Annotated in this window: 62 protein-coding genes and 1 tRNA gene (1 of these 63 only partly in view); 28 read left to right on the forward strand and 35 right to left on the reverse strand. The window is 63.1% G+C overall.

The annotated features are described in order from the left end of the window. Positions 1 to 120: 120 nt before the first annotated feature. The 4 genes from BRAS3843_RS11070 to BRAS3843_RS11085 form a co-directional block, all read right to left on the reverse strand. Complete coding sequence (locus BRAS3843_RS11070; RefSeq protein WP_008968954.1) at positions 121 to 1,161, reverse strand: DNA polymerase III subunit delta'; 1,041 nt, start codon at positions 1,159 to 1,161, stop codon at positions 121 to 123. Beyond that, complete coding sequence (gene tmk, locus BRAS3843_RS11075; protein ID WP_008968955.1) at positions 1,158 to 1,841, reverse strand: dTMP kinase; 684 nt, start codon at positions 1,839 to 1,841, stop codon at positions 1,158 to 1,160. Before tmk ends, BRAS3843_RS11070 begins: the two co-directional genes overlap by 4 nt. A 2-nt stretch (positions 1,842 to 1,843) precedes the next feature. Then, positions 1,844 to 3,103: a D-alanyl-D-alanine carboxypeptidase family protein gene (locus tag BRAS3843_RS11080; protein ID WP_035981410.1), complete on the reverse strand. Its 1,260-nt coding sequence runs from the start codon at positions 3,101 to 3,103 to the stop codon at positions 1,844 to 1,846. 398 nt (positions 3,104 to 3,501) lie between these two features. Continuing rightward, positions 3,502 to 4,401 (reverse strand): septal ring lytic transglycosylase RlpA family protein, encoded by a 900-nt coding sequence (locus tag BRAS3843_RS11085; RefSeq protein WP_050886414.1) that lies wholly within the window; start codon positions 4,399 to 4,401, stop codon positions 3,502 to 3,504. A 1,719-nt stretch (positions 4,402 to 6,120) separates the two neighbouring features. On the opposite strand from BRAS3843_RS11085, the gene BRAS3843_RS11090 reads away from it, so the two are divergent. Further along, positions 6,121 to 7,887, forward strand: coding sequence for a radical SAM protein (locus BRAS3843_RS11090; RefSeq protein ID WP_008968961.1), 1,767 nt, complete (start codon positions 6,121 to 6,123; stop codon positions 7,885 to 7,887). Between the two features lie 532 nt (positions 7,888 to 8,419). On the opposite strand, the gene BRAS3843_RS11100 is transcribed toward BRAS3843_RS11090, so the two are convergent. From BRAS3843_RS11100 to BRAS3843_RS11110, 3 genes are all read right to left on the reverse strand, one after another. Next, positions 8,420 to 8,509 (reverse strand) — tRNA-Ser (locus BRAS3843_RS11100). 68 nt (positions 8,510 to 8,577) lie between these two features. Further along, complete coding sequence (locus BRAS3843_RS11105; RefSeq protein ID WP_035981413.1) at positions 8,578 to 9,747, reverse strand: site-specific integrase; 1,170 nt, start codon at positions 9,745 to 9,747, stop codon at positions 8,578 to 8,580. Continuing rightward, positions 9,744 to 10,394 (reverse strand): hypothetical protein, encoded by a 651-nt coding sequence (locus tag BRAS3843_RS11110; RefSeq protein WP_008968964.1) that lies wholly within the window; start codon positions 10,392 to 10,394, stop codon positions 9,744 to 9,746. The genes BRAS3843_RS11105 and BRAS3843_RS11110 overlap by 4 nt, the downstream gene beginning before the upstream one ends. 118 nt (positions 10,395 to 10,512) lie before the next feature. Between BRAS3843_RS11110 and BRAS3843_RS11115 the strand changes: the two genes are divergently transcribed. The 10 genes from BRAS3843_RS11115 to BRAS3843_RS11160 all read left to right on the forward strand — a co-directional run bounded on the left by BRAS3843_RS11115 (position 10,513) and on the right by BRAS3843_RS11160 (position 17,760). Further along, entirely contained in the window at positions 10,513 to 10,770 is a 258-nt protein-coding gene (locus tag BRAS3843_RS11115; protein ID WP_008968965.1) for a hypothetical protein, read from the forward strand. 14 nt (positions 10,771 to 10,784) lie between these two features. Next, a complete protein-coding gene (locus BRAS3843_RS39565; RefSeq protein WP_175361105.1) occupies positions 10,785 to 11,171 on the forward strand; it encodes a transcriptional coactivator p15/PC4 family protein in 387 nt (128 codons plus the stop codon). Continuing rightward, a complete protein-coding gene (locus BRAS3843_RS11125; protein ID WP_008968967.1) occupies positions 11,168 to 12,052 on the forward strand; it encodes a toprim domain-containing protein in 885 nt (294 codons plus the stop codon). The genes BRAS3843_RS39565 and BRAS3843_RS11125 overlap by 4 nt, the downstream gene beginning before the upstream one ends. After that, positions 12,049 to 13,314, forward strand: coding sequence for an AAA family ATPase (locus BRAS3843_RS38845; protein WP_008968968.1), 1,266 nt, complete (start codon positions 12,049 to 12,051; stop codon positions 13,312 to 13,314). The genes BRAS3843_RS11125 and BRAS3843_RS38845 overlap by 4 nt, the downstream gene beginning before the upstream one ends. Before the next feature lie 214 nt (positions 13,315 to 13,528). Then, positions 13,529 to 14,059, forward strand: a complete 531-nt coding sequence (locus BRAS3843_RS38850; RefSeq protein ID WP_008968969.1) for a hypothetical protein — start codon at positions 13,529 to 13,531, stop codon at positions 14,057 to 14,059. Between the two features lie 416 nt (positions 14,060 to 14,475). Further along, a complete protein-coding gene (locus BRAS3843_RS41450) occupies positions 14,476 to 14,643 on the forward strand; it encodes a hypothetical protein (RefSeq protein ID WP_008968970.1) in 168 nt (55 codons plus the stop codon). Positions 14,644 to 14,648: 5 nt separating this feature from the next. Continuing rightward, on the forward strand, positions 14,649 to 14,852 hold the full coding sequence (locus tag BRAS3843_RS11140; protein WP_008968971.1) for a hypothetical protein: 204 nt from the start codon (positions 14,649 to 14,651) through the stop codon (positions 14,850 to 14,852). 10 nt (positions 14,853 to 14,862) lie between these two features. Continuing rightward, positions 14,863 to 15,441 carry a hypothetical protein gene (locus tag BRAS3843_RS11145; protein ID WP_008968972.1) on the forward strand — a complete coding sequence of 193 codons (579 nt, stop codon included), beginning with the start codon at positions 14,863 to 14,865 and terminating at the stop codon, positions 15,439 to 15,441. Positions 15,442 to 15,661: 220 nt separating this feature from the next. Continuing rightward, complete coding sequence (locus BRAS3843_RS11155) at positions 15,662 to 16,060, forward strand: hypothetical protein (RefSeq protein WP_008968974.1); 399 nt, start codon at positions 15,662 to 15,664, stop codon at positions 16,058 to 16,060. Then, complete coding sequence (locus tag BRAS3843_RS11160) at positions 16,057 to 17,760, forward strand: hypothetical protein (RefSeq protein WP_008968975.1); 1,704 nt, start codon at positions 16,057 to 16,059, stop codon at positions 17,758 to 17,760. Before BRAS3843_RS11155 ends, BRAS3843_RS11160 begins: the two co-directional genes overlap by 4 nt. 16 nt (positions 17,761 to 17,776) lie before the next feature. Here the strand turns inward: BRAS3843_RS11160 and BRAS3843_RS11165 are convergent, their stop codons facing one another. From BRAS3843_RS11165 to BRAS3843_RS41455, 6 genes are all read right to left on the reverse strand, one after another. Beyond that, positions 17,777 to 17,983, reverse strand: a complete 207-nt coding sequence (locus tag BRAS3843_RS11165) for a hypothetical protein (protein ID WP_008968976.1) — start codon at positions 17,981 to 17,983, stop codon at positions 17,777 to 17,779. Positions 17,984 to 18,287: 304 nt separating this feature from the next. After that, positions 18,288 to 18,596, reverse strand: a complete 309-nt coding sequence (locus BRAS3843_RS11170) for a hypothetical protein (RefSeq protein WP_008968977.1) — start codon at positions 18,594 to 18,596, stop codon at positions 18,288 to 18,290. Between the two features lie 42 nt (positions 18,597 to 18,638). Next, positions 18,639 to 18,842 (reverse strand): hypothetical protein, encoded by a 204-nt coding sequence (locus BRAS3843_RS11175; protein ID WP_139024836.1) that lies wholly within the window; start codon positions 18,840 to 18,842, stop codon positions 18,639 to 18,641. A 108-nt stretch (positions 18,843 to 18,950) separates the two neighbouring features. After that, a complete protein-coding gene (locus BRAS3843_RS11180; RefSeq protein WP_035981417.1) occupies positions 18,951 to 19,934 on the reverse strand; it encodes a hypothetical protein in 984 nt (327 codons plus the stop codon). 227 nt (positions 19,935 to 20,161) lie between these two features. Beyond that, entirely contained in the window at positions 20,162 to 20,536 is a 375-nt protein-coding gene (locus BRAS3843_RS11185; protein ID WP_139024837.1) for a Rap1a/Tai family immunity protein, read from the reverse strand. A 12-nt stretch (positions 20,537 to 20,548) separates the two neighbouring features. Continuing rightward, positions 20,549 to 21,058 (reverse strand): hypothetical protein, encoded by a 510-nt coding sequence (locus tag BRAS3843_RS41455; RefSeq protein ID WP_175361106.1) that lies wholly within the window; start codon positions 21,056 to 21,058, stop codon positions 20,549 to 20,551. A 156-nt stretch (positions 21,059 to 21,214) separates the two neighbouring features. Here BRAS3843_RS41455 and BRAS3843_RS40665 point away from each other — a divergent pair, with 156 nt between their 5' ends. The 6 genes from BRAS3843_RS40665 to BRAS3843_RS41460 all read left to right on the forward strand — a co-directional run bounded on the left by BRAS3843_RS40665 (position 21,215) and on the right by BRAS3843_RS41460 (position 24,213). Continuing rightward, positions 21,215 to 22,057: a hypothetical protein gene (locus tag BRAS3843_RS40665; protein WP_008968982.1), complete on the forward strand. Its 843-nt coding sequence runs from the start codon at positions 21,215 to 21,217 to the stop codon at positions 22,055 to 22,057. Positions 22,058 to 22,531: 474 nt separating this feature from the next. After that, complete coding sequence (locus BRAS3843_RS11200) at positions 22,532 to 23,044, forward strand: hypothetical protein (protein WP_008968983.1); 513 nt, start codon at positions 22,532 to 22,534, stop codon at positions 23,042 to 23,044. Beyond that, positions 23,041 to 23,454, forward strand: coding sequence for a hypothetical protein (locus BRAS3843_RS11205; protein ID WP_008968984.1), 414 nt, complete (start codon positions 23,041 to 23,043; stop codon positions 23,452 to 23,454). The genes BRAS3843_RS11200 and BRAS3843_RS11205 overlap by 4 nt, the downstream gene beginning before the upstream one ends. Before the next feature lie 3 nt (positions 23,455 to 23,457). Further along, positions 23,458 to 23,688, forward strand: a complete 231-nt coding sequence (locus tag BRAS3843_RS11210) for a hypothetical protein (RefSeq protein ID WP_008968985.1) — start codon at positions 23,458 to 23,460, stop codon at positions 23,686 to 23,688. Further along, positions 23,685 to 23,864 carry a hypothetical protein gene (locus BRAS3843_RS11215; protein ID WP_008968986.1) on the forward strand — a complete coding sequence of 60 codons (180 nt, stop codon included), beginning with the start codon at positions 23,685 to 23,687 and terminating at the stop codon, positions 23,862 to 23,864. The genes BRAS3843_RS11210 and BRAS3843_RS11215 overlap by 4 nt, the downstream gene beginning before the upstream one ends. 187 nt (positions 23,865 to 24,051) lie before the next feature. Beyond that, complete coding sequence (locus BRAS3843_RS41460) at positions 24,052 to 24,213, forward strand: hypothetical protein (protein ID WP_175361107.1); 162 nt, start codon at positions 24,052 to 24,054, stop codon at positions 24,211 to 24,213. Positions 24,214 to 24,905: 692 nt separating this feature from the next. Here the strand turns inward: BRAS3843_RS41460 and BRAS3843_RS11220 are convergent. The 5 genes from BRAS3843_RS11220 to csgH all read right to left on the reverse strand — a co-directional run bounded on the left by BRAS3843_RS11220 (position 24,906) and on the right by csgH (position 27,420). Then, positions 24,906 to 25,193: a hypothetical protein gene (locus BRAS3843_RS11220; protein ID WP_008968989.1), complete on the reverse strand. Its 288-nt coding sequence runs from the start codon at positions 25,191 to 25,193 to the stop codon at positions 24,906 to 24,908. A gap of 171 nt (positions 25,194 to 25,364) precedes the next feature. Further along, entirely contained in the window at positions 25,365 to 26,243 is an 879-nt protein-coding gene (locus BRAS3843_RS11225; RefSeq protein ID WP_035981422.1) for a CsgG/HfaB family protein, read from the reverse strand. Positions 26,244 to 26,281: 38 nt separating this feature from the next. After that, a complete protein-coding gene (locus BRAS3843_RS11230) occupies positions 26,282 to 26,593 on the reverse strand; it encodes a curli assembly protein CsgF (RefSeq protein ID WP_008968991.1) in 312 nt (103 codons plus the stop codon). 30 nt (positions 26,594 to 26,623) lie between these two features. Then, positions 26,624 to 27,106: a hypothetical protein gene (locus BRAS3843_RS11235; protein WP_008968992.1), complete on the reverse strand. Its 483-nt coding sequence runs from the start codon at positions 27,104 to 27,106 to the stop codon at positions 26,624 to 26,626. Next, positions 27,103 to 27,420, reverse strand: coding sequence for a curli-like amyloid fiber formation chaperone CsgH (csgH, locus tag BRAS3843_RS11240; RefSeq protein WP_139024838.1), 318 nt, complete (start codon positions 27,418 to 27,420; stop codon positions 27,103 to 27,105). The genes BRAS3843_RS11235 and csgH overlap by 4 nt, the downstream gene beginning before the upstream one ends. A 212-nt stretch (positions 27,421 to 27,632) precedes the next feature. On the opposite strand from csgH, the gene BRAS3843_RS11245 reads away from it, so the two are divergent. Continuing rightward, the gene (locus tag BRAS3843_RS11245; RefSeq protein ID WP_008968995.1) at positions 27,633 to 28,121 is read left to right on the forward strand and encodes a hypothetical protein; all 489 of its coding nucleotides are present in this window, start codon (positions 27,633 to 27,635) and stop codon (positions 28,119 to 28,121) included. Then, on the forward strand, positions 28,102 to 28,455 hold the full coding sequence (locus BRAS3843_RS11250) for a helix-turn-helix transcriptional regulator (protein ID WP_050886417.1): 354 nt from the start codon (positions 28,102 to 28,104) through the stop codon (positions 28,453 to 28,455). The genes BRAS3843_RS11245 and BRAS3843_RS11250 overlap by 20 nt, the downstream gene beginning before the upstream one ends. Positions 28,456 to 28,513: 58 nt before the next feature. On the opposite strand, the gene BRAS3843_RS11255 is transcribed toward BRAS3843_RS11250, so the two are convergent. The 5 genes from BRAS3843_RS11255 to BRAS3843_RS11270 form a co-directional block, all read right to left on the reverse strand. Then, complete coding sequence (locus BRAS3843_RS11255) at positions 28,514 to 29,755, reverse strand: hypothetical protein (protein ID WP_008968997.1); 1,242 nt, start codon at positions 29,753 to 29,755, stop codon at positions 28,514 to 28,516. A gap of 203 nt (positions 29,756 to 29,958) precedes the next feature. Beyond that, positions 29,959 to 30,402, reverse strand: coding sequence for a hypothetical protein (locus BRAS3843_RS11260; RefSeq protein WP_008968998.1), 444 nt, complete (start codon positions 30,400 to 30,402; stop codon positions 29,959 to 29,961). Between the two features lie 132 nt (positions 30,403 to 30,534). Then, the gene (locus BRAS3843_RS41465; RefSeq protein ID WP_008968999.1) at positions 30,535 to 30,675 is read right to left on the reverse strand and encodes a hypothetical protein; all 141 of its coding nucleotides are present in this window, start codon (positions 30,673 to 30,675) and stop codon (positions 30,535 to 30,537) included. Next, complete coding sequence (locus BRAS3843_RS11265; protein WP_139024839.1) at positions 30,672 to 31,163, reverse strand: hypothetical protein; 492 nt, start codon at positions 31,161 to 31,163, stop codon at positions 30,672 to 30,674. Before BRAS3843_RS11265 ends, BRAS3843_RS41465 begins: the two co-directional genes overlap by 4 nt. A 174-nt stretch (positions 31,164 to 31,337) precedes the next feature. After that, on the reverse strand, positions 31,338 to 33,386 hold the full coding sequence (locus BRAS3843_RS11270; RefSeq protein WP_008969001.1) for an alkaline phosphatase family protein: 2,049 nt from the start codon (positions 33,384 to 33,386) through the stop codon (positions 31,338 to 31,340). 276 nt (positions 33,387 to 33,662) lie between these two features. Here BRAS3843_RS11270 and BRAS3843_RS11275 point away from each other — a divergent pair, with 276 nt between their 5' ends. Further along, a complete protein-coding gene (locus BRAS3843_RS11275; protein ID WP_008969003.1) occupies positions 33,663 to 34,142 on the forward strand; it encodes a prepilin peptidase in 480 nt (159 codons plus the stop codon). A gap of 2 nt (positions 34,143 to 34,144) precedes the next feature. Here BRAS3843_RS11275 and BRAS3843_RS39165 read toward each other — a convergent pair whose 3' ends face one another. Genes BRAS3843_RS39165 through BRAS3843_RS11325 form a run of 10 tightly spaced genes read right to left on the reverse strand, consistent with a single transcriptional unit; the run spans position 34,145 to position 42,409 of the window. After that, positions 34,145 to 34,843 carry a hypothetical protein gene (locus BRAS3843_RS39165; RefSeq protein ID WP_139024840.1) on the reverse strand — a complete coding sequence of 233 codons (699 nt, stop codon included), beginning with the start codon at positions 34,841 to 34,843 and terminating at the stop codon, positions 34,145 to 34,147. 11 nt (positions 34,844 to 34,854) lie between these two features. Then, entirely contained in the window at positions 34,855 to 35,361 is a 507-nt protein-coding gene (gene gspM, locus BRAS3843_RS11285; RefSeq protein ID WP_244425254.1) for a type II secretion system protein GspM, read from the reverse strand. A gap of 50 nt (positions 35,362 to 35,411) precedes the next feature. Next, positions 35,412 to 36,485 carry a PilN domain-containing protein gene (locus BRAS3843_RS11290; RefSeq protein ID WP_008969006.1) on the reverse strand — a complete coding sequence of 358 codons (1,074 nt, stop codon included), beginning with the start codon at positions 36,483 to 36,485 and terminating at the stop codon, positions 35,412 to 35,414. 5 nt (positions 36,486 to 36,490) lie between these two features. Then, on the reverse strand, positions 36,491 to 37,411 hold the full coding sequence (locus tag BRAS3843_RS11295) for a type II secretion system protein GspK (RefSeq protein WP_008969007.1): 921 nt from the start codon (positions 37,409 to 37,411) through the stop codon (positions 36,491 to 36,493). Continuing rightward, positions 37,411 to 38,154: a prepilin-type N-terminal cleavage/methylation domain-containing protein gene (locus tag BRAS3843_RS11300; RefSeq protein WP_008969008.1), complete on the reverse strand. Its 744-nt coding sequence runs from the start codon at positions 38,152 to 38,154 to the stop codon at positions 37,411 to 37,413. Before BRAS3843_RS11300 ends, BRAS3843_RS11295 begins: the two co-directional genes overlap by 1 nt. Beyond that, complete coding sequence (locus BRAS3843_RS11305; protein WP_008969009.1) at positions 38,151 to 38,555, reverse strand: prepilin-type N-terminal cleavage/methylation domain-containing protein; 405 nt, start codon at positions 38,553 to 38,555, stop codon at positions 38,151 to 38,153. Before BRAS3843_RS11305 ends, BRAS3843_RS11300 begins: the two co-directional genes overlap by 4 nt. After that, complete coding sequence (locus BRAS3843_RS11310) at positions 38,536 to 39,000, reverse strand: prepilin-type N-terminal cleavage/methylation domain-containing protein (RefSeq protein WP_008969010.1); 465 nt, start codon at positions 38,998 to 39,000, stop codon at positions 38,536 to 38,538. Before BRAS3843_RS11310 ends, BRAS3843_RS11305 begins: the two co-directional genes overlap by 20 nt. Positions 39,001 to 39,006: 6 nt before the next feature. After that, entirely contained in the window at positions 39,007 to 39,501 is a 495-nt protein-coding gene (gene gspG / locus BRAS3843_RS11315) for a type II secretion system major pseudopilin GspG (protein WP_035981456.1), read from the reverse strand. Between the two features lie 11 nt (positions 39,502 to 39,512). Next, on the reverse strand, positions 39,513 to 40,721 hold the full coding sequence (locus BRAS3843_RS11320) for a type II secretion system F family protein (protein ID WP_008969012.1): 1,209 nt from the start codon (positions 40,719 to 40,721) through the stop codon (positions 39,513 to 39,515). An 8-nt stretch (positions 40,722 to 40,729) separates the two neighbouring features. After that, a complete protein-coding gene (locus BRAS3843_RS11325; protein ID WP_008969013.1) occupies positions 40,730 to 42,409 on the reverse strand; it encodes a GspE/PulE family protein in 1,680 nt (559 codons plus the stop codon). Between the two features lie 298 nt (positions 42,410 to 42,707). On the opposite strand from BRAS3843_RS11325, the gene gspD reads away from it, so the two are divergent. The 4 genes from gspD (at position 42,708) to BRAS3843_RS11345 (ending at position 48,320) form a co-directional block, all read left to right on the forward strand. Further along, on the forward strand, positions 42,708 to 45,053 hold the full coding sequence (gene gspD / locus BRAS3843_RS11330; RefSeq protein WP_008969014.1) for a type II secretion system secretin GspD: 2,346 nt from the start codon (positions 42,708 to 42,710) through the stop codon (positions 45,051 to 45,053). A gap of 1 nt (position 45,054) precedes the next feature. Further along, a complete protein-coding gene (locus tag BRAS3843_RS11335) occupies positions 45,055 to 45,567 on the forward strand; it encodes a tetratricopeptide repeat protein (protein WP_008969015.1) in 513 nt (170 codons plus the stop codon). A 266-nt stretch (positions 45,568 to 45,833) separates the two neighbouring features. Further along, positions 45,834 to 47,960, forward strand: a complete 2,127-nt coding sequence (locus tag BRAS3843_RS11340; RefSeq protein WP_139024841.1) for a hypothetical protein — start codon at positions 45,834 to 45,836, stop codon at positions 47,958 to 47,960. Positions 47,961 to 48,125: 165 nt separating this feature from the next. Further along, on the forward strand, positions 48,126 to 48,320 hold the full coding sequence (locus BRAS3843_RS11345) for a hypothetical protein (RefSeq protein ID WP_008969017.1): 195 nt from the start codon (positions 48,126 to 48,128) through the stop codon (positions 48,318 to 48,320). 53 nt (positions 48,321 to 48,373) lie between these two features. Here the strand turns inward: BRAS3843_RS11345 and BRAS3843_RS11350 are convergent, their stop codons facing one another. Both BRAS3843_RS11350 and BRAS3843_RS41470 read right to left on the reverse strand, forming a co-directional pair. Further along, positions 48,374 to 49,144 (reverse strand): Spy/CpxP family protein refolding chaperone, encoded by a 771-nt coding sequence (locus BRAS3843_RS11350; RefSeq protein ID WP_083841354.1) that lies wholly within the window; start codon positions 49,142 to 49,144, stop codon positions 48,374 to 48,376. A gap of 82 nt (positions 49,145 to 49,226) precedes the next feature. After that, positions 49,227 to 49,373 carry a hypothetical protein gene (locus tag BRAS3843_RS41470; RefSeq protein WP_175361108.1) on the reverse strand — a complete coding sequence of 49 codons (147 nt, stop codon included), beginning with the start codon at positions 49,371 to 49,373 and terminating at the stop codon, positions 49,227 to 49,229. A gap of 190 nt (positions 49,374 to 49,563) precedes the next feature. Between BRAS3843_RS41470 and BRAS3843_RS11355 the strand changes: the two genes are divergently transcribed. The 4 genes from BRAS3843_RS11355 to ugpC form a co-directional block, all read left to right on the forward strand. Then, entirely contained in the window at positions 49,564 to 50,904 is a 1,341-nt protein-coding gene (locus tag BRAS3843_RS11355) for an extracellular solute-binding protein (RefSeq protein ID WP_035981426.1), read from the forward strand. Positions 50,905 to 51,010: 106 nt separating this feature from the next. Next, a complete protein-coding gene (locus BRAS3843_RS11360) occupies positions 51,011 to 51,949 on the forward strand; it encodes a sugar ABC transporter permease (protein WP_008969021.1) in 939 nt (312 codons plus the stop codon). Next, positions 51,949 to 52,860: a carbohydrate ABC transporter permease gene (locus tag BRAS3843_RS11365; protein WP_008969022.1), complete on the forward strand. Its 912-nt coding sequence runs from the start codon at positions 51,949 to 51,951 to the stop codon at positions 52,858 to 52,860. Before BRAS3843_RS11360 ends, BRAS3843_RS11365 begins: the two co-directional genes overlap by 1 nt. Positions 52,861 to 52,865: 5 nt before the next feature. Further along, a protein-coding gene (gene ugpC / locus BRAS3843_RS11370) for a sn-glycerol-3-phosphate ABC transporter ATP-binding protein UgpC (protein ID WP_008969023.1) crosses the window boundary here: on the forward strand, positions 52,866 to 53,061 show its beginning. Its footprint extends 905 nt past the window's final position; the window shows 196 of its 1,101 coding nt (coding positions 1–196); the start codon lies at positions 52,866 to 52,868; its stop codon lies off the right edge, out of view.

The raw sequence follows: 53,061 nt of genomic DNA on the forward strand, positions 1-53,061 counted from the left end.
CGGCCTTGGCCTTCTTCGAGCCCTTCTTGACAGTTTTCTTGCTGGCCTTCGCCACGGCAAATTCCCTTCAAACGACGTCGGACGGATGATCTCGGGATGGGCGCCCGGACACTAGCGCGGCTACCGCGTGGCTTCAGCGAGCATCCCGAACACCGAGAAAACCAGCGGTTTTCGCTCCAGATTATAGGATTCGGTGTCGCGCGCGGCGCGAACGATCTTTTCCCATACCTCGGCGAGCCGTGCAAGGCGGGGCAGATTGGCGTTAGGATCGGGTCCACGCAGCCGCGCGGCCACCCAACGCTCGATCGTATCGATGAAGCTCGCAAGCGCGACGCGGTCGCTGGTGCCGAGCGCGTCACCCAAGGCATGCAGCTCGTTCGGATCGAGGTGCGGCAGGGTCGCAAGCAGCGCCGCGGTGCGGGTCTGCAGCTGTAGCGCATCACCACCCAGCAAAGCGAGCGCGCGGGACACGCTGCCTTCGGATGCAGCCGCGGCCTCGATCAGCGCGGGATCGGCCGGGTCGGTCGCTGTGGCCTCAGCGACAGCTCGGATCACATCTTGAGTCGCGAGCGGACGCAGGCTCAGCCTCCGGCAGCGCGACTTGATGGTGGCGAGCACCCGCGCCGGGGCGTGGCTGACCAGGAGAAACAGCGAGCGCTGCGGCGGCTCCTCGAGGATCTTCAAGAGCGCATTGGCGGCATTGGGATTGAGCTCGTCGACGGTGTCGACGATGCAGACCCGCCAGCCCTCGGCGGCAGCGGTCGAGCCGAAGAAGCTGATCGTCTCGCGTGTCTCGTCGACGGTAATGACGGTGCGCAGCACGCCCTTGTCGTTGGCGGAGCGCTCGAGTGTCAGCAACCCACCATGGGCGCCGGCGGCGATGCGGCGCGCGGTCTGGTCAGTCGGATCAACGAACAGCGTATCGGCTCCGCGCACTGCGGGCGCGCCCGAATCGCCATGCGCGAGCACGAAGCGGGCCATCCGATAGGCCAGCGTCGCCTTGCCGATGCCAGGAGGACCTCCGATCAGCCATGCGTGAGCGATGCGGCCGCTGCGGTAGGCCGCAAGCAAGGCCGCCTCCGCCTCGCGATGCCCGATCAGGACCGACGTCTCGCGCGGATGGCGGACCGCGATCTCGGTTTCGGTCTTGCGCGCGCTCATGGTTGTCCCACGGTGGCGGGCGTGAACAGATGCATGCGAACCGTATCCCAGACAGCATCAGCGACCCGGTCCGGCTCGACAGTGGCGTCGATCAACACGCAGCGCTTGGGATCATCGGCTGCGATCTTGCGATAGGCCTCGCGCAGGCCCTGGTGGAATTTGATGTCTTCGCTCTCGAACCGGTCGGGTGCGTCACTGCCGCGCCGGACGGCGGCCCGTTGCATCCCGACCTCGACGGGCACATCGAGGATGATGGTCAGGTCCGGCTTGAGATCGCCGATCGTCACCCGTTGCATGGCATTCAGGACATCGGGGGCGACCTTGCCGAGACTGCCCTGATAGGCGCGGGTCGAATCGAAGAATCGATCGCAGAGCACCCAGCTGCCCTGGTTCAGCGCCGGCAGGATCACGTTGCGGACATGATCGTCGCGGGCGGCGGCGAACAGCAGAGTTTCGGCCTCGGCGCCGAGCAGCTTGCCAATCCCCGACAGGACCAGATGCCGCATGATCTCTGCACCCGCGGAGCCGCCGGGCTCACGGGTCGAGAGATTGCGCACGCCAGCCGCCTCAAGACGTTTGGCCAACATCTTGATCTGGGTGGATTTTCCGGCGCCTTCGCCGCCTTCGAAAGTGACGAATTTGCCGCGGCCGGGGCCGCGTTGCACTTGAACATCGCCCATTGCTAGAGCTTCTCGACGCCAGCGCGGAACAAACCGATCACGAGCTCGCCGACGCCATCGATTGCGCGCCGCATGGTCGATCCCTTCGCAATCGGCTCAGCGGCATAGATCGGGCTTTCCACCGCGATATTGGGTCCCCGCCATACCCTGACAACCCCGACGCGCTGCCCCTGCTCGATCGGCGCCCGAACCGGACCGCTATAGACGATCCGGGCGATCAGCTTGTCGCTGCCGTTCTTCTGCACCATGACCTTGATCGGCTCCGGGCTCGACAGTTTGACGGAGCGGCTTTCGCCGCCGAACACCCGGGCGTAGCCGATCGGCTGGTCGGCTGCAAAGAGGGTGCGGGTTTCGAAATTGCGAAACCCCCATTCCAGCATCTTCTTGGCTTCGGTGGCGCGGTCCTCGGGATCCTCGAGCCCATTGACGACCACGATCAGCCTCGTGCCGTTCTGCATCGCAGAGCCGACCATGCCGTAGCCGCCCTCCTTGGTGTAGCCGGTCTTCAGTCCGTCCGCGCCCTCCATCGCGTTCAAGAGCGGATTGCGGTTCTGCTGGCGAATCTTGTTCCAGGTGAACTCCTTCTCGCCGAACAGCTTGTAGAACTCCGGATAGTCCAGGATGATGTGGCGCGCGAGCATCCCAAGCTCGCGCACGGTCATCTTGTTGCCGGGGTCGGGCAGCCCGTTGGCATTGGCGAAGGTGGATTTGGCGAGGCCAAGCTCGCGGGCGCGCTTGGTCATGAAATCGGCGGCGAAGATCTTCTCGTTGCCGGCCATGCCCTCGGCCAGCGCGATGCAGGCATCATTGCCGCTCTGGATGATGGCGCCGTGCAGGAGATCGTCGACCGAGACCTTGCTGTTCAAGGCCGCGAACATCGTCGAGGTGCCCGAGGGGGCCCCACCCCTGCGCCAGGCGTTCTCGCTGATCCGGTACTCATCCGTCAGCTTGACCGTGCCGTCCTTCACGGCGTGGAACACCACTTCCGCCGTCATCAGCTTCATCATGCTCGAGGGGGCGCGGAGCTCGTCGGCATTCTTCTCAAACAGGACGCTGCCGCTGGTGGCTTCGATCAGAATCGCGGTCGGGGCATCGCCTTCGAAGCCGCCCTCCTCCTTGCGCGCGCCTTGCACGCTCTGGTTGGCGGCCTGGAGCACACCGCTCCAACCGATGATGAGGGCAGCCGCGACCGCAGCCAGTGCACGCCAGGGGCGCCCGGAAAATGGAACGGACGGACGGAATGGTAACATTTTCAGTGCCATCGGCGGGGCCCCGGAGCAAATGGCGTTCTAACAGCTGGCCACAGCGCGAACAACATCGCCAGCCCTTCCGTCCTCGGCGCTCCCCAACCATCCGGGCGCTCAGAGCAGAAGGTGCCGAAGCGGGACATGGCTGCATCGATCCCGCACTGCGTGAACCTTTTGCGGAATGCTGCGACACACTATCGCTGGGGATATTTCAGGGCCCAGTATTCGTCGCAGCGTTGCCTTGAGAACATATTCCTCACGGCAACGCTGTTGCTTTTTGGGAATTCAACCTTAAATATGCGTGATCAGTCGGCGCCTTTGGCCCTGAATCCCCGGTACGCCGACTGAGGAAACCCCGCGTCCAGCCCCGCGGGGTTTTCTTTTGCCGGCTTGGAGCCCGGCCTGACGGTCGCTTAATAGAGCCCGCGACCGCTGAGAATGTCGCGCGCCTCCTGCGCACCGTTGTCCGGTGCGTAGGCCGAGGCCCGGCTCGTGCCGCTCACATAGCCGCCGTCCTGATCATAGCTTACGGCACGTGGATTCTCGAGCACGCGTCCGCGTGAGCGGCTCGATGCCGACAGCTCCGAACTGCCCCCCGCCGAGGCCGCATCCGCCGCCGAGTTACCGAGCGTGTACGGCCGCTCCTCTGGCATCGGAATTTCGCCGCGGACCGAACGTCCGGCGCCGCCGATCTCCGGCACGAACGGCCGCGCCGAGGCGACCCGTACCAGGGAGGGCGCAGGCGCCGGGATTCCGGTGCGCAAGGTCGCCATCAGCTGCACGTCGTCGGAGCCTTCGAGCGGCGCGCGGCCGACATATTCGACCCGCACCTTGGCCACGCCGTGGTTCTTGAACTCAAGAAGCTCGGCGGCCTTGTTGGAGACGTCGATCAGGCGGTTGTCGTGATACGGGCCGCGATCATTGACCCGAACGATCAGCGACTTGCCGTTGGCCAGATTGGTGACGCGGGCATAGCACGGCATCGGCAAGGTCGGGTGAGCCGCGGTCAGCGAAGCCATGTCGAACACTTCGCCGTTGGCGGTGAGCCGGCCGTGGAAATCGTCTCCATACCAGGAGGCCAGCCCTTCGGCTCGGTAGTTCACGTCCTCTTCCGGCACGTAGACACGACCGCCCACGGTATATGGCTTGCCGACCCGGTAGACCCCGCCCCCCTTGGGCACGGGTTCTCCGAACGCGACCACGCGCGGGCTAGATGACACGCCGTATTTCGGGTCGACGCGGCTGGCGAATTTGTTCGACGAGGCGCAATTTGCAACCGTCAGGCACGCGAGAACCGCGACAGCGCCGCGCACTGCTCTCTCGCCCGGATATGTCCGACGAAACTCCATTGACCCCGAATACCGTCCCGCCGGCGACCGCTGCGGGCAGCGATACCGGACTACTTCCCCGAGTCGCGTCCCACCGCGACCCAATGCATAAGGATAACGCAACCCGAACACGGCGGAAATGGGGTGGGCTCGGGCTTGGTTAACCAAGCCTTGCGCCCTATGCGTCCGCCTGGATGGACCGCTCGCGCCTCCCGCGAGGCCATCCTGTGTTTCCACTGCTTCCTTTATGTCACATCTGTTGCGGTGAATCCTCAGTCGGTCCTCATCTCATTTTGCGGGACTAAATCCTTTTGACTGTGCGGGGCCCCCCGTCGTTTGGTTCTCGCGGGGGCGCAGAAGGACCTCTTGCGATGATCGAAGCAATCACAGCAGTCATGGGTTTGGTCGGCGCCGGGATTTTCCTGGCTCATGCGTTCGAAGGCGTGCGCTCCCGGGCCTGACGTCCGGCGCCTATGCGCCGCGACGTCCATCCCTTGGGCATGCCGCCGGGCGACAGGCCCGGGATGAGTTGAAGCTTAATTTCACGACCCGGCTTTTCCGAAAGTTTTAACCGGTTCGGACAAGCATCAAGCGCAGGAGGTGATCCATGCGCCATCAAGACAAGGTTTCGGGCGGCTTCCTCGCCCTGACGGCCGTCAGCCTCGCGGTTCTGTGCTCCAGCCTGATCGCGTTTGCGTTGACTTGAAGCGTTGATTCGAAACGGGTCGCGGCCGCACCGATGCGGACGCCGACATGATGATCGAACAGGCGTGCCGAACACACAGATCGGCCCCCGCTGCACAGATAGATGAGGTCGACAGTCGGATGATCTCGGCAGCCCTTTGTCCTGGGGTGGCTGCGAAGGTCGTTTCAGGAATCGGTTTGTTGCTGATCTGGTACGGCCTCGGAGGACTTGCTCCGGCCTACGCTCAGGACTTGGCCATCGCACCCTGCACGCGGAATACTCCTCCAGGAGCCGCTTGCGCCTGCAATCCCGGAGTGATGCGAGGACGACAGCATATGGGTGCGCCAGGCTGGCATCTCGACGAGCGACAGCACGTGATCAAAGATGGCTGGCACGCGACTTATTACAAGGGCACACACAACGCCGTCTGTTCTCGAGATCAGTGACATCGGCCTCGCCGAACGAAGCCACCTCGCGATCTCACCAGCTCAACCAGCTGCCCAAACAGCCATGTGACGACTGTGCGGTCTGTAATCTCCAGCCGCTCCGCTTGCCATTCATATTAGTGCAACAGCGGCAATCCCCCCCTTTTAGGCCGCCCTCGCCCGTATCGGCGCGATGGCTTCGACGCTCTCCCTGAACTCCCCACCCCACAGCCATCGCCGGATCAGAACTCATCGCGACGGCGCGAGCCGGAGTGCCACGGCATCGCATCGGAATTCCGATCAGCTCATTCGTCGTAATGAACTGAAACGAACGGATACCATTCTCTCACGCTGTGGCCTCATTCAACGCATTCTATCGCACACAGCGACGAGCAGCAGAACGCACGGTCCTATTAGTTGAAATCAAATAAACTCAATGGTCCTGACGTTTTACCGTGGTTCCATTCGGAACAACCTCGCCGGCCGCCGCGAACGTCGCAGGCGTGCCGCAAAGTTGATCGGCCGGCAATCAAGCGCGCTTGGCGTCAATCGGGACAAGCCGTACGCTGATCTCTTACTCATGGGATCACGCTCATGAGCTTACGCAAGACTTTTCGGCTGGTTCTGATCAAGCCGTCGCATTACGACGATGACGGCTACGTTATCCGGTGGTGGCGCGGCGGCCTGCCTTCGAATTCGTTGGCATGTCTCTATGGCATTGCGATGGATTGCCGCGAGCGCCAGGTTCTCGGCGCGGACGTCGACATCAGCATCGAAGCCATCGACGAGACCAATTGGCGGGTGCGAGTCGAGGATCTCGCGTGCACGATCAAAGCGGCGGAGGCCGGCATGGTGATGCTGGTCGGCGTGCAGTCCAACCAGTTTCCGAGGTCACTCGATCTCGCCAGGCAGTTTCGCCGCCGTGGCGTCGCGGTCGCCGTCGGCGGCTTCCATGTGTCCGGCACGCTCGCGATGCTGCCGGAGCGCGATCGAAGCCTTCAGGAGATGCTCGACCTCGGCGTTTCCGTGTTCGCTGGCGAAGCCGAAGGCCGGCTGGACGAGGTCTTGCGCGACGCGGCGGCCGGTCGGCTGCAACCCATCTACAATTTCCTTGACGACCTCCCGCATCTGGAAGACCGGCCGCTGCCGATCATTCCCCATCAGCAGATCGCGCGGGTGATCGGTCACACCACGAGCTTCGATGCCGGCCGCGGCTGTCCCTTCCAGTGCTCGTTCTGCACCATCATCAATGTGCAGGGTCGCAAATCGCGCCGCCGCTCCGCCGACGACATCGAGGCGTTGATCCGTGCCAATGTCGCGCAGGGCATCTCGGCCTTCTTCATCACCGACGACAATTTTGCCCGCAACCGCGACTGGGAAGCCCTGCTCGACCGAATCATCGACCTTCGCGAAAGGGAAGGTTGGGATTTGCGCTTCACGATCCAGGTCGACACGCTGTGTCACAAGCTGCCTGGTTTCATCGAGAAATGCGCGCGCGCCGGCGTCAGGCGCTGCTTCATCGGCCTTGAGAATATCAACCCGGACAGTCTTGCCGGCGCCAAGAAGCGGCAGAACAAGATCACCGATTATCGCGAGATGATGCTGGCGTGGAAGCAGGCCAGGATCATCACCGTCGGCGGCTATATCCTCGGCTTTCCGAACGATACGCCGGCGTCGATCGTCCGTGATATCAGGATCATCCAGCACGAGCTGCCGATCGACATGCTGGAATTTTTCCTTCTGACTCCGCTGCCCGGTTCGGAAGATCACAAGATGCTGCATGCGAAGGGCGTTCCGATGGATCCGGACCTCAACAAATACGATCTGGATCACGTCACGGTTGCGCACCCCGCAATGTCCAAAGCGGAATGGGAGCGCGCTTATGAGCTCGCCTGGCAGACCTATTACAGCTGGGAGCACATCGAGACGCTGATGCGGCGCGCCGCGGCGACCGGCAACAACATCAGCCGGATCGTCAACTACGCTCTCTATTTCAAGGGCTATCATCCGATCGAGCATGTGCATCCGCTCGAGGGCGGTGTCTTGCGGCTGAAGAGCCGGCACGAGCGCCGCCCGTCTCTGCCGGTCGAACCGGCCTGGTTGTTCTATCCGCGCTATGTTGCCGAGACGGCGGTCAAGGCGGTCCGCTGGGCCACGCTCGCCATCCGGCTTCAGCGGCTGGCGCGCAAGGTCAAGGCGGATCCGCAGCGGCTCGCTTACGTCGACCAGGCGCTGGCGCCGCTTGGGAACGAGACCGAGAAGCTGGAACTGTTCAAGACCAGATCGAGCGAGGCCTTTCTCGCGCAGCGGCGGCATGTCGAGGCGGCGCAGAAGCCGAAAGAGCGCGCGCCGTCGCCTTGACCGCATCCGCGCGTGATCAGCGAAGCTTGCGACAAGGCTGGCGGGAGAGGAGTCCTGTCAACTCCCTTGAAATCTCAGGATTATTGCCAATCTAAGGTAGCGCAGCCATGGTTTCGGCTACGGCTCTCCGATCGAGGCCGTCGCTTCGACAAGTTCCGAATTGTGATTCTTGAGTGCCCTTTGTTCAGCGAAGCGGGGCACAGATGAGATTGCTCCGAGAATGGCGACATCCGCTCGCTTGGTTCAACAGAGCGCCGTGCCAGGGCGCCAGCGCTGAGGAATGGCAGCCCGTCGTCAGGCTTGGCACGTTCGCCCGGCTTCAAATGCGCAAGCGCGGGCCGGATGGCCGATGGACTTATCGAGAGCCGACCGAGGCTGAGGTCCAGGAGTATCTTAAGAATGAGGCTTGGTGAGCGCGGTGCTTCTCGCTCCAATTGTTTCAGTGCTTTTCAATGTAGGCCTGTGCGCACTGCTCGAAGATCTAGGCCTTCTCTACGATCTCGGGCCGCCTTCTTCTCCTCAAACGAAACAGTGGCGGAAGGGGTGGGATTCGAACCCACGGTACCCTTGCGGGCACGCCGGTTTTCAAGACCGGTGCCTTAAACCACTCGGCCACCCTTCCAAACGTTGATTTCGCTTAGCTTTTTCGTCTACCACGGAGAACAGACCGCGGACTCAGCTACCGGATTGCTACCCAACGTCGTCGGGTTTCTTTATGGCCGCTCGCAGCGCTCCGTCAACTGCCGCCGCTGCCTCGCCCTGCATATTCGGCATTAGATGGCTGTAGATGTCCATCGTAATCGCGATCGAGGAGTGCCCCAGCCGCTCTTGGACAACCTTCGGATGGACCTTGGCCGCGAGCATGTGGCTCGCGTGGCTATGCCGCAGACCGTGCAGCGTAACGCCCCATTGGTCGAGGAAAGCCGACATGACGTGCGTCAGGCTCCGCGGCTGCAGCGGGGAGCCGTCCGCCTGTGTCACGACATGCCAGCCGTCGTCGGCCCGGACGCCAAGCCTAAGCAGCTCCTGAGCCTGTGCGAGGCGCCAGCGGCGCAACTCCTCAACAGCCAGCGCCGGCAACGCCACCGTGCGCGCTTTGCCGCTCTTGGCTTCCTTCTCGCGAATCGCGCCCGCGTCGGTCTGCTCAGTCGAGGCGACGACCGCCAGCTGCGCGTTTTCCAGGTCGACCGCCCTCCAGCGCAACGCCGTGATCTCGCCGCGCCTAAGACCGCAGAGTGTTGCCAGCACCAGCGGAATGAACAGCCGGCGATCGCGTGCGGCATCGAACACTGCGGCCGCGGTCGCCGCGTCGATTGTGGCAACCGCCTTGCGCTCGATCTTGGGCCGGTCCCGCTTCTCGAGCAATGCGGCGGGATTGCGGGCTATCAGGCGCCAGCGTTCCGCCTGGCCTAAAGCCGAAAACAAGACCCGGTGTATGTGGTGAACAGTGCGCGGCGACAACCCGCCTTTCCCGTCGCGCCGACCACTCTGCAGTGCTTGGCTGTACGCCTCGCTGATTTCGATCGGCTGAAGCTTGGTGAGGATCTTGGCGCCGAGCAGAGGAACGATGTTTTTGCGTGCAATCTGCTCGTAGCGCTCATGCGTCCGCGGCGAGACGTTCGGTTTGATATGCTTTAGCCACCTATCCAGGAATTGCGCCACCGTCGTCTTGGCCGGCTCGACATATTCCCCCTTCGCCATGTCAGCGATCAGCAGAGCGCATCGCTGCTGCGCCTCCCGCCTACCCTTGCATTCGTCCAGCTTGTGCCACTTCCGCCGACGCTCGCCCGTGGCTGGATCGCGGACGTCTATGACGGCATACCAGTGGCCCTTACCACGCTCGCGAACGTGCCCCTTCATGACGCAGTCCTTTTTTCGCGATAATTGAATTTGCTCCTGCACGTGTCTGAGCAGAATTCCGAGCCGACACGTCTCACATGATCACCTCGACCGCCGATTTCGAACCATTCGCCGCAGTTCTTGCACTCTCCGATATCGCGGCCGCTGGTGATCGATTGCGCAAGCTGCAAACGCATCGCGTCCCAAAGCACACGCGGCCGGATTGCGAGCCGGCCGTCCGGCATCAACTGCACGCTTGCCTCTGTGATCGTGGCGCCAGTATCAGGCAGCGCGCCATGCTGCTTGGCTCGTCGAAGACCATCGATCGAATCGCGCATGGTTTGCGCGCGATCTCGCCAGAGACTAAGCGGCTCACTCGCACCATCTTCCGCATAGGTTTGAAGAAGGCCAAACCCTAGAGCGAACGTTCTACAGGCTTCAGCAAATTGCGCCGCCGGCTTGTCGGCAAGTCGAGCAAAACGCAGATGCAAACTGCCGTTTTCGAGTGGCCATCGTTCGAATTGCGCAGACCCGACCTGCACAATCGAGGGCTCCTTCATTTGCGCAAATGGATCGAGACGAGACACCAGCGGGTCGGGATTTTCGATCTTGTAAGCGGACCCCACGGGCCACTTGAAATCAATCTGGATCCTGGAGGTCTTCGCCACTATCGCCTCTTTTCGGAAATTTGACGGATATAACGGTTATATCCGAATGCAGATAGAATTCAAGATTCCTGGGCGTAGGTTGTCCACCGCAGGTTGATCCAACCGAAGCGAGGACAATATGGACGGCGAAGTCGTTCTACCGCCTACAGTTTCTCTGCTGGTCTATGCCAAGGCTGCGCTCGATCTGGGTGAAGTCGCGGCCTATGCGGCGGCCGCCGAGAAGCGCATCCCCACCATCCGCGTCGGTAAATTCATCCGGGTGGCGCCTCGCGTGGCGCTTGCCCAGCTCGCCGGCGGTGATCCTGAGACGCTGCGACTGCTCACTCGCGACTTCGCGGCAAAGCTGAAGGCGCTCGACGCCAACAAGGCGGCTTGATCATGGGCCGCCGGATGAACTGGCAAGCGGCACACGACCGCGACCGCGTCGCGCAGCGTGGCAGCGAGGCCATGGCCGGGACGCCTCGGCCCGGCCGAAAGACGACGCGCCGCGCTCCGCCGCGCGAGTGCCCAGTCAGCGAAAGCGAGCCGATCGAGATCGCCAAGATGTGGCGTGACCGACGCGGCAACGCCCTCGTGTTTAGCCTGAAGAGCTATGAGGGCCGCCCATTTTTCGATGCGCGGCTGTTCTTCACCGACTCGGACGGTCGGTTGAAGCCAACCGCGAAGGGCATCACGGCGGCGCCGCGCCAGCTGCCCGAAATCGCGAAAGCCATTGCGAAGGCGATGGAGAAAGCAGCTGAGCTCGGCTTGATCGACGAGGCGGAGGGCGGCGAATGAGTTCATCGCCCCCATCGAGGTCCGCAGCCGAGATCCTGCACGGCTACAACATTGCCACGGAGTCGAGCGCGATAGGTCGCTACTACGCGACGTGTCCGCGATGCTCCCACAAGCGGAAGAAAGCGCACCAAAAACTCAAATGCCTCGGCATCACCATTGACCACGAGGGTGTGCAGTTTGGCTGCAATCACTGTGATTGGACAGGCGGGCACTTCTATCGTGAGAGCGGCGCCTATCGGTCGACGCTCGTCGACTCGGCCAAGATCGAGGAAGTCAAACGCCGTAAGCAGGAGGAAGCGGACGACCGCCTGAAAGTGGCGCTCAGCCTTTGGCGCCGGCGGCTGCCGAGCGATCCCATCGTTGAGCGCTATTTGGCTGTGCGCGGCTACACCGGCCCCATCCCGGCAACGATCGGCTTCCTGCCGGCAGCCGGTAGGCACCCTCCCGCGATGATTGCCGCATTCGGCATGGCCCGAGAATCCGCGCCAGGTGTGATCGTGATCGACGACAGCGAGGTGCGCGGCGTACATCTGACGAAACTCAAACCAGATGGCTCCGGCAAGGCAGGCACCGAGAACGACAAGATCATGATCGGATCCTCGTCCGGCTATCCGATCGTGCTTGCCCCCGTTAATGACTTGCTAGGCCTTTCAATCGCCGAAGGCATTGAGGACGCGCTGAGCCTGCATCAGGCCACGGGGCTTGGCGCATGGGCCGCCGGCAGCGCAAATCGACTACCAGCGCTGGCCGAGCGCATCCCCTCTTATGTCGAGATTGTGTCTATCGCGGCGGACAACGATGATGTCGGCCTCAGATACGCTAACGAACTTGGGAGAATTGTCCTCCGTTCTCGCGAGTGCCGCATCCTGGTGCCGGCATGAAGCACGACGCCAACAGCATCCTCCGGGAGCGGGGACCGGCCGCGTTGCGTGCGGTTTTCGATGCGGCTCCTGCTTTACGGGGGCCTGCGGACGAGCCGCCGCCGCATGATCATGTCCCGGATTATGCAGACGATCGCAACAGGATCGAGGACCCAGAACTATTGGCCGGCTGCGACCCGAGCCACGCCGCAACCGCGCGGCCAGGATCACACGCTCGTATCAAGACCGTCGATTTCCTCACGCTGCTCACAGAGCACGTGGTCGAGGAACCAGATTTCATCGAGCCCAACTTTGCTGGGCCAGGCCAATTTGTGCTGATCGCTGGTCCGCCCAAGGCGCAGAAGAGCTTTCTGCTACAGGAGGTGTTGGTTTCAAGCGCGATCGGCGCGTCTTTCCTACTGAACACGTTCAGCATTGCGAGACCGCTGCGTGTGTTTTGGCTCCAAGCCGAGATGAACCGCAAGCTGCTGCGCAAGCGGGCCCGCGAGTTTAGCGACTTGACTGCCGAAGAACGCGCGCTGGTCGGGCGCAACCTCGTCATCTCCGAACGCTTTCGGATGCTGCTGACCGACGACGGCGTGCGCCATACGGTCGAGACCATCAAACACTCGTTCCCAGCTGACCCGCCCGACATCATCGCCATCGACCCTCTCGCAAACGTCTTCGATGGCGAGAGCGAAAACAACAACACCGAGCTTCTCAAGTTTTTGACAACGCGCGTAGAGGCCATTCGGCAGCAGGTCAATCCAAACGCCGTAATCGTCATGGTCCACCACTCCGCCAAGCGTCCGGCCGATGAGCTCGCTCGAGATCCGTTCTCCACTATCCGCGGCGCTGGCGCGCTCAGAGGCTACTACGACTCTGCCATTGTCATTTTCCGGCCGAGCGAAGACGCCAAGACGCGAAAGATCCATTTCGAACTCCGCGGCGGCGAGGCACCTGACCCGATGTCCGTGGTGTTTTCCCGCGGCCGCTTCCGTGACGCATCGGGTGGAAGCGCCACGATCGACAAGGCCATGGCGCGCAAGATGCTGACGGACCTGAAAGCCGCCTGGGACGCATTGAAGCCATGGTCAGGAAGCCCGCAGGCCAAGCCGGAAGGTCGCTATGCAGTCTACAACCTGTCCAAGGAATACGGCGTCAAGGCCACTGAGGTGCAGTCACTGATCAACGAGTGGGTCAGGCTCAAGATCATCACTCACCGCGAACGTGTCACCCGCAAGCATCCGGCCGGATACGAGGTAACGGGTATCCTAGATTGACGTGCACAGCAAGCACAGCAGCACCCTCTAACCTATTGAAATGGTTGATGCACAACAGAGCCACAGAAGCTGCACAGCAGCACAGAAGCATGGTGCAAGTAATTGATATCACTACGTGCACAGCAGCACAGCACAGCAGCATATATAAATATATCGCTGCGCCCCTGACGGGCGCGCTCAAGCCGAGCGGCTCGCTACTATCGAGGCCTCGATCATGATCGACGACAACGCCAGCAACGCAGTGCCATCTCGCCAAGCAGTCGCCGCCCAGGACCGGTCAGCACCAGGCCAAGTCACAGGCCGGTTGCGCACCGCTATTCTCGCAATGGTGTGGGAAGGCGCACGTCGGGCCCAGGCCGCCGAAAAGGCCAAAATGACGGACCATTCGCTTAGAGCCGCATTGAAGAAACCGCACGTGCTCGCCTTCATGAACGCGGAGTTACGTGTCTTAAGGGAAAGCGAGAGGCCCAAAACAATCCACCGGCTGACTGAACTGCGCGACCAGGACCGCAATGCGAACGCCGCTGTTGCGGCTTGCAAGGCCTTGGAGCAGATCAGCGACGCAGAGGCCGCGAAGCCCGGTAGCAATACACTGCCGCAAGCGCCAGGCTTAGTCGTGATCCTGAATGCAGGCCTGCCGTTTGCGCCGCAGCCGCCCACGATCGAACACGACGCGGAGGTGCCGCGGCCGCTCTCCCCTGCCCCGCTTGGGGTCACACCGCGCCCGCCGAGGCGCGATCGGTAGCAAATGCGGCAGCAGGAGCGTGCGTCGGCGCAAGAACGCAAGCATTTACAGGCACCCGCCGATGCCGTGGCACCGGTTCGTCAATCCGGTTAGGCCGGCGCGCATGTGCCCGTGCGCAAAGGCCCGGCTGCTAGCCGAGCGATCGGGAGGACCCACGCTCGACCCCCTCGGCTGATTTGGGCGCGGCCGGGCCGGGCGGGCGGGGGAAAAATCGGCGACCGATCGAGACGCTGGTAATCCAAGCGCACAACTTCTCCCCGTAATTCCTGGGGTGTCGCCATAAATTTTGCCGCCGAAAACTCTCGCCTGAAGTTTTACTACTTGGATATTCAACGGATCGTTCGATTTGCATTCACTCCGATTGCCTTCGTGCGGCCAAATCGCAGATTGTTCGGCGAGTGATTTGGAGCACGGTGATGAACTACACGAGGCAGATCATAACGCGGGTTAGCCCTCCGGAGGATGAGTTTCTCCGCGAGCGCGCGGAACGGCAGGAACAGTCTATCGCGAAGGTGATGCGCGGGCTGATCCAGGACGCGATGCAGGCCGCCCGGCAGCAGCGCAATCAGCAAGAGGTGGCGTAGCGCACATGGCCACGGCGACGCTCACGGTATCAATCAGCACCAGCTCGAACATGGGTGAGAAGCAGCACCAGGAGCGCGCAGAGCTGCGGCACTTGCTTGACCTGGTGTCACAGGCCGTCGGTGACGGCAAGTCGACCAGCGGCACCATTCGCAATCGCTCCGGCCAATCGGCCGGCACATGGACCTATACGCCGGGCGCGGCGAACTGAGGAGCAATCGATGTTCAATCCGGAAGCTGCTGGCCTCTCCTCCGAACTTGGCGAGCTCGAGCGACTGCAGAACTTCATCCGGCTTATTCTCGACGCCAAGGCGTGCGGGAAGCGCTGTGAGGAACTGACCGCGCTTACGGTGCAGGCGATCGAAGCGAAGGCCGCGGCCGCGCAGGCGGAAACCTCGCTGGCAGCGGCGAAAGCCGAACAGGATGCCGCGATAGACAAGCGGTGGCTTGAGGTCAGGCAGTATCACGAGACCGTGCTGGCGAAGGACCGTGACGCTGACCAGAAACTTTCGCGCGCCAAGGAGGTGTCTGCCCAGGTGTGGCAGTTGGATGAGAACATGAGGCGGGCCGTGATGAGGTATTCAGGCTGGCTGCATAACGATGCGTTGCAGTCGCTGCCGACCTGGGATGACCTCGATCGCAGCGTTCTCGGTGTACGCGACGCGCACTACGACGACGACTCCGCGATGGCCGTTGCGGACGAGACCGAAAACGTGCCGTCGCCGAACCGCATCCCCGGCTCGACGCTTACCCACGAGAGGCCGCTCCGCACGATGCGCGCACCTCTACAATCTGCATGAGGGAGAGTTGATAGATGAGCGCATCGCCTCCGCCGGACGTCGCTGTGGCCGCGCAGAAGGTTCAGTCGTGGCTCGACTCTCAGCAGCGAGCCTTGACGCCCGACGAGATCGCAAATCTGTCGCCGGCTGACCGTCTCGAATACACCCGGGCCCGCTCGCAGCAAACGTCGATGCCCGCGTGGAAAGACCCGCGCGCAACGAAATGATCGCGATTTAGCCAATGACGCCGCTTGCCGAAGTCAAATCGTACGAAGATCTGATTGTCGCGTTGCGCCAGCGGCAGGGCGAGCTCGATATCAGCTACGAGACCATTGACGCGGTCGCGGGCTGGGCCGAGAGGTACGCTGCCAAGGTGATGACGCAGACCGAGCCGCGCTCCAACAGCTGCGGCGATGGTACGCGCGACGCACGAGGTGCGGTCAGGCGGCTGGGTATGCAGAGCCTCGGGCTGCTCTTGCGGGCACTGTCCTGCAAATTGATTCTAGTCGAGGATCCGGAAGCACTGGCGCGAAATCGATCGCGTTACGTGCCGCGCGATGAGGCGCATGTCATATCAGCGCGGGGCCGCTGGCAATCTGCGCGTCGCACCGATCAGCTCGCAGAGCAGGCCAGCCCATGAGCGTGCGCCGCTTTCTCCTCGCCGCACTTCTCGCGCTGTCTGCCGTCCCGGCGTTCGGACAAGCTCCCGCGCCGGTGCCCGCTCTGCCGGATACCGAGCGCCGAACGACCTATTCGATATCGGGATCGAATTGCTCCTGTAACGTCGGCTTTGCCATCTTCGGCGACAGCACGGACTATCAGGACTGGATCGAGGTCTGGCTGAACGGCGTCAGGGTCAACTATAACGACTCGACATTCGGCTGGACGATTACGAGCCCGAGTGGCGGCTTGGCCACGATCGTGCGCCCGATCACCGACGCTGTGCTGACTTTCACCAATGTGCAGACCGGCACGGTGCAAATTGTCGGAGCACGGCGCCCGCGGCGATCGACCCAATTTCAGGAAAGCCGCGGCGTCGCCGCGCGCGATCTGAACCTGGTTCTGACCGACATTATCGCGCAGAGCCGCGAGACCTGGGACAAGCTCAACGATATGACCGGGCGCGCGATCGCCGGCGTACCCGGAGAGTCTCTTGCCCCCTTGCCGCCGGCCAGCACGCGGGCGGGCCAACTGGGTTGTTTCGATAACACCGGCGCACCGACGACATGTCCCGTACCGGCGGGCACGACGGCGCTGCTGCCCGGCGCCGGCGTTTCGCTCGCAGGATCGAACCCGACCACGCTGGCGACCAATCTGCAGGCCGGCCCGGGCATCTCGTTCAGCGGTACCAATCCGGTCACCATCTCTGCCAGCGTGGCGCAACTGCCAGGCGGTCGCCTGACGGTCTCCAGCGGCGTGCCGGTCATGGTGACGGCCGCGAACAATCAGACCACGATCTACTACGCGCCATACGTCAGCAGGCTTGTTCCGATCTACAATGGAACGAACGTTCAATCCTATCAGTTCACGTCGTCGTCGAGCGATACGGTAGGCCTGTCGGTTACTCTCGGATCGAATTGGATCGCAAACACGAACTATGACTGGTTCGTGGGATTGAACGGTGGCAATCCAGTCTTGTGCAGCGGTCCGGCTTGGGGCAGCTTGACCGCCCGCGGCTCTGGCGCCGGCACATCGCAGCTCGCGACGTTCAACGGCTTCCAGACGAACGCCGTGTCGATGACCTGCCGATATGGCAACACCACGACGATCACGTGCGGCGTCAACCAGTGCACCTATGTCGGGACGGCGCTGACTGATCTATCAAACTCCGGGCAGATTAGTTGGACCCCTGGCTCATCGGCTGCGGGCGGTGGCACAGCGCGGCTCTCGGTCTGGAACGAGTACAACCGCGTCAGTAGCCGAGCGCAGGTGCAAAATAGCGTCAACTGTCCGGGAGGATATTCGGGCTCGACCGTCCGGCAATTCTGCAACAGCGCGCAGTTCAGCGTGGTGTTCGTCTCCGGGCGGCAGACCGATGACCTGTTCACCGCGTCATATACGCAAAATCTGCAGCTGGCCGCGGTCGCCGGAGCGCTGTTCTACGTCGGGCTGGGCATCGATACGAGCAGTACCATGGATCATGGAACGGTGGCTTGGAATCCGGTAGGCGCTGTGGTTTTCGCCATTCCAACCGCAACCGGCAGCTACCCTGCGCAGCTCGGGACGCATGTCATCAACGGGCTGGAAGCCAGCGACGGAAGCCACGCTAGCATGCAGCTTGGCGGCCTGAACGGCAACGGCGCCCCACAGTCGGTACTCGAATTCAGCATGATGATGTGAGGACGCTAGACCGGCCTTAATCGCGCAGATGCTCGCGCATCTCGGCGAACATGCGTCGGACGTCGTCGAGGCGCAGCTTGCCGCGCCAATGGTCCTGCAGCCTTCGCAGCTGCACGACCGCTATCTCGTCGCGCTTCATCGGGTCGGGTTCGGCGAAATAGGCCTGCATCGCGCTGACGAACGCGCGGGCGGCGTCCGGCGGCAGCTCCGGCAGCTTGGCCATCAATCGTCGTCCCGCTCGGTCTCGGTGGTCAGGATCGGATCGGCCTCCAGATCGCGCGCTTCCTCGATCTCGAAGCCAGGCGGAAGATCTGGGAATGTGTCCACGTCGGCCCGATTGCAAATCGGGCACGGGTCGCCCGGCGCGCCGCAGTCGCAAGCATTTGGGCCGCTGCCCCATGGTCGGTCGGGGTGCGCCTCGCATACCCATCTTGCACCGCCGCAACGCAGACAGAGTTTCATGAGGATTCGAGTCCTGCCCCGCGGATTGGTTCCGGCAAACGATCAACGGGATTGAGCGCTTGATCTCAGCGCCCGTAGCCCCGCGCGCGGACAGCTTCCTTCTCAGCGAAGGCTTTGGCCAGACGCTCTGGCCCGATGAGCGCCGTGAACTGGTCCCAGCCGTCTCGGAACGCTGCCTTCGCTTCCTCGAGGCTCCTGGCATCGCCGCTCGGCGCGCGTGGATTCGGCAGGTTCACAGCCCACAGCCAGCCGCCGCCATGGCCGCGACATATACGACCGATCGGCCGGTCCTGCTCATCGATGACGGCATAGTCGTCCGGTCGGGTTTGCCCTCCGATGACGCAGAGACGCAATCGCCAGCCGTTCTGGATCACAGAATAGCCCCCCGCGTCTTTCTGCCTGGGGGCGGAGGCGGCTTACCAGCGACCAGGCATCCGACCTGTCATTGGAGCGCGCCTCGGACGCATCATCTCGATGCGCTTCATCTGCAGTTCCTGAAGCAACTGCTCGTCGCTGGCTGAAGCGTGTCCAGCCGCCATCTTCCGGATCAAAGCTTCGATCTGCTTGACCAGTTCGGCTTCGGGCGTCTCGGCGAAGTGCAGTGGTGCAAGATCAGCCATGCTCATATGTTCGCCCTTTTGGATGAATGAAACCTTAATGCCGTCTCCTCCGGACCAGTTCCTTGATTTTCCTCAATAATTTTTCACGGAACTGGCCAGATCTTTCATTTAGCCCTTCGCCGCAGCCGACGCAACCTCGCCCGGGCGCCGCCCCCGAGCTTCCGCCGCCTTCGCGGCCAGCGCGGACATCGCCGCTATGGCCCTCGCAGGTTCTGTCGTCGCAACCCCGCGGGACGGTTCAGGGGAAAAATGGTCAGGCTGGTCCGATGTGGCTACTGCCACCCCCCAAGGCTTCGGATTATTGCCAATGCTGATGGGTACCGCGACCATCGATGCGTAGCGGACCTTGTCGTATTCGCGCCCCAAGGTCTTTAGACCAAACATCGGCGCGACATCGGGCGACGACATGTCCTTTATGATGATCTCTTTATTCATCGAATAGGCAATGCCTGCCACTCCGACACCTTCTGGCCACGCGCGCGCCTGTGCTATGTCACATTGGATTTTTCGCAGGTGAGCAACACATCGTAGAACCACTCTACCTGATTCCGGAACCGCCATAAAGACACAGATTGTCCAAGTGTCCGTGATCGAAAAATCGAAGGCGCCTAGCAGAGAATTGCTTGCTGCTGATAGACAAGTCTGGATGATAGTAGTTGCCGAAGCATCATCAAGATCGAGGGACTGCTCGATCGCTCCACGCATCACGTCCATGGAGCTGTACAAATGCAATCCCCTCGTGATCGCATTTTCGTAGTCACTGTCGGCAAGTATTTCGTTTAGCTCTAACTCACGCGCGTGCACGGCATCGAGAGCTTTGCTCGCGGTGATCAGCGCATGCGACGCATCATTTTCTTTCAGTGCATCAAACATGCTACCCAAGGCAACGAGCACGGCTCCCGCGAGCCCTACGATCGTCCAAGCAGAAATTTCTTTGTTAGCGTGAGCGATATCGATCGACAGAGCGACCGCAGCGGCGGCAGCTCCACCAATCGTCAGTACGACTTTAATGAATCTCGCTAAACGAATAAGTGTTGCCGCATAGGCTGAAAACGCCGAAGCCAGCTCCGTTCGAAGCGTTGGCCAATCCATCAATACCTCCCGCTCTTTGAACTCCCCTTATCATAATACTACTAGCAGAATCATTACCTCTGGTTGCGCAACCTAGCCGGCCGACACACAAGCCTGCAAGCCTCGGCGCGAACTATGCTGCTGATGGCGACCTCGCTCGCGCGTGGGCGCAACTGGGGACCGCCGTGTCGCCGGGTGAAATTGGGCAGCTCAGAATTCTGAGCTCCGTATGCGCCGATGCGAAACATCTAAGGCCGCTTCCCTGCAGGGCACGGGAATGTTTCTCTCAGCGCGCTTAAAAGGACCAGACCGAACGGACGCTTTGCATGTTCCGGATGATCCGTTACGTATTGCCGGAGGATCTGGACATTCTGCTGCGGCGCCAACGCAAGACTGTCGGGCATGCAATAGAGCTTTACCCCGCCCTCGACCTCGATAGCCGCATTTGCCCAGCTCATGCCGTTCTCGTTTGCTCCGAGCATCTTCTCGTAGAAGTCCTGCATAGGCACGCCGTACTTGTCATAATTGTCGAGGAAGGTGCGAGCGCTCATTTCTGCTAGCGCAGGCCCACATCCAGCGGCTAACAAACACAATGCGCCAACAACTGGCTTTTTGCCGAGCATCGCCGAGGGATCCTAGAAACACGTCGTCGTGTTGCCCATACGATTGCAAGTGACAGACCGAGGCGCCATCCAAGCAGCCGTTGCCTGAGATTGTGCCGCAGCAGCAGCTGACTCTTGCGCCGCCGCTGCAGATTCTTGCGCCACGACGGATCGGTTGCCGAGCTCTCGCCTCTGTGCTTCGGACATAATCTCTGAATTGGTCTGAGCTATTTGAAGGTCTGCCTGCGCCCGAGTGATTTTCTTGGCATCGAGTTCTTCGGCGATAACTGCGACCGTGGCCCAGCTCTTATCGAAGAGATCCGGATACGGGACATAGGGTCTCATGATCTTCGCCGCCTCATACAGGCATTTGTTGCGGGCAACGAAATCCTTGTTTTCATCTGGAAATTGGGCTCGGCACGTTGCCGTTGCTTGATCTTTGGCTGCAGTCGCTGCCGCCATCTGTTCCCGGTGCTGCTGTTGAACCACCAGGCCGCAGCTGCACAGCAACAAGCCAAGCAAAACGACGGCGAACACGCGCATGACCCCCAGCCCCCCCAAGTCCCTCCGCAGATCGTTCCGCAACCTTGGCGCGAGCGCAAGCAAGAATGATGGGGGATTGGCACCTATCTGCCATTGACCCGCCGCGACTCAGGCGCCCGCTGCCGCCGCGCAATCCATGCGCGATGGAGCGGTTCAATGCCACAGCCGGGACTGTCGGACGCGAAGGCGGCTCGCATGCTCGAAGGCTTTCGAGCTGGCCACACGATGCGACCCTACAACGTCAAACAAGCGGTCTTCAGAGACTATTGCGATGCTCATCCCGAATACGCAAAGGTCGCGCAACCACTTCTCCAGGCAAACTACAAAGCTGCAAATGCGAGAAAAGGAGAGCGCCACCGAAGCATGACGCATTGCAGGCACGGGCATTCGCTCGCGGATGCCTGGGTGACGTACCAGAATGGCTACAGTAAGCGCGACTGTCGGACGTGCTGGCTCCTTCGCTCACGCCGCGGCGGAGTGATGAAACCGGAGACGTTTCGGAAGGTCGAGCAGGCGTTGATCAACGGCGCACCAATTGGCCAGATCACGCACGGCCATCCCATGGGAGGACGCCCCAAAGATCTATCTCTCAAGCTGGTCGATGCCATGACGTTCGCTCGGAAACGCCGCGAGGATCCGGTATTCGATGCGCTGGTCAGGGAGAAAATCGCGCTCTCGCGAGCTCGGGGCCGTCAGTTCGCATTGGTCCATAGGCGCACACGGATCATCAGAGCCCAAAACGATACGTTCTCAGTCTTGAGAGCTGTCGTACCGATGTCATTGCCGCGCGACGTAAGAGACGACGTCATCGGAGCTTTGAGTGTCGCGATGCTCGAGCAGCATTGGAACGAAGAGCAAGTTCGGCAAAATGTTCGAGCCTTCATCAACGCGCACTATCGGCAGTTCACCAAGTTCGGACCGATCTCGCTCGACCTACCGCTGTTTGATGGAAGCTCCGCCACGCTTAAGGACACCATTGTCCGCGGTCTCTGGGACTGAATCACATAGGTGATTTTGGGTGTGAGCGAAGGCTGGCATGCTGCGACGGCCGTCGCTTGAACCCGGTGCTCGGCCTGACCGTCGCCTCGATCCCTCGCCCCCAGCGCCGCGAGGCGGCGGTCTGCGCGCGCCGAAGCGCGCCCGCGCAAGCGGGGATGTTGTTAATTGACGGGTAACCGCAAATCGCTGATGATAGCTCTGGGCTTGAACACCCGGACCAGAGCTAGGCCGCATTCCCTTGGTCAAGGACTCGCTCGTTTGGCGACGAGTGATCGCGGCTGAAATGACGGACGCAGTTGGCGCTGCGGCTCCGAATGGCCTTCCTTTAGGCCAGGATCGGGCGCCATGTCCAGTGGGGGAAACCCCTAAAAACGTCCCGGCGAGTCGCTCTGGCTCGTGTTCAAATCCTGGCTGTGCCGGCCATCCCGGCGCATGGGCCCTTGAACAGGCTCCCTTCAAACAGAGCAAACCCAAATGACCGAACGTTATCCCATGTTGCCACCTGCGGCGGACATGCTTCGACGCCTGCCTGATGACTCTGCCGAGCCCGCCGAGGGGCTATCCCGCCGGATGGCTCTTGCCGGCCTGGCCGTCCTGCCGATCGCCCCACCGGCCTGCGCCGCTCTGGCTGATCCCGCTTTCGGCCTGATCGCGGCAAAGCGTGCCGCTGACGCTGCCCATGGCGTCACGATCGATGCGGAGGACGAGGCAGGCTACCGATATGGCTGTCGCTCGGATGAGGCCATCGAGGCGGCGTTGCAAGCCGAAGCGGCGGCCCATCTCGTCAACCGTGTTGCCTGGAGGCTGGCGAGGACACAGCCGACCACGCTTGTCGGCATTGCCGCCGTGCTCCGCTTCGCGAACCAGATCGAGGATGACGGCCTAGAATGGCCCAGCACGGATACTGTCGGGCCCGCGGGCTGGCACTACCAGCTGCGCGCGACCATGGCCGCGGCCCTTGAGGCGATCATCCGGAGGGCAGCATGAGCACGGTTATCGATTTTAAGGCCGCCGCCGCCCGCCGTGCTTCACCGGTCAGGCCTGCGGAGGTCTTGAGCCCTGCCGAGTTCGAGGCGTTGCCGTTGGAGTTGCGCGAGATGGCAATTGCATTGATCGATGAGCGGTTGCCGGGCTGGCGATCTCGGCGACGCAAGCAGCACGGCCCGAGCATGCACACGTTCCTGTTTCGCAGCTATGATCTGATCGTGGGATCGACCGAAGCGGACTTGGCGCGTGACGTCCGCGCGGACCTCGACAAGGCCCAGTCCAAGCTCAAGCGCATTCGCCGCCAGATCCAGCGAGATCGAGAGTGGGCAGCTGCGCGGGCAGAGCTGCTAACGCTCGCCGACGCGAAGCTGAGCGCCGCGATCGAAGCAGCCCTGCGGTCGGAGGGCTGAACCATGCATCCAAAACAAAAGGCCGAGCGAGCAGAGTTCAAGCGCGAATTGCGAGCCCGCATCCAGTTGCTGGCCGCGGAGCGCGGCTTGCCGGAATCCGAGACGAAGCCGGTCCTCTCCAGGCTCAGGACTTACGAGGTGATCAAGTTCTGTAGACGTCACCGCGTGAACTACGACTGGCTGCTCTCCGGATCGATCAAGGGGCTCCTCGAGATGGCGAGGAGCAGGCCATGAACCGCAGCAGCCCAGATCCAAGGCCGGCCGCTGCGGCGCCGGCGCAGGCCGCGCGCGAGCTCGCGCAGCTGCTCCGGGAAGTCGCCAGCCTCGACGATGCGGCGGCGCTGATCGAGGCCTTCGCGCGCGCCCAGGCGATCGAGGCCGTCGGCCGCTATCAGGAGCGCATGCCATGAAGCGCCGTCGGCGAGCTCACCGGAAGCGGGACCGGCAGCGCCTGATGACGCACAGGCGGCGCCTCAAGCGCTAGGTCCGGCTACAGCATAAGGCGCGGGACCGAAATGCCCCGCGCCGCCATGACTTTCCTAGGTGAATGCGTGCGCCGGGGTCTTTCGATACTCGTCGCTCATGCGGTCAGAAGAGATGAAAGCCAAAGCGAGAGAATGCGCGGAGCTGGCCGCCAAAGCCGAACCAATGACACGGATGTTCTACGAACAGGCCGCCCAACAATGGCTTGCGATGGCTGAGCAGATGGGGTTCCTGGAACAGGAGTCTGTGTACCGGATTATTCGGAACCGGAAGTGAGCGCGGTCTCGCGCTCGCGAGTTCAAACCGCACCCAGCTGCGGACCGGCTGATCACCATGCCTCGCGGGAGATCTGGTCGAGGCTCTCGGCATCGGTCGCATCGCGATATATCCAGCGGCCGTCGGGCCCGCGCTTGCGCATCTGCAACGGCCCCCTCTTCCAGAGCCGGACGACCGGCTCCCAATGTTGCGGTTTGTCGATCCCGATGAACCTGCGCCATGATGCCAGCGCCCTCCGCCACCTTCTCGCGAAATCCATTCCACGCCCCGCTTGCTACCGAGTTTGCTACCCGACTAGTAGGGAGCGACCGGTAGTAAGAAGGACGAACCACGGCGAAGCGGCTGGAAATATCCAACTAATTCAGGCTTGTAGGGGTGAACCGAGATCAACCAAGGCGCCGATTTCAGAATTTCAAGACCGGTGCCTTAAACCACTCGGCCACCCTTCCAGCACATCGGCATCAGCCTGCTTCGGCATCGCCCTGCCCAGCCGTCAATTTGAAGCATCAAGCTGAGGCATTGTCGCCCCTTGGCGGCGTATGACAGCCCAGAACGGGCGCCAAGGCGACCCGCCTCTTTAGGGTGATCCGGGGCGAATCGTCAACAAGGCTGATGGCGCGTCGATTGTCCGGATTGGACCCCGCAGAGAAGCCGCGGAACAGAGCGAATGCCGCGCGCAGGCCTGGTTGCGATTATCGCGACGGCCGGGCCTGCTGGGTCGCGGTATAGCAGGCCTGCGACGATGAGGCGTTCTGGGCGTTGCAGGTCTCGGGCGCGGTCGGCGCGGCGGCCGCGGCATTCGACGGGGCCGATGCTTCCGGCGGCGGCTTGGTCATCACGGACGTACCCGGTGCGACGTTGCCGTGGGACTGCTGAATGTAGACCTCGGAGCCGGCGATCGCTGCGGTCGCGCCCAGCGCGCCAAGGGCGAACGCAGCGAACAAGGCAAGCGTTGTCGGTCTGGCGCGACTTTCGATCATCGGATGATACCCGTTCGGCTTCTCGGCTCTGCTGACACGCAGCCATCAAACTGATGCTGGACACAGATCATGGTTCCGCGCGTTTTCCAAGATGGCACCGGCAAATGAGGCAGGCGCATGAGAGCCGCTCCGTATGCGCAGGACCACCCTGCCCGCCCGCGTTCCGTAGCCCTAGCTCTTCGGGACGTCCGGCTTGATCGCCGCCGCCTCCTGCTGCTTCTCGAGCTCGCGCATGAAGGCCTCGCCGGCCGCGCGATCCTTGAACTCCCAGAGATGGTTCTTCACGCCTTCGAAGATCAGGGCATAGACCGCGAGCTGAACGCCCTCGCGCACGCCAAGCGTCGCCGGCGAGTTCTTGGTGAAGCCAAGCTCGGCCTGCAGCAGCTGATCGATCGCGGCGAACTGGAAAGCTGCGCTGTGGACCTGGACCGAATAGATCGTCTTGGTGGTGGTCACGCTCGCCAGCACGCGCCCGGTCTGAACGCTGACGGCGCGCAGCGCCACCGTGATGATGTCCTGGCGATACTGGGTGTCGGCACCGATGCCGAGATAGTTGGCGCCGATGCCGCCGGTGGTCTCGTCGCTGTCGTAGCCGATGATGCCGCCTTCCAGCAGGATGCCGGCAAATCGCAACGGCGGCAGGCTCGGCGCCTTGTCGCCTTCCGCGGCCGTGCGGGTGTTCTGGATGATCTGCCGTTCCTGCAGCAGCGGTTGCAGATCGTTGCGCTCAACGACGTTGAACCAGTCGCCGTGACCCGCCTTGGTCAGCACATCGATCAGCACCGCACTGGCACCTTGCGTCAAGGCGCGAGAGAATTCCGCGAAATTGTCGTTCGGCTTGTTCTGCCCGGTCAGGTCGGGAAAGTTGTAGACGGAGACGTCGAGCTTGCGGCGCGGGGGCGGCAGGTGATCGAGCACGATTCCGGTCTTGGTGTCGGGCACCAGTTTCGCGGGCTTCGCGAACGGGTCCTTGGCCGAGCCGGTCATGCATCCGGCCAAGCTGAGAGAGAGCATCGCAATGGCCGCGATGCTTCGAAAATGTCTGTTCATGACGTGAGATCCGGCGCCGGCTCGGCGATGTCAGCGTGTCAGGGAACGAGGGAGCGCACCGCGCTTGTGGGCGCTGGCGATGAGCCGGACGGTGTGGGGTTGACGATGATGGCAGGCCCGTTGAGATTGCTCAACGCGTTGTTCAGACCCGACAGATCGGGACCCTGCGAGCCAGACTTGACGCCCTCGCCTTGCGCCTGTGCCTGCGACAACAGGAACGAGCCATTCAGCGGGCTGCCGCCGAAGGTCGGGTTCACCGGGTGATAGACGATCTCAGAGGCGACCGCGGCTGCTCCCGCCGCGGCGTAGGCGGATGCAATCGCGAATAAGGCCAGGCCGAACTTACGCATGTTACAGATCTCGATTTGGAAGTTGAGAGGTCATCGCTTGATCAACAGACTTCCGTTTGGAAGCCGGGCAATCAGCATGTTGATCGGCGCAGACCCGGGCGGCTGGAGCACCGCGATGTTCAAGCCCTGCGTGTTGATCAGGTTCAGGTTGGAATAGTCGCGGCCGCCCTGAAGCACGGAGACATCGTTGTCGGTTCCGCCAATGGTACCGACATGGGAATAGTTGTTGCCGCCGGTCTGTAGTTGCAGCACGCGGTTGTAGCTGCCGATCTGCAAGGTTTGCGCGATGTTGTTGCTGCGCGAGGATTGCGTCGCTTCCGGCGTCGGCACATAGGCCGTCTGCCGGGGCGCATAGTTGGCGACCGGCATAAGTTGGGCAGGCTGGGACGCGGACGTCGAAACCGTGACACCTGCTTTGCCATTCACCTGCGCGATATAGGCGGACTCTGCGTGCGCTGAAGCGCTGACCGCCAAAGCGAGGCCGGTGGCACCGATCGCGGCGATTTGTTTCATGGCGCGGTGCACGTCTGTCTCCCATGGTCCGAATCCAACATGAGCTCGGCGCGATAATGACCAGCGGCCGAGCCATCCAGCACGATCGTCGTGAGCACCTGCTCCTGCCCGGCTTGCAGCACGAAGCTGCCGCTCTGCGTGTTGCTGGAGCGCCCAGTATCGCTCTGCTTGTCGACCAGGAAACGATAACGGCCGCTGGCGGGGCTGACGGATCGGGCAACCGCCTCGATCTTCACGTAGCCGGACTGCGGAGCCGTCCGTATTGCGCATTCGATCGCCGTGGCTGCAGTCGGCTGCATCGGGCTGTTACTCACCTGTCACTCGCTCAAATTTGCCGCACATACGGCAATTTTGCGGGGACCGTATCGGTCGTTCTTTGCTGTTTTGCGACAATCTGTAAAATCGCAGTCGGCCTGGGATCCGACCGGGCGCGGCCGTGATCCCCCTGCAACATGGTGAGCTGATCGCGTACACTGCAGGCTCGTGCTTCTTGCGCATCGTCATTCGACCAGTGATTGCTACTCGCATGCCTACTATCTCAGGCCTTGTCGCGAACGGAGCGATCGTTCGGATCGAGGTCGAACTCGGCCCGCACGAACAGCCGCTGCGCCTGCTCTATGGGACGCCGCAATTCGTCACCTGGCTGCAGGAGATCCTTGCAGGCGCATCGCCGCCATCACGGCTGCTCGGCCATCTGGCGCCCGCGCAGCAGATCGATGATCTGTTCTATTCGTTCTTGAGCGGCGCGCCGCTGGTCTTTAACAGACAGTTTCGTGCCGTCCGTGCCGAGGACAATGCGGTGTGGGAGCTGAAGACGCCCGATATCCGCATCTTCGGCTGGTTCATGGCGAAAGACTGCTTCGTCGCGGTGTTCGGAAATTGGGCTGACATCATCAAGGATCATGATCTCTATCGCGGCTACCGGATCGCAATCCGGCGGCTGCGCCGCGAGCTTGGGATTGGTGAGACGTTGTGTGTGAAGGGGGATGCGCCGGATGACGTTCTTTCGATTTGATATCGACGCGCGCGCACGCAAGGCCGGCCGGCTGATGGGACGGGTGCGTCGCGAGCTGCTCAAGGCGATCATGGAGGAAAGGCGTGCAGGCCTGACGCAGCAGCAATTGGCGCAGCGCCTGCAGACGCGCCGCGCGCTCGTCAATCAAAAGCTGTCTGGTGAAGCGGAGATCACCTTGCGCGAGCTCGCCGACCTCGCCTGGGCGCTCGATCGCGAGATCTGCGTCGAACTGCGCCGGCCGGACCAGATGGCCGGCGACAACATCGCCCCGCGCACATCGACGATCGGCTATCAGCCGGCACGGATCATCGCCCCGAAGCGATCCGCTGATTAGTCCGTCGGAGTACGAAGCAATGCAGGCGGAGGGGAATGCCCGCCGCCTGCAAGCGCGGTTACTTCTGAACGACCGTCGCTGTGTTGTGGATGCCGTATTGGGCGGTGAACGACGTGTTGGTCACGTTGGCGCCGGTGGCCTGCACCAGCTGGATCGCGTTGCCCTGGCCGACCTGCATCGAGACCTGGTTGTTGTTGCCGGCGGTGGCCTGCTGGCCGACGCTTTGCGCGGCATTGACCACGTTGGAGCCGCCGACCTGGGAGATCAGCGAGTTGTTGTTGCCGAGCGCGAGCGGAACGGCGACCGACTGGCTGACGGTCGCGAGGTTCTTCGATCCGCGCTGCGAGGTCAGTGCGTTGTTGCTGGCATTGCCCGTACCGAAGGTCTGTGTGCTCTGCTCGATGCTCGCAGCGTTCTTGGTGCCACGCTGGAACAGCGCCTGGGTGTTGGCGCCATTGGCCTGCTCCACCTCTGCGACGTTCTTGGCGCCGCTTTGGCCGATGATCGAGGCGTTGGTGAAATTCGCGCGCTGCTCCTCCGGTGTATCGCCGAAGCTGCCGGCGGCGCCGCCGCCCTGCTTGGTCGATGCCAGGTTATCATTGCCGAACTGAACCGTGGCAGCGGTGTTCCGGACGCCTTCGCCCTTGCGGCCGACCGAGGTCTGTTCCGTCGCGACCTCGTTGCGGTTGCCCACCTGCAACGACATCGACGCATTGCTGTGGCCCGGCTGGAATTCACCGTCCGCGTTACCGTCTGCGCTCTTCTGCGAAACTGCGGCCTGGTTCTCCTTGCCGAACTGCTTGGTCTCGGCGTTGTTGGCGCCACCGACCGGGCTCGCTGACGGCGAGGTCACGCTCGAATTCGACTGGATGACCTCCGACACGTTCATGTCGCCGACCTGCAACGTGCCCTGATTGTTCTTGCCGCCCTCCTGCTTGGCGAGCGCGGTGTTCTGGCGGCCATATTGAGCGCTGAACGAGTTGTTCCGGAAGCGCACATCCGTTGCGTCCGCATTGGGCGCGGTGTTGGTCTGGAGCGTGGAGGCGAAGTTGTCCTTCCCAACTTGGACATTGCCCGAGTTGTTCTGGCCGCGGGCGAGCTTGTTCACCTGGCTGGTGAGCACCCTGTTGTCCTGGCCCGTCTGAGAGGTGGCTTGGTTGTTGTTGCCGTTCTTCTGGTTGATCGTCGCCTCGTTATAAGCCCCGACCTGCTCGATGAAGGATTCGTTGCTGCGCGCGCCTGCGGCATTCGCGGCCGAAACGCTGGCGAGGATGAGTGCCAAGGCAGTCATCGTTCTCATGAAAATGGTCCTTGCGTTGTCCAAAGCGGGGCCGGCGGGGATCGCCGCCCTCGGCGCGCGTTAAAACATTGTTAACCTGACGGCCGAATGACAGCTGTTCCGGGCATGTCGCCAAATCGCGCCGCGCCCTGCGGCGTTTCGCCTCCGCGCGCTTCGAATAGGACGATCAAATTTTGCCAGTATTGGATCGCGGGCGGCCGCGCTCAGCAGGCCCGGGCTTCGATCCGCAACGATCCGAGCCGCACCTCCTGCTCGGCGTCGACGAACGCACGGATGCGCAGCAACCCGCCCGAGCGCAGTTCAACCGGCGTGAAGATGAGGCTGGTGGCGGCCACGATATAGAGCGGCGCGCTTGTCTCGGGCTTCAGGTTGGCGACCAGCCCGGTCTGTTCGCTGCGCCGCGGCGTCTCGATCGGCTCTTCGGCGAACGGTTGCTCATCGCCCGGCAGATAGCAGCGCACCACGATCGAATTGAACGGCTGCGAGGCCGGCGAAAAGATGTGCGTATGAACGCACAGTTTCGGCAGCACCAGCGGAAACTGGCCCGAGATGAAGATCACGCCGTTGTAGCAGCCGATGAAGCTGAGCTTGCCGCCGGGCTCGGTGCGAATATCGTCACAAAAAATCGAATGCCCGTACCGGTCCATTGCCAGAGGCCGCTGACGCGGCTGCCCCCTACTCCATGCGCCCAAGCCTGTCTTCTCTCACGAGTGTGACGGCAGCATTACAAATCCGGTCTCCGCCGAGCGATCCACATTGTCACGGCCGCACGCCGCTTGCTAATGGGCCTCGACCCAAACGTCGCTCAAGCGGACTCGTTCGAGCAGTGCCGCCGGATCGAATTTTCGCAGACCGGCCGGAAGGTCGAACAAATCGACGGCCTGCGCCTCTTCGCGTAGCGCCTCCACGGTGTAGGTCATGCCATCGCCAAGCGTGATCTGCAGCGGAAAGCGAAGCTGTGGATCGACCCAACGATGAACTGCTGCTGATCACCGGCGCGCACGCGATAGGCCAATGCACGGCGATCTCCGAGACGTTCCTCGCCTTCGTTCGCGCACTGCCAGTCGTCGCTGATCCCGGCATTTGCCAACTGCGCCATGGCCTGCCATGCGCGGCATGGATCCTTGGGATCGACAGGGACGAACAGCCGCGTCAACCGGCTCGATCCCCGCGCATCCATATAAAGGCGGGCAGCGGGACGAATGAAATAGGCCGTCGGAACGGCAACATCAGTGAGAAAATAACCGTCGGGCAGCGCCGGCGTCTCCAGACGCGTCTTCTCGGCACGCACGCGCAACCGGCCGGCCGGAACGGCCACATCGCCCTGCCCGCGTTGGATGATGTCGGCGGAAAATGAACGCGCATCCTGCGCCCGTCCAGGCTCGTGCCCGACCACCAGGGCCAGCAACGCCGCCCAGATCGTCAGCAGCCTCGATGCTCTTGCCATCTGACACGTCATCCCGCTGCTCGCTTCATACGACTGCTGCCGCCCATCGGCACGCAGCGGCGCCGATCAAGCCGAAGCCTGACCGGCGCCGTATCAGTTGATACGGAAGCGCGCATCACGCGCTTCAAGCGCAGCTCACTCGGTGTAGGGTTGGCTCACCGGGTGATCGAAGTCGAACGCATCGAACAGATCCGACAGCGCCGGGCTGTTGGTCGGCACATATGGATTGTTCTTCGCGATGGTTGGATTTGGCAGGTTGTCGCGGCTGCGATTGGTCAGCGGCTTCAGCCGCCAGTTGCGCTCGATGAATTTGAGCAGCGACACGTGGTCACCGTAGTTGTGATAGACCTTACCGCCGGTCGTGTACGGAGACAGGATCAGGATCGGAATACGCGGTCCGTCGCCGAAGAAATCGATCGACTGGGTGTAGCCGGAGTCCCAATAGCCGCCGGCTTCGTCCCAGGTCACGAACACTGCAGTCTCCGCCTTGAGCTTCGGATTGGCGTCCAGCGCTCCGAGGATGTTCAACAGATAGGCCTCGAACAGATCGACCTTCGAGCTCTGCGGATGACCGTCGAGCAGACCGTCCGGCTTGCCGAACGACACCGCGGGAAGCGCGTTGTTGTTGATCGCGGTAATCAGGTCGACGGTGTCCTTGACATGCGCCGAGCGCACCGCCGGATTGGCCATGATCGAGGTCGCATACTGGAACGGATTGCAGATCTGGCAATACGCCACCCCGAGCGCATGAGCCGGATCTGCGAGCGCCGCGGCAGTGAGGTTCGGGCTAGTCGGGTTGGCCGCGACCGCTGCGTTTGCGAGCGCAACGGCATCATTATAGGCGCCGCCGTAATAGGCCCACGAGATATTCTTCTCGATCAGCGCGTCGCCGATCGTCCGAACCGGCGATGGCGGCAGGTTGCTGCCACCCGAAAGCGCGCCGTTCGGCAGATAGCCCGGGTTGACGTTGTTGAGCATGTAATAATGGTTCGGCTTGCAGTTCGGCTCGGCAGCGTAGGGCAGGTTTTCCAGATAGCTGACGATCGGCTGGACGCCGGGCTGGTTGATGTCCGCGCAATTGCTGAAATTGCCGTCGACGGTGTAGGTGTTGACGGTCCCGGCCTTCGGGTTCGGGTTGGCGACCGTGGGTGGCGTGGTCGGATTGCCATTGCCGTCGCTCCAAAACGCCGCATCGCCGGTGCCGAGCATGAAGTGGTTGGCGCCGGTACCGCCGTGGAACGACTGATGGAAATTGTCGCCCAACGTAAAACGGTCGGCGAGCATCTTCAGAATCGGGGCCTGCTCCTGCTGGGCGTTGTAGAAGCCCATCGCGTTGCCCTGGCTCTTGTTCGTCGCCGAATAGGTCGCCATGACGAACGGAAACAGGTCGTTCAGACAGCCCGAATTATTGGCCTTGGTCACGCTCGCGACGCTGCAATCTTCCTGCTGCCAATCCTGATAGAAGCGGTGGGTCGTGTCACCGGTGTAGTCGTCGTCGCTGAGGTGCGGACCCTGAAGCGGGAATGGTCCGGCGAGCGAGCCTGCGCCGGGAACGCGGCTATCGAGCACGTTGGTCGGAAGGCCGCTTGCACCGGTGGTCAGGATGTCGAGATCGATCGGCGCCATGTCCTTCTCGACGCTCGCCTCGGTGATCGTCTTGAACGGCGGGCTGGTATCGGCCGGAGCCGACGGCGTGCCCGCGGTGTTCGGCTGCGGCATCACGTTGACGGGGTTGTAAGGCGACTTTGAAATCGCAGGCGCGCCGATATAGTACGACGACTGCGCTGCAACCGAATATTGCTGAGCCTTGGCATAGTTGGGACCCGGGGTCCCGTCTTCGTTCACGATGCCCTTCGACAACAGGTTGGAGATCGTCTGGCCCCTGCCCTTCGGCTTGTAGACGCCAAACGTATGGTCAAGTCCGCGGTTCTCGCCGATCAGAATGATCACGTGCTTGATCGGCGATGTCGTCTTGCCCTGGCCTTCGCCGGACTTTTCGATCGCATTGTGGACGTCGTCCTGAATCCTTTCGATCAGACTCTGGACGGCATGGCGGTTCGGATGCTCGCGACGATCCCAGTCGCTGACGCCTCCTTCCGCAAGGGCTGCCGTCTGAATCGTAAAGCTTGCAACAAGACATAGCGCGGTCGTGGCGCGCCAGCGCTTTCGAGAGCTAATAATCATTGTGGACCCCAAGGAATTTGCGGTTAGCATCGCGTATCTAGTGGGGCAATGTGACGCACCGTTTTCGGTGATATGAATGGGCGAAAAAGCGACCGGTCAATCAACAACAATTCCGTGATGCGCATGCGCCTATGGTCAACTTCAAATGCCGTTTTGTGACGAAGCGATCGCCCTCCGAGATGTCGACGAGCGGGGGACTTCGACAAGTCGACGGAAGACCGGACGGCGATCCTCGTGTATCAGACGGGATCGTCAACTTTCCTCCCATGCCTCGCGATGCTCGTCTTGTTCTGCCTTCTGCTGCTTGGCTGTGCGTGTCTGGCGCTGGCCTGGATCGATTTTCGCGAGGGAATCATTCCTGACGCGATCAATCTCACGATCGCTGTCCTTGGAGCTGCACGTGCCGCGGCTCTGGGTGGATGGCCGGGCCTCGCCCAGGCCGCCGCCGCGGGCATCGTTATCGGCGCCGTGATCTGGCTGCTGCGCCGGCTCTATTTCATGCTGCGCGGCCTGCAGGGGCTCGGGCTCGGCGACGTGAAGCTGCTTGCGGCCTCGGCCCTCTGGGTGGGAGCGGAGGGAATCCCGACCCAGCTGCTCGTTGCCTCCGTCGCCGCCCTGCTCGCCGCGGCCGGCCTGCAACTGGGCGGCCAGGCGATGACGCGGCAAACGGCGCTGCCGTTCGGGCCATTTCTGGTGCTCGGCCTGCTGGTCACGTTGGCGCTGCAGCAGACCGGCTGGTTGAGCGAGCTCTATTGAGGCTAGCGCTGCCGCCGGCGGCGCTGGATCGGATCGGCCTCGTCGTCGATGAAGGCGTTCTCCGCCTGGACCGGACCGGCGACGGGCGTCGCGGCGCCCTCGACGCCCGGCTCTGGAAGGCTGATCACGACGGTCTGCTGGTCGCGCTCGAGCGCGACCTCGCGCCCCTGGACGGACCGCAAGCGCCAGCCCTGGAACTCTTCGCCGACACGCAGACGCAGCGCCGTTCGCGTGCTCTGATCGACAAAGATGCCGAAGCTCTGGTCGGCGCCGATGATGGTGCCGACCAGCGACAGCTGCGGCCGCTCGACCCGCGGCGGCTTCGGCGGTGGCGGTGGCGGCGCGCGGACGACCGCAACGGGTGCTTCGGGAGGCGGCGGTCGTCGCGAGGCGGAAAAGATCGGCCGCTCGCGCGTGTTCGACAAGATCGCCAGCGGAATGGCCCAGAGCGGATTGGCGCTGACGGCACGTTCGGCCGCCGCCGGCTGCGGCCGAACCGGCGCCGTTGCTGGTGCTGGCGTTGGTGCCGACGCCGATGGAGGATCCCAGACCGAAGGTGTCGCCGGCCCGTCCGCCTGCCGCGGCGGATCAAGCTCCAGCTCGGAGTCGGAAGCCGAGACCGATAGCGCCGTGCGCGATGCCGAAAGGCTGAGCGCGGCGGCGAGCAGCAGCACCAGTCCTGGCTTTCCTCGGAGCATCATCCGGCCTTCCCTCATTTCGCGCCCTGCCATTGTCCGGAGACGGCGAGCAGGATCCGCAGCTTGCCCTCACCTGTATTGGCCAGGTTCGAGGGCGACTGCACCACCAGCTGATCGATAAACAGGAACGGCATACCCGCCTCGATATCATACAGCAGCCGCTGCAGTCCGGGTTGATCAATGTCGCAACTCGCGATCATGGTGATGAAACCGGTCTTGGACTGTGTCCCCTGCAGATCGATCTGGGAAGACTGCACGTTGCCGCCCAGCCTGGTGATTGCGCCGGTGACGCGTTGAAGCAACGCAGCGCCGGCCACGGTGACGGTAGCGCCTTCCAGGAATGGCGACCCCGACGGTGCCGCGACATCGCCGCTGCGTCCGCGCGCAAAGGCCGGTTTGCGCCCTTCAAGCTGCTCGAGCATGGCCGTCGTTGCGCCAACGCTGGCACGACGCCCCACCAGGTCGGTCACGGAACTCGCGACGACGAACAGGAAGAAGAGCATCACGCCAAAATAGGCCATCGCGGCGGGCCAGGGCCGCGCCAGGACTTTCGCAAGCGTTGCGTTCTGGTTCATGAGCCCGACCCGAAATACGGCGTGATATGCGCTTCGATATGAAAACGCTCGCCTGGATCTTCCGCCGCGCGGGTGGTCGGCGCAAAGAAGGTGGCGCGGGTGAATTGCGGCGATTGCTCCAGCAGACGGATCAGCGATGGCGCATCCTGCGTCAAGCCGACCACCTGCATCTTGTCGCCCTCGATCCGCAGCTCCGTCGTGTAGGTGCTGTCGGGCAGCGCGCGCGACAGTGCTTCGAGCACCATGACGCTCGAGGCCGAACTCCGCTTGCGCTGGGTCAGCAACAGTTCGGCGGAACTCGTCCCCTGGTTGAGGCGCAGCGCCGCGCGGCGCTGGTTGAGCCGCTGTTGCACGTCCTGGAGTTCGGTATCGAGCCTCGCGCCGAGATAGGCGGAGACCGCGAAACTCGCGGCGGCCGCAACGCCGCCGCCGATCAGCAATCCGCGCAACAGCCTTGGAATGCTGATGGCCAAGCGGCCGGCCTGGGCGAGCCGTGTATTGAACAGGCGAATGGTTGTTCCCGCTGTCTCGTCCGCCGGTACCGTGACGACGCCGGAGATTGATGCTGCGCCGAGCCCTGCCGCGAGATCGACCAGCGGCTGAATTTTTGCGCGCGCGGTCGCAGCCAACATCAGCACGATGCGATCGTGGGGGCCCGGCTGCGGCGGGCTCAGACCATAGACGGCTTCGCCTGCCGCCCATGGCGTCAGCCGATCGATCTGGGCCCGAACCATGCCGTCGAGGAAATCGGCAGCCTGTTTCGGGAAGTCGACTTCACGGAACAACACCTGGTCCGGCCGCATCTGGACCTCGACGACGCTGCTGCGGAGCGCTGCGCGCCATTGTGGCGACAACGGCGGCTCAGGACGTCCATGTGGTGTCAGCCGGAATGAGACGGGGCGAAGCCCCGCGCCCTTCGCCACCGAACCAAGCCGCGCCGTGAAACTGTCGCCATCGATTTCCTGCAGGACCACCCGGCGCCGCGATGCCAGGCGATCCATGACCGCCTCGACAGCCGCCGCCACGGCTGCGATCCAGGTTGCGAACAGCTCTTTCAGTTCCGCCAGCATCGCACTCACAACTCCCGTCCGCCGATGGTACCGATCCCGTCGCGCCACGCCAGCACGCGGTAGGGATTACCCGCGCTCTTCAAACCGATCACGACTTCCGAGGCCGTCTGCCAGTTGTCCTTCTGAAGCCGGATCAGGATACGGTAGACATCGCATTTGTCCTGGCTGGCGCTGGCCTTGGCCTCGCCGAGCGCCCGTGCGATGGCCTGGGGATCGTTGCCCAGATTATCGCGATCGGCGAGAAACTGCTTGAGGATCAGCGGCGTCATGCCGGGCAGCGCGGCAATCACCTCGGGCTTGGCGTTGATCACGTCCACGCCGGCCGAGCCGCTGAACACCGTCACGAACGGAAGCGCCCGCTCGACCAGCGCCGGAGGCAGCCCGAGCACGAGCGCGAGTTCATTGATATGGGCGAAGGGCGCCTGGCGCGGACCATAGGAGCGACCAGCGGCGCGGTAGAGCGCATCCTCGCCACCTGCGGCACTCCCGGGGGCAGCGCGGGTCCGCCATCCGACGATCCGGTCGGCGTAGTCCTTGGCATTCTCCGGCGGGGCGCCAAGCACGGTCATCAGGCCGGACAGAAGCTCCTTGGGCGCATTGTTGAGGTCGATGCGGGCAGTTTCCGAGGTGAAACTGATCGACATCTCGGCGCCGTTCAGCCTGGCATGGAAGGCGCCGTGCGCCGGCGGGCTCTCGCCGGACGACGCGAGTTTATAGGCGGTCAATTCCACGGCCGCCGACACCAGAGCTTCGGCCTGCAGCGCATTGTCGTTGACGGCAATGGCGCGGGCCGAGTTGGCCAGAAAGGCGGAGAAGATGGTCGCGAGTGCGGCGAGCGCAGCAATGATCCACAGCACGGCAACGAGCACGAAGCCGCGCTCGGCGCGATGGCGATGGCAGGCGGCAACGTCGGTTCGGCGCACCATCACGAGCCTCCCTGCTTGGCGGCGGCAGCGCCCGTCGTCTTGCCGTCGTCAGTCGCCTTCTTGTCCTTATCCGACTTGCCGCCATCCTCCGACAAGCCGCCTGAAGCGGGCGCCTCGACGTGAATCGGCGTGACCGTTGACACCGCGAGAACGCGCTCGCTGGCCGCGTCGCGAACGGTGAGCCTGATCGCGGAAGGCAACCGGTCGTTCTCGTGCCAGCTGTCGCGGAACACGCGATCGACGCCCGCATAGGCGAAGGACAGGCGGAACGGCGGCGTCAGCAGCACGACGGGATCGCGGGTATGGATGGCCTCGGAGAGCGAGGCGCCCTGGGGGAGCGGGGCAAAGGACGCGCGGGAGCGGACCATCACCAGCCGGCCAGCGTCCACGGTCTCCGCAATCCTGACGACGTCGAGACCAGGACCGGCATTCGGGCCGATCGCCGTGCGCACGAAGGTGACGGCCAGCGCCGAGCCATCGAACAGCGGCTTACGAACATCGCGCGAGGGCGAGACAAATTCCGCCGCGGCAAGATCCGCCGCCATGCGCTGCATCGCGATGCCGACCAGCTCGCTGCGCTGGACGCGATCGACACCCCTATTCCAGTTCGGCAGCCATTGTGCGGTGACCGTGGCCAGCGCCGACAACACCAGCCCGATCAACGCGAGCGCCACCAACGCCTCGATCAGGCTGAATCCCCGCTCGCCGGGGCGCTCGCCAGGATGGTCGACGTTCCAGCTCATTGCTTCGGCTTCGGCATCAGACGAACGGTCTCGAGCGTGATCATTCCGCCGGCCGGACCGCGGACCCGCACTTTGACCAGTTCAGGAACCCAGTTCACGTCGTCCTTGTCCACGATCCAGTCTTCCCCGACCGGGCCGATGTCGATCTGCCAACGCGTATCGCCGGTGCGGCCGTTCAGCGTCCCGGGGGCAAGCGCACTGCGCTGCGGAATCGCCGTCGCAAGCACGGTTTGCGCCGACTGCACCAAAGCGACATGGTTCTCCAGCGCGCGCACGCCGCGGGCATTGGTCGACATCACCTGCCCGATCGCGACGATCGAGACGGCGACGATCGCTAGTGCGATCAGCACCTCGATGATCGTAAAGCCGGCATCAGGCCGGTCAATTGGCGAGCGGGACACGGGACGAAATCTCAACTCTGCCGGTCAGCCAGTTCACGCGAACCTCGTAAGTCGTATCGAGCCGGCTGAGGGCGATTGCACCGCCGCAGGACATGCCGTCCGCGAAGAAGCTGATGGTGGAGAGCGCCGCGCGGTTACGGCAGGTCTGCGGAAGGATGGCATCGAAGCGGACGTCGTCGGGAATGCGCAACGTCTCGCGGCTTGCGCCCGAACGGATGGCCCGCGCATGCGGGTCGACCAGGGTTGCCACGTCGCGCTGGCGCCGGATCGCGGCGCTGCGGTCGATTTTCAGCAGCGTGGCCGTCTGAAGCGCATAGGCCTGCAGCCGTGCGCGCGACGTCTGGCGCGGCACAAAGGGCAGCAGCACGGCCGCGACCAGAGCGATGAGCGCGAGCACGCACACCATCTCCAGCAGTGTGAAACCGTGCTGATCAGCCTTCGTCATGGTCGTTCAATTCGTCGCCGAAGCAGTGAGGTGATCGAGCGAAAGGTCGGCCGCTGTGCCGGTGCCGCCCTCCTGGCCGTCGGAGCCGAGCGAGACGATGTCGTAGGGGCCGTGTTCGCCCGGCGCGCGATAGATGTAAGCGTGGTTCCAGGGGTCGTTGGGCAGGCTGCCGCCCTTCAGATACGGCCCGTTCCAGGCTCCGCCTCCGGTCGGCCGCACCAGCGCGGCAAGGCCTTCCGCCGAGGACGGATAGCGGCCGGTGTCGAGATTGTAGAGATCGAGCGCACTGGCGAAGCTCTGCATCTGGATCTTCGCCGCCTTGACCTTGGACTCGCTCAGATAGTTCAGCACGCGCGGGCCGATCAGCCCCATGATCAGGCCGATGATGGTGATCACCACCAGCATCTCGACCAGCGTGAAGCCCGCTTCTCCGGCACGCGCCTTTGCACCGGTCTTGGTGCCGTACCGCTTCAGCCATCCGGCAGAGTTCTGTTTCGACATTGCCTTCCCCTTCATCCCACGAGCTGGGTAACCGACAGAAGCGCGGTCATCACCGAGACGATCAATCCGCCGACGACCGTGCTGATCGTAATGATCGCGAGCGGGCCGATGATGGCCACGACGCGATCGAGGCTGCGCTGCAGCTTGGCCTCGTAGAACTCCGCGACACGGCCCGCGAGCGCCGGCAGCTGGCCGGTCTCCTCGCCAAGCCGCAGCATTCGCACCGCCATCGGCGGCAGGCTGCTGCCGGCCGACAGGGCGTCCGACAGCTTGCCGCCATGTCTCACCCGCTCTGCCGCCGCCGACCACGCCGCCACGTTTCCGGTGACGGCCATGATGTCAATCAGAATGCGCAAGGTCGCCGTCAGGCTGACGCCGCTGGCGAGCAGAACGCCAAGGTTCCGGCAGAACAGGCTGGTCCGGTAGAACTGAAAGATGCCGGCGATCCCCGGAACGCGTGCGATCGCGCCCACGATCGCCACCCGGGTGGCGGGTCTTCGCAGCAGCCACCAGACCGTGGCGATCACCGCTGCAGTCCCGAGCAAAAGCTCCGTGGCATTGGCGCGCATCGCGTCCGACAGGCCGATGAAGAAGCCGAGTGCAGTATCGGACTTGCCGCCGAAATCCTGCAGCACGGAGGAGAATTGCGGCAGCACGACCAGAATGAAGAACAGCATCACGCCGATGGCTGCGATCAGCACGAAGACAGGATATTGCATGGCATCGGTCAGCTTGCGGCGCGTCTGCTCGGCGCGGGCACGCTCCGCACCGAGGGCTTCCAGCACCTGATCGAGCGTGCCGGAGACTTCGCCGACGCGGACCAGCGCCACATACATTGCCGGGAACAGCTCCGGATGCGCGGCAACCGCGTCCGCAAAACTTTCGCCGCTCAACAACGATGCCCGCAACTTGGCGACCACGGGACGAAGCCGGCCGACATCGGCATCTGCGGCCAGCAGCTCCAGCGCGTCATCGAGACGTGCACCCGCCCGAAGCAGCAGCGCCAGGTCCCGGGTAAAGGTCGTGACCTCGGCAGCGCTCGGCCGATTGAGCAGGCCGAAACCTGTGGAGGAAGATGGCTTCTTGTCCTCGATCGTCTCGATCGGCAGCAGCCGCAGATATTCGATCCGCGCCGCAACCTCGCGTGCGCTCGGCGCCGAGAGCGTACCGTGGACGATCTCGCCGTTTTGCGTGAGCGCGCGATAGCGGAAATTGGGCACGGTTCACCTCAGCGCGCAGTCGTGACCCGGAGGATTTCGGACGGGGACGTCAGCCCGGCGCGGCACTTGGCGAGACCGTCATCGAGCATGGTCGTCATGCCGGCCCGAATGGCCGCCTGGTCGATCTTGTGACCGTCGGTCTTCTCTCCGATCAGGCCGCGCAGCTCATTGTCGACCTCGAGCACTTCGAACACGCCGAGCCGTCCGCGATAGCCGGTGCCGCCGCAACGCTCGCAGCCGCGCGGATGGTAGGTGATTTCGCCGAGACGCAAGCCCAAGGCGGGAAGCCGCGGATCCTCCGCAAAATCCGCCTCCGTTAGCGGCTGCGCCGTCTTGCAGCGCTCGCAGAGCTGCCGGACCAGGCGCTGTGCAATCACCGCCCGCAAAGTCGAGCGCAACAGATAGGCCTCAACGCCGAGATCAAGCAGGCGGGGGAGCGCCGCGGCGGCGGTCTCGGTGTGCAGCGTGGTTAGCACCAAGTGGCCGGTCAGCGCCGCGTGCACCGCGACATGGGCGGTCTCGGCATCGCGGACCTCGCCGACCATGATCACATCCGGATCCTGACGCACGAAGGAGCGTAGCGCTGTTGCAAAGGTCAGCCCGATCGCCGGCTTGACCTGGGACTGATTGACGCCGGGAATTTCATATTCGACCGGATCCTCGATCGTCAGGATCTTGCGGCTCGGCTCGTTGAGGATCGACAGGATGGTGGCGAGCGTCGTGGTCTTGCCGCTACCGGTCGGCCCGGTGATGACGATCATACCGTGCGGCAGCTTGAGCAGCCGGCGCAGCTTGACTTCGTCGGGCGGCGAAAAGCCGAGCTTATCGACCACCAGCAGCCCGCGGTCCTTGGGCAGGATACGGATGACGGCGGATTCGCCGTGCTGCGCCGGCATGATGGCGACGCGGATGTCGATATCGGTCCGGCCGATCCGCAGCCGGGCCGCGCCGTCCTGCGGCAATCGCCGCTCGGCGATGTTGAGGCTGGCGATGATCTTGATGCGCGAAATGACGGCTTGCGGCAGCACGCCGGCGGGCGCTGGCACCGGACGCAACAAGCCGTCGATGCGCAGACGCACAACGAGGCCGCTCTGGAACGGCTCGATATGGATGTCGCTCGCTCTGAGCTCGACGGCTTTTTCCAAGAGATCATTGACGGCGCGAACCACCGGAGCGCCGCTGGCGAGGTCACGCAGGCTTTCGATGTCGTCTTCGCGAAGCTGCGGCAGCCCCTCGGACTCGCCCTGCCCTACCTCATTGCCATCGTCGGCAAGCCGCCGGTCCAGCACGATCGACAGATCTTCGAAGGATGCGACCTTCAGTGCGAAATCGGTTCCCAGCACAATCTCGGCCGCACGCCTGGCGGCCTGATCAGTCGGATCCGCAATCGCGAGAACAACGGCGCCACCGGCCGATCGATATGGAAACAGCAGAGTCTCCCGCAGGAAGCGCTGCGAGAAAGGTGCGACCAGCGGCTCGGCGGCCAGAAGTTCTTGCAATGCAACACGGTCAAGGCCGTAGAACCGGGCCGCCTCCTCGGCGAACTCATTGGCCGACAGGTCGGTCAATTCCCACAGCTTTGCCGACGGATTTCCGCCTGAGCCGGCATCGTCGGCCGCAGCTGTCGCCTTGAGGTGTCGCATCCGGCGGAGATGCTCGACAAACGGCAATGGCTGATGACCGGTCATGCGTTTTTCCAGTCGCACTGCGTGGTGTGAGCGGGTGCGGCGCGGGCATTCTATCAGCCGCGGATCGTCGGAGCCACGCTTATCAATGGCGAATGTGACGCCCGTACGAAACCGATCGGTTCCGCCACCGCAATGCGGGAAAGCCACACTGGCACTTGATCCGTGCTATGGGACTGCGCTCTAATGAATCTGTCTAATGACTCTGTCATATTGCCGCGCTAGGCATTCGGCACTCCACGGCTCGCCTTCGCGCCGCTGGGGGGAAGCGCGTTTTTTGAGTTGGGGATCGGCTAAAAGTATGGTGCGTGTCGGCAATCAGCGCCGGTCCCAGGCGACCACGGACTCTCTCTGTTTCAGAGCTCTCACGATCGCGGCTGTGTTGGGTGTCCTGACGCTGCTGGCTGCTTGTAATTCGGCGACCGTCGGCACGGTGGCGCCGGGCGATGTCGATCCGCTCGACAAGATTCGCTCGCTCGACATCATGCCGCGTCAGGCGGAGGGTGTGGGCGGCTCTCAGAACGCCACGGCTCAGCGTAACAGCCGCGCTGCGGTCTACGAGGGCACCGAGGTCAACGATATCGGCGACGTGCCGCCGCGTCCGGTCGCAAATGGTGGCGGCTACGACCTCAACTTCGAAAACACACCGGTCGGCACCGTGGCCAAGGTTGTGCTCGGCGATATCCTCGGCACCGGTTATACCATCGATCCGCGCGTGCAGGGCACGGTCAGCCTGGTCTCCGTGCGCCCGGTGCCGAAATCGGACATCGTCTTCGTGCTGGAGAATGCGCTGCGCCTGAGCGGCGTGGTGCTGATCCACGATTCCACCGGCTATCGATTGACGCCGCTCGGCGATGCCGTCGGCGCCGGCCGGGTCGATTCGGCAGCGGCGACCCCGGAGCCCGGCTACGGCGTCTCAGTGGTCCCGTTGCAGTATGTATCGGCGCCAACGATCCTGAAGCTGATGGACTCCTTCGCCACCAAGCCGGGCAGCGTGCGCGCCGATTCCACCCGCAACCTGCTCCTGATCCAGGGCACCGGCGCGGAGCGTCGCAACGCGGTCGAGACCGCGATGAGCTTCGACGTCGATTGGATGCGCGGCCAGTCGGTCGGAATCTATCCGCTCAACAACAGCGCGCCCGAGCCGCTGATCGCCGAGCTCGAAAAGATCATGGATTCCGGCGAGGCCGGGCTGAGCCAGGGCGTGGTCAAATTCCAGGCCGTGGCCCGGATGAACGCGGTCATGGTGGTCAGCCGCAAGCCGGCGCTGCTGCAGACCGCGGCCAACTGGATCAGGCGGCTCGACCGCGAGGACTCGGCTCGGAACAGCGTCCGCGTCTATCAAGTCAAGTATGGCGAGGCCAAGCAGATCGCGCGTGTGCTCAACGACATGTTCGTGGGCGGCTCCTCCTCGTCCTCGCTCGACAGCGCCGACAATCAGCTGGCACCCGGCTCGGGTTCGACCTCGTCGTCGAGCGCGGCGGAGCGGCTATCCCTGAACACGAACTCTTCGTCATCCTCACAGCCGAGCGGCTTCGGCTCGCGGCAGTCCGGCGCTTCCGGAGGCGGCATGTCAGGCTTCAGCCCGTCGCCCTCGGCAAGCGCCAACCAGGCCAGCGCGAGCGGGAGTGGCGGCGCGCTCGACAGCCGTAGCGGCACCGGCGGCAACGGACAGCCCCTGCTGCAGGGCGTCCGTATCACGGCCGACGTGGTCAACAACTCGCTGCTGATCTATGCCGATCAAGCCAACTACAAGATCATCGAGGCGACACTCCAGCAGCTCGATCAGCCGCCGCTGCAGGTCGCCATCGACGCGACCATCGCGGAAGTCACGCTGACCAACGAGCTCAGCTACGGAGTTCAGTTCTATATTACCAGCAAGCAGAATTCGCTTCTGAATACGCAGTCGACCTCGGCTCCGACGACGTCAACGACGACTGATACGGCGACCGGCGCGGTGTCGACGGTCACGAACGCCCTGATCAATCGCGCCTTCCCCGGCTTCAATTTCCTGATCGGATCGGAGTCGAACCCGAAGGCCATTCTTGATGCGCTGCACGCGGTCACCAGCGTCAAGGTCCTGTCAAACCCCTCGCTGGTCGTGATCAACAATCAGGCCGCCACCTTGCAGGTCGGCGACGTGGTCCCGGTATCGACCGGCAGCGCCACGGTGCTCAGCTCCAGCAACACGGTCGTCAACACCATCGACTATCGCAACACCGGTATCATCCTGCGGGTGTCGCCGCGCATCAATGCCAATGGAGGTGTTCGACTGGATGTCGAACAGGAGATCAGCAACGTCTCACCGACAAGCAGCTCGACTTTGACGCCGACGGTTTCCGAGCGGCGGGTCAAGAGCTCGATCTCCGTGACCTCGGGCCAGACCGTCCTGCTCGCGGGCCTGATCAGCGAGCAGCAGAACGGCAGCCGCAACGGCATTCCGGTCCTGGATGAGATTCCCTATTTTGGTGATGCGTTCGGCGCCCAGGACAAGAAGGGCACGCGCACCGAGCTGATCATCTTCATCCGGCCCCAGATCATTCGCAACGGCACTGATGCCCATCATATTGCCGAGGAGCTGCGGTCGAAGCTGCGCGGCAGCGTCGGAGCGAGCACCAACGATCTCAACATGCATACGGTTCGCTGACATGCCCGGGACCAACCGCCGCCTCGCCGCATTGCTTGCCGGCCTGTTTGCTTTCGCATGGGCCTTCGGCTCGATTGCGCCGGCGCGGGCCGATAGCGTGGCGCGCGCGACCGCCGCCTACTCCCGCGGCGATTATCTGACGGCGGTCCGGATCCTGACCCCGCTGGCATTGCGCGGCGACGCCAAGGCGCAATCGTTTCTCGGCTTCATGTATGAGAACGGCTATGGTGCGCCGCAGGCCTATGTGGCCGCTGCCGACCTCTACATGCAGGCGGCGATCTGCGGCAATCCGTTCGGTCAGGTCATGCTCGGCCTGATGTACGACAAGGGTCATGGCGTCCCGCAGGACTTCGTGCTGGCCTATAAGTGGCTCAACCTCGGCGCGGCCCGCGCCGCGCGGCGCGATCGCGACTATTACTTGCGGCTGCGCAACGCTGTGGCGTTCAAGATGTCGGCCGCGCAGATCGCCGAAGGGCAGCACCTTGCCCTGGCGTGGGTGCCCGGTCAGCCCTGATCCAAGCGACCGCCTGGTCCTTCGATTGCTGTGTCGAGGAGCGCCGTTCCGTCGGTGGTAACGGACGATGCCGCAATGCGTTGTTGACGCGCGTATGACGCTTTTGCCAACTCCACATCAGAGTTTCTGTCGACATAAGCGGCGTTTCATACGCGCGACGCGCAAACGTTACCGAACTATCAAAGCCTCGAAACAATCCGAAACATAATCGGCGGGCGTCGGCGATTGCCCCACTTTTGGTTGCGGCCGACTCGGGAGAGAGGCTCATGAGACGAACGAGATCAAAAATCAGGATGGCCGTGGGGCTCGCCTTTGGCGTCGCCTTGCTCACTATGGGTTCCCAATCCGCCTCGGCAGCGTGCCGGCTCAATTCGCCGGGCGGGCAGATCAAGCATGTCGTCAACATCGTGTTCGACAACGTGCATCTGCGTCGCGACAATCCCAACGTTCCGTCGGATCTGGAGCAGATGCCAAACCTGCTCAATTTCCTGCAGAACAACGGCACGATCTCGGGCAACCACCACACCCCGCTGATCTCGCACACCGCGCATGACATCGTGACCGCGCTGACTGGCGTCTATGGCGACCGCAACGGCATTCCGGTGTCCAACAGCTACGGCTTCTTCAAGGCCGACGGCAGCGTCGGCTTCAGCAGCTCGTTCCTTTACTGGACTGCCGCAGGTGGCGACGGCAAGCCGCAGATGCTTGACGAGCGCGGCAAGACCGCACCCGCGCCTTGGGTTCCGTTTACCCGGGCAGGCTGCGATGTCGGCGCCTTCTCAGTGGCCAATATTGAGTTCGAGCGCGTGCCTGACGACGTGACCACCTTCTACGGCGCGGGCAGCCCGACTGATGTCGCGGTACGCCAGCAGCTCGCCTCGTCAAGTGCCGCCGTGCGGCAGCAGCCGACGACCGATTATCTCGGCATTGCGGTTCATTGCGGTCTCAACAGCCCGCTCTGCAATAACGGCTTTGCCGCCAATGACCCGCTGCCGGACGAGCCAGGCGGATACACCGGGTTCAAGGGCCTATTCGGCAATATCAACGTGCAGCCGGTGATCTCCCCGAGCGGCGCGATCAAGGATCTCGACGGCAATGTGATTGCCGACCAGTTCGGCCGGCCGGGCTTCCCGAACGCGTTCAGTCCGCTGGCAACGCAGTCGCTCGGCTACGCGGCCACCATGCTCGAGGCCGGCGTCCAGGTTATCTACGTCTATATCGCCGACGCCCATGATAACCGCTTTGGCTCCGGCACCTTCGGTCCGGGCGAAGCCGGCTATGTGGCGCAGCTGAAGGCCTACGATACCGCCTTCGGCAAGTTCTTCGCGCGCCTGGCGGCGGACGGCATCACCAAGGAGAACACGCTGTTCACCGTCACCCCCGACGAAAACGACCATTTCGTCGGCGGCGCGCCGACGCCGGCCAATTGCGATGGCGTCAATATCCCGTGCACTTACGCGGCCGGCCAGAAGGGCGAGATCAACGTCACGCTCAATCGCCTGCTGCTGACCCAGCGGGCCAATGCGACGACGTTCTCGGTTCACTCCGACGATGCGCCGACGATCTATATCAACGGCAACCCGGCCCCCGCCGACACCGTGGTCCGCACCATGGAGCACGATCTCGACACGCTGGTCGCCACCAACCCGATGACAGGCGCGACCGACAAGCTGTCCAGTCTGCAGGCCGATCAGGCCGAGATGAAGCTCCTGCACATGGTGACGTCGAGCGCCGCGCGCACGCCGACGCTCACGATGTTCGGCAACGAGAACTACTTCTTTGCGACCGGCAGCGGCGGCGCATGCGCCACCCAGTCCGACTGTGTCTTCGTCGGTCCGAACTTCGCCTGGAACCATGGCGACTATCAAAAGGACATCACGCGGACCTGGGTCGCGATGGTCGGCCCCGGGGTGCGGCAGCTCGGCCGGCACGACTCCGACTTCACCGACCACGCCGATATCAGGCCGACACTGATAGCTCTGGTCGGGCTCGCGGACGACTACGTTTCCGAGGGCCGCGTCATTGCCGAGTGGATCCAGGACCGCGCACTGCCGCAGGGCATTCGCGGCCGCACCGAGGCGTTCACTGAGCTTGCCGAAGTCTACAAGCAGCTCAATGCTCCGGTCGGCCAGCTTGGCCGCGCCAGCCTCGTCTGGTCGAACGGCGCGGTCACCGGCACCGACAAGTCCTATGCGCGGTATCTGAAGCGGATCGCCGATGTCACGGCTCGCCGTGACAGCCTGGCCGCCGCCATCAAGACCGCGCTGAACGACGCCGCGTTCCGCAATCGACCGGTCGATCTGGGGACCGCAATTAACCTCGGCGTGCGCGCCCGCATCCTGATCGAGGAGGTCAAGGCCGAGGCCACCATCGGTCGCGCCTTCACGAACTGACTCTGAGGCTGCGGCCCTCATGTTGGCCAGCCCGCCGGTTTCGACCGGCGGGCTTGTTGCATCCCAATCCTGGGGACAACCGTCGCGCAGCCCATTGCCGACGCTTGCCGCGCCCGGACCAACGGAGAACACTTCGCCCTTGCGATTCGTGCGCGGGGGCGCCTTATGCAAAGTCAGGATCAAGGGTTCGATTACGAACGCTACCGAAGATTGTTGGCGCAGGCGGTCGACGAACCGAAGCGACTGGCGCTGATCAGGCTGCTGATCGAGGAGCGCGCCAAGGGTCGGCTGGCCGCAGCGCAGACCGCCAAACAACACGCGATGGCTGGCGCCGCGACGCGCTATAGCTCCCGCCTGTAGCCTGCTGCACCAATCGATCTCGCTCTCCGGCTTGGCCCGTTCAGCCTGACGGCCTAATCGAGCCCGCGCTCGTGGCTGAGGCGAACCATCTCGTCGATGAAGATCTGCTTCTGCTTGTCGTCCAGGCTCGTATAGAGCGGCTCGGATGAATCGGCGACGTTGCGCTGGTCAGCGGCTCGATCGACCAGGAACTGGGCTTCGTTGCGCATCTGCTCGACGATGTCGTCAGGTGGGTCGCGCTTGGCGCGGGCAATCCGCAGGTTGAGGCGGTCGGCGCCGTTGTGGCCGAGATAGTGCATCGCGCTGGCGAACGGCCCCCAGTTCTTTTCCTGATCCGGCGTCAGATTGAGCTCTTTCTTGATGCGCTCGATATTGGCGTCGCTGTTGGCGACGATCTGCTCGGCGGTGAGCTGCGGTACGCCTTCCTGCGTCAGCATGGCCGGCGCTTTCGCCATCTTGGTACTCTTGTTCGGGCCCTTATTGACGCTCTTGGCCGCCTTCGCGGCTTTCGCTTTGTCCGCTTCGCTGGCCTCAGGCGCTGGCTGGGCACTCTGGTTGGTGTTGCCAGTCTGGCTACTGCTGCCAGCGAAGGTTCCGGTCACGCCGGTGACGACCCCGACCACGCCGCCGATCGCGCCGCCTAGCACGCCCCCGACCGGGCCGGCCGCCTTGTTGCCCTCGCGCGCCCCCTGCTCGACGCCCTTGAACAGGCCTTGCGCGTCAACATGACGCGGCAAGCTCAGTGCGCAGCACGTGAGTAGCGCTGTCCCTACTGCAATGCACAGCCGCCACCGGTTGCGCATCGTCGACACAGGGAGGGTCATGGGCAGGCTCCGTTGGTCACTCGGCTAAATGGCAGTCGTCTCGATCGCAGTGGACCGATTCGAACTTTATCGGCGTCGCCGCTCAGAAGTCCATCTTTCGCGCCGCGCCGCGCCGCGCCGCGTTGCCGCGCCTGGCGCGAGAACCCAAGGTCTTGGACAGGAAACGTGCCCAGGAATTGCTGCTGATGTGCGACGCGAAATCGCGCCGCACCAATGCCGCCGCCGCCATTCGTCTTCGACTTTCGGAGCAAGCCATCAGTTCAAGAATGTCCCTCGCCTCGTTTCTCGACAGCCGCAGGCAATTCTGCTCTGATTGCTGTTAGCGAAATCCCCGCAAGGCGATCGGCCTGCGACGCAACACAACAACAAACGGGATGCGCTCAAACAGAATCCGATTGGCCTATCCAGGGAGGAACGCCATGTCACGGAGGAAGCTGACCCGCCGACAATTTGTTGCTGCCACAGCGCTCACGACGACTGCACTGGTCGCCGCACCTTACGTGCGCGGCGCACATGCTGCAGGCAAGGTCTCGATCGGTTTCTGGGACCATTGGGTTCCAGGCGCCAACGACGCCTCGACTGCTCTCGTCAACGAATGGGCGGCGAAAGAGAAGGTCGAGGTCTCGATCGACTACATCACCAGCAACAACAAGAAGCTGGAGCTGACGGTTGCGGCCGAGGCCCAGGCCAAGTCCGGCCACGACATTCTGCAGATGCCGACCTGGTGGCCGCACGCTTATGCCGAGAATCTTGAGCCCGTCAACGATCTGATGGAGCCGGTCATCAAGCAGAACGGCGACGTCAACGGCACGGTCAAGTATCTCGGGCAGCGCGATGGCAAGTGGCTCGCGGTTCCCGCGACGGTCGGCAGCCAGATCAAGGGGCCGTGCTCCCGCATCGATCTCATGAAGAAATATGCCGGGATCGACGTGCAGGAGATGTATCCGGCAGGCAGCCCTCCGAAGGCTGACAACTGGACCATGGAGACGTTCCTGAAGGCGGCCGAGGCCTGCCACAAGGGCGGATACCCGTTCGGCATCGGGCTCGGCGAGACCACGGACAGCGTCGACACCGCCGGCGCGATCTTCCAGGCATTCGGCGCCGAGCTCGTCAATGCCAAGGGCGACGTGACGGTCAAGACCGACGAGGTGCGGCAGGCGCTCGAATTCTACAAGAAACTGATCGCGGTGCTGCCGCCGGACGCCCCCTCCTGGGACGATGCTTCGAACAACAAGTGGCTGATCTCGGGCAAAGGCGCGATGATCTTGAATCCGCCAAGCGCCTGGGCGGTGGCCAAACGCGATGCGCCGCAGATTGCCGAGCAATGCTGGACGCACGGCTTCCCTGCCGGTCCAAAGGGGCGCTTCGCGCCGTTCCTGCCCTACTTCTGGGGCGCCTGGAGCTTTGGCAAGAACAAGGAGGCTGCCAAGAGTCTCCTCACCTATCTGTCGCAGCCGTCCTCAATCGAGAAGTTCGTGGCAGCCAGCGGCGGCTATGATCTGCCGGCCTATGCCAACATGACGAAGCTCAAGACCTGGGCCGAGGAAGGGCCGCCGAAAGGCACGCTCTTTCACTATCCGGACCCGTACAATCAACAGACGATGTCGATTGCAGCCTCGCCCGCACCGCCTAAGATCGCCCAGCAGATCTATTTCCAGGCGACGCTGACCAAGCTGGCGCTGCGTTATGCGCAAGGCCAGAAGCTGGAAGACGCGCTGGCCTGGGCTGAGGGCGAGTGCGAAGGCTTCATGCGCAGCTGATGCTCCCATGCCTGGCGACGGCCAGCCGAAAGGCAGGCCGTCGCACGCAATCTCACCATTGCTCCGCCAGCGCACCTGGTTGGCCCAGGTGAAAGGACATCCGCCTATGGTTGACGCCGCCTTCGAGCAGCCTCGTATCGCGCAGCCGGCACGCAGGCCCCGTCGCGCAAGCCTTCACTACGCGCTCAAGCGAAAGTCGACGGCGGCATTTCTGATGACATTGCCGCTGATCCTCCTGATCGCCGCCCTTGTGCTCTACCCGGCGCTCTATTCGATCCATCTCGCGACGCTGAACAAGTCGATGCAGAAGTTCGTCGGCTTCGGCAATTTCACCTTCCTGTTCAAGCGCGAAACCTTCTGGATGGTGGTGAAGCAGTCCTGCATCTTCGCCATCACGGCCGTTATCTTCAAAGCGCTGATCGGATTCATCGTAGCGCATTTCGTGCACAACATCCCGGCCAAGGGACAGCGCAAATGGCGCGGCATGCTGCTGGTACCCTGGGTGATTCCGCCCGCGATGAGCACGCTGGCCTGGCTGTGGCTGTTCGACCCCTCCTACAGCGCATTCAACTACACGCTCTCATTCTTCGGCATCGGTCCGATCCCCTGGCTCGGCGACACGTTCTGGGCGCGCTTCTCCGTCATTCTCGTCAACGTCTGGTACGGCGCACCATTCTTCATGATCATGTACCTGGCCTCGCTGAAATCCGTACCCGACCAGCTCTACGAGGCCGCCGCCATCGACGGCGCCAATTGGTGGCAGCGGATCTGGTACGTGACCTTGCCGATGATGCGCAACATCATCGCCATCACCACGCTGTTTTCGCTGATCGTCACCTTTGCCAACTTCGACATCGTGCGCATCCTGACATCAGGCGGCCCGCTGGATACGACCCATCTGTTTGCCACCTGGGCGTTCCAGGTCGGGATCCAGAGCAGCGACATCCCGCTCGGCGCCAGCGTGTCGCTGTTCATGGTGCCGATCCTCGCGGTGGCGGCGATCTTCATCCTGCGTGACGTCTCCAAGCGAGGGAACGAATCCTGATGAGCACGCTTGCGATCGACAAAGCGGGTCCGACCCGGAAGATCAAATATGGCAGCATCAGTCGCGACCGCGCCTGGGCGCTGCGCTGGTCCTATTTCTTCCTGGTGCTGTTCGCGATCTTCTCGCTGGTGCCGCCGTTTTACATGCTGATCACCTCGCTCAAGAGCAGCGCGGAGATCTCGGCTGCGACCAATCCCTGGTGGGTCTTTCACCCGACACTGTCGAACTACGTCGAGCTTCTGACCTCCAACCAGTTTCTGCGCTTCTTCTGGAATTCGACCATCGTTTCTGTCGTGGTGGTGATCGTTACCATGCTGATCAGCATTCCCGCCGCCTTCGCGCTGGCGCGGATGAAGTTCTGGGGCTCGGCGACGCTGGCGACGGGCGTGTTTCTCACCTACCTGATCCCGGACAGCCTGTTGTTCATCCCGCTGTTCAAGATGCTCGCGGTGGTCCAGGACCTGACCGGCATCACCTTGCTCAACAGATGGTATGTGTTGCTGTTCGTCTACCCGACGCTGACGGTGCCGTTCTGCACCTGGATCATGATTGGCTATTTCGCCTCGATCCCCAAGGAACTCGACGAGGCCGCCATCATCGACGGCGCGTCCTGGCTGCAGACCCTGACGCGGATCTTCATCCCGGTCGCGCTGCCCGGCCTGATCGCCGCGACCATCTTCGCGTTCACGGTCTCCTGGGCGCAATTCCTCTATCCGCTGGTGTTCACCACATCCATCGACCAACTGGTGCTCCCGGTGGGCATCACGACGACGCTGATCAAGGGCGACGTCTTCAACTGGGGACAGATCATGACGGGCGCGCTGCTCGGCGCTGCGCCGCCGCTGATCATCTACGCGTTCCTGATGGACTACTACATTGCCGGGCTGACCGCCGGCGCGACGAAGGGTTGAGCACCATGGCTGAAGTGAGCTTGCGAAAGGTGGTGAAGCGCTACGACGATGTCGAGGCTGTCAGGGGCATCGATCTCGACATCGCCGACCACGAATTCGTGGTGCTGGTCGGCCCGTCCGGCTGCGGCAAGTCGACGACCTTGCGCATGATCGCGGGGCTGGAGGACATCTCGGACGGCGACATCATGATCGGCGGCGACG

Source organism: Bradyrhizobium sp. STM 3843, assembly GCF_000239815.1.
Classification (GTDB): domain Bacteria; phylum Pseudomonadota; class Alphaproteobacteria; order Rhizobiales; family Xanthobacteraceae; genus Bradyrhizobium.

Excerpts from the sequence above, each read along its gene's own strand:
- BRAS3843_RS11070 (WP_008968954.1), bottom strand. The coding sequence starts at position 1,161 with ATGAGCGCGCGCAAGACCGAAACCGAGATCGCGGTCCGCCATCCGCGC.
- tmk (WP_008968955.1), bottom strand. The coding sequence starts at position 1,841 with ATGGGCGATGTTCAAGTGCAACGCGGCCCCGGCCGCGGCAAATTCGTC.
- BRAS3843_RS11080 (WP_035981410.1), bottom strand. The coding sequence starts at position 3,103 with ATGGCACTGAAAATGTTACCATTCCGTCCGTCCGTTCCATTTTCCGGG.
- BRAS3843_RS11090 (WP_008968961.1), top strand. The coding sequence starts at position 6,121 with ATGAGCTTACGCAAGACTTTTCGGCTGGTTCTGATCAAGCCGTCGCAT.
- BRAS3843_RS11105 (WP_035981413.1), bottom strand. The coding sequence starts at position 9,747 with ATGAAGGGGCACGTTCGCGAGCGTGGTAAGGGCCACTGGTATGCCGTC.
- BRAS3843_RS11115 (WP_008968965.1), top strand. The coding sequence starts at position 10,513 with ATGGACGGCGAAGTCGTTCTACCGCCTACAGTTTCTCTGCTGGTCTAT.
- BRAS3843_RS39565 (WP_175361105.1), top strand. The coding sequence starts at position 10,785 with ATGAACTGGCAAGCGGCACACGACCGCGACCGCGTCGCGCAGCGTGGC.
- BRAS3843_RS11125 (WP_008968967.1), top strand. The coding sequence starts at position 11,168 with ATGAGTTCATCGCCCCCATCGAGGTCCGCAGCCGAGATCCTGCACGGC.
- BRAS3843_RS38845 (WP_008968968.1), top strand. The coding sequence starts at position 12,049 with ATGAAGCACGACGCCAACAGCATCCTCCGGGAGCGGGGACCGGCCGCG.
- BRAS3843_RS38850 (WP_008968969.1), top strand. The coding sequence starts at position 13,529 with ATGATCGACGACAACGCCAGCAACGCAGTGCCATCTCGCCAAGCAGTC.
- BRAS3843_RS41450 (WP_008968970.1), top strand. The coding sequence starts at position 14,476 with ATGAACTACACGAGGCAGATCATAACGCGGGTTAGCCCTCCGGAGGAT.
- BRAS3843_RS11140 (WP_008968971.1), top strand. The coding sequence starts at position 14,649 with ATGGCCACGGCGACGCTCACGGTATCAATCAGCACCAGCTCGAACATG.
- BRAS3843_RS11145 (WP_008968972.1), top strand. The coding sequence starts at position 14,863 with ATGTTCAATCCGGAAGCTGCTGGCCTCTCCTCCGAACTTGGCGAGCTC.
- BRAS3843_RS11155 (WP_008968974.1), top strand. The coding sequence starts at position 15,662 with ATGACGCCGCTTGCCGAAGTCAAATCGTACGAAGATCTGATTGTCGCG.
- BRAS3843_RS11160 (WP_008968975.1), top strand. The coding sequence starts at position 16,057 with ATGAGCGTGCGCCGCTTTCTCCTCGCCGCACTTCTCGCGCTGTCTGCC.
- BRAS3843_RS11165 (WP_008968976.1), bottom strand. The coding sequence starts at position 17,983 with ATGGCCAAGCTGCCGGAGCTGCCGCCGGACGCCGCCCGCGCGTTCGTC.
- BRAS3843_RS11175 (WP_139024836.1), bottom strand. The coding sequence starts at position 18,842 with ATGGCTGATCTTGCACCACTGCACTTCGCCGAGACGCCCGAAGCCGAA.
- BRAS3843_RS11180 (WP_035981417.1), bottom strand. The coding sequence starts at position 19,934 with ATGGATTGGCCAACGCTTCGAACGGAGCTGGCTTCGGCGTTTTCAGCC.
- BRAS3843_RS11185 (WP_139024837.1), bottom strand. The coding sequence starts at position 20,536 with ATGCTCGGCAAAAAGCCAGTTGTTGGCGCATTGTGTTTGTTAGCCGCT.
- BRAS3843_RS41455 (WP_175361106.1), bottom strand. The coding sequence starts at position 21,058 with ATGCGCGTGTTCGCCGTCGTTTTGCTTGGCTTGTTGCTGTGCAGCTGC.
- BRAS3843_RS40665 (WP_008968982.1), top strand. The coding sequence starts at position 21,215 with ATGCCACAGCCGGGACTGTCGGACGCGAAGGCGGCTCGCATGCTCGAA.
- BRAS3843_RS11200 (WP_008968983.1), top strand. The coding sequence starts at position 22,532 with ATGACCGAACGTTATCCCATGTTGCCACCTGCGGCGGACATGCTTCGA.
- BRAS3843_RS11205 (WP_008968984.1), top strand. The coding sequence starts at position 23,041 with ATGAGCACGGTTATCGATTTTAAGGCCGCCGCCGCCCGCCGTGCTTCA.
- BRAS3843_RS11210 (WP_008968985.1), top strand. The coding sequence starts at position 23,458 with ATGCATCCAAAACAAAAGGCCGAGCGAGCAGAGTTCAAGCGCGAATTG.
- BRAS3843_RS11215 (WP_008968986.1), top strand. The coding sequence starts at position 23,685 with ATGAACCGCAGCAGCCCAGATCCAAGGCCGGCCGCTGCGGCGCCGGCG.
- BRAS3843_RS41460 (WP_175361107.1), top strand. The coding sequence starts at position 24,052 with ATGAAAGCCAAAGCGAGAGAATGCGCGGAGCTGGCCGCCAAAGCCGAA.
- BRAS3843_RS11220 (WP_008968989.1), bottom strand. The coding sequence starts at position 25,193 with ATGATCGAAAGTCGCGCCAGACCGACAACGCTTGCCTTGTTCGCTGCG.
- BRAS3843_RS11225 (WP_035981422.1), bottom strand. The coding sequence starts at position 26,243 with ATGAACAGACATTTTCGAAGCATCGCGGCCATTGCGATGCTCTCTCTC.
- BRAS3843_RS11230 (WP_008968991.1), bottom strand. The coding sequence starts at position 26,593 with ATGCGTAAGTTCGGCCTGGCCTTATTCGCGATTGCATCCGCCTACGCC.
- BRAS3843_RS11235 (WP_008968992.1), bottom strand. The coding sequence starts at position 27,106 with ATGAAACAAATCGCCGCGATCGGTGCCACCGGCCTCGCTTTGGCGGTC.
- BRAS3843_RS11245 (WP_008968995.1), top strand. The coding sequence starts at position 27,633 with ATGCCTACTATCTCAGGCCTTGTCGCGAACGGAGCGATCGTTCGGATC.
- BRAS3843_RS11250 (WP_050886417.1), top strand. The coding sequence starts at position 28,102 with ATGACGTTCTTTCGATTTGATATCGACGCGCGCGCACGCAAGGCCGGC.
- BRAS3843_RS11255 (WP_008968997.1), bottom strand. The coding sequence starts at position 29,755 with ATGAGAACGATGACTGCCTTGGCACTCATCCTCGCCAGCGTTTCGGCC.
- BRAS3843_RS11260 (WP_008968998.1), bottom strand. The coding sequence starts at position 30,402 with ATGGACCGGTACGGGCATTCGATTTTTTGTGACGATATTCGCACCGAG.
- BRAS3843_RS41465 (WP_008968999.1), bottom strand. The coding sequence starts at position 30,675 with ATGACCTACACCGTGGAGGCGCTACGCGAAGAGGCGCAGGCCGTCGAT.
- BRAS3843_RS11270 (WP_008969001.1), bottom strand. The coding sequence starts at position 33,386 with ATGATTATTAGCTCTCGAAAGCGCTGGCGCGCCACGACCGCGCTATGT.
- BRAS3843_RS11275 (WP_008969003.1), top strand. The coding sequence starts at position 33,663 with ATGCTCGTCTTGTTCTGCCTTCTGCTGCTTGGCTGTGCGTGTCTGGCG.
- BRAS3843_RS39165 (WP_139024840.1), bottom strand. The coding sequence starts at position 34,843 with ATGATGCTCCGAGGAAAGCCAGGACTGGTGCTGCTGCTCGCCGCCGCG.
- gspM (WP_244425254.1), bottom strand. The coding sequence starts at position 35,361 with ATGGCCTATTTTGGCGTGATGCTCTTCTTCCTGTTCGTCGTCGCGAGT.
- BRAS3843_RS11290 (WP_008969006.1), bottom strand. The coding sequence starts at position 36,485 with ATGCTGGCGGAACTGAAAGAGCTGTTCGCAACCTGGATCGCAGCCGTG.
- BRAS3843_RS11295 (WP_008969007.1), bottom strand. The coding sequence starts at position 37,411 with ATGGTGCGCCGAACCGACGTTGCCGCCTGCCATCGCCATCGCGCCGAG.
- BRAS3843_RS11300 (WP_008969008.1), bottom strand. The coding sequence starts at position 38,154 with ATGAGCTGGAACGTCGACCATCCTGGCGAGCGCCCCGGCGAGCGGGGA.
- BRAS3843_RS11310 (WP_008969010.1), bottom strand. The coding sequence starts at position 39,000 with ATGACGAAGGCTGATCAGCACGGTTTCACACTGCTGGAGATGGTGTGC.
- gspG (WP_035981456.1), bottom strand. The coding sequence starts at position 39,501 with ATGTCGAAACAGAACTCTGCCGGATGGCTGAAGCGGTACGGCACCAAG.
- BRAS3843_RS11325 (WP_008969013.1), bottom strand. The coding sequence starts at position 42,409 with ATGACCGGTCATCAGCCATTGCCGTTTGTCGAGCATCTCCGCCGGATG.
- gspD (WP_008969014.1), top strand. The coding sequence starts at position 42,708 with ATGGTGCGTGTCGGCAATCAGCGCCGGTCCCAGGCGACCACGGACTCT.
- BRAS3843_RS11335 (WP_008969015.1), top strand. The coding sequence starts at position 45,055 with ATGCCCGGGACCAACCGCCGCCTCGCCGCATTGCTTGCCGGCCTGTTT.
- BRAS3843_RS11340 (WP_139024841.1), top strand. The coding sequence starts at position 45,834 with ATGAGACGAACGAGATCAAAAATCAGGATGGCCGTGGGGCTCGCCTTT.
- BRAS3843_RS11345 (WP_008969017.1), top strand. The coding sequence starts at position 48,126 with ATGCAAAGTCAGGATCAAGGGTTCGATTACGAACGCTACCGAAGATTG.
- BRAS3843_RS11350 (WP_083841354.1), bottom strand. The coding sequence starts at position 49,144 with ATGACCCTCCCTGTGTCGACGATGCGCAACCGGTGGCGGCTGTGCATT.
- BRAS3843_RS41470 (WP_175361108.1), bottom strand. The coding sequence starts at position 49,373 with ATGGCGGCGGCGGCATTGGTGCGGCGCGATTTCGCGTCGCACATCAGC.
- BRAS3843_RS11355 (WP_035981426.1), top strand. The coding sequence starts at position 49,564 with ATGTCACGGAGGAAGCTGACCCGCCGACAATTTGTTGCTGCCACAGCG.
- BRAS3843_RS11360 (WP_008969021.1), top strand. The coding sequence starts at position 51,011 with ATGGTTGACGCCGCCTTCGAGCAGCCTCGTATCGCGCAGCCGGCACGC.
- BRAS3843_RS11365 (WP_008969022.1), top strand. The coding sequence starts at position 51,949 with ATGAGCACGCTTGCGATCGACAAAGCGGGTCCGACCCGGAAGATCAAA.